This window comes from Yersinia sp. Marseille-Q5920 (assembly GCF_946902935.1).
Lineage (GTDB): Bacteria > Pseudomonadota > Gammaproteobacteria > Enterobacterales > Enterobacteriaceae > Yersinia > Yersinia rochesterensis.
The window spans coordinates 229,504-287,174 of sequence record NZ_CAMPQA010000003.1 but is presented as its reverse complement, the minus strand read 5'-3'; the positions used below and the strand labels follow the sequence as shown (position 1 = coordinate 287,174).

Genomic DNA, 57,671 nt, shown 5'->3' with positions numbered 1-57,671 from the left:
AGGGACAAAAATCTCGCAGGTAATGCCGATCGCCAGTAAAGAAATGGTGATATAGAGCGCCGCCAAGGGGGAATTTAGGCGCAATGCACCTTTTGGCAGTAAGCGCGAAGTGGCGCGGGATTCAATGCGCAATAACAGCACTAACAGTAAAACCGCCAATCCGATTCCCAGCAGATTCGTCAGGCCGCTGCTAGCAATACTGCTGGCGGAAATCGTCAGGACAATTGCGGTTAATAGCACCAGCTGGGTTACTGGTAATGTCGAGGTGACGGCGGTGCTGGATCTCCCTTTCGGCAGGATGCGCCAGGTGAAAATAGCATAAATTAGGGTCACGGGCAGCAACGTCCAGAAGGCAAATCGCCAGGCGTTCAGTTCCGCGAAGATGCCGCCAATGGCGGGGCCAATCAGGGTTGCCACCCCCCACATTCCTGAAATGAGCGCCATTGCTCTGGGCCACAATGATTGTGGAAATACTAGATTAATCATGGCGTAAGAGAGTGCGAACAGAAACCCACCGCCCAGCCCCTGCACGGTTCGGCCAACCAGCATCAGCGGCATGTTGGGTGCCATGGCACATAAGGCACTGCCCAGCATAAAGGTCAGTGAGGCAAATAAATACGCGCTACGTGCGCCGTAACCACTGAGTAAACGGGCAGAAAGTGCGGAACCGAGGATTGACGCGGTGACAAACAGGGTGGTGTTCCAGGCATATAAATTCAGACCATTAATTTCGAGCACCACCGACGGTAAAATCGTGGTGGCGATATAAATATTGATCGCGTGTAACACTACGCCGCCTGACAGGGCTATGGCAAAAGCCGCGTTCTTGCCGGAGAACAAATCACTCCAACGGCTTGCATCATTCATTATCACGTTTTCCATCCTGCCAGAAATCTGGTTGTTGAGTTGCTGTTGTTGTTACGACAAAGTGTTGTTACGATAAAGTTAAACAAGTAAATTCTTGGAATAATTTAGGCTGGGCACTGATAATAAGTCAAGCATAAGCTTGTAAAATGTTATACTGGCAATCATTCGTTAAAATAGAAAGCGCACCCATGATAGCGGGGAAGATATGAATATCGACCATTCTACCAGTCAACCACAGTCTGTTGCTGAGCGTCTGTTGATGTTGCTGAAGACTCGTGGCCCCTTGCAAGCCACAGATGCGGGCAAGATCCTCGGCACCACGGGGGAAGCAGCACGACAACAATTTGTAAAATTAGCCAAAGACGGGCTGGTTGTCGCCGTGGCGCAGGCCAAAGGCGTAGGGCGGCCTATCCAACTTTGGCAGCTTACTGAGGCCGGGAATGCCCGCTTTCCGGATGCTCACGGCGAGTTAACGGTGCAATTATTGCGGATGGTGCGCACCAAATTAGGCGAAGAAGCGCTTAATTTACTGATAGATACCCGTGAGCAGGAAACGCGCGAACTCTATTGCGAGGCGATGAAAGGGGCCAATAGTATTGATGAACGGGTGGAGCGGCTGGTGGCGATCCGCTCTCAGGAGGGGTACATGGCGGAGTGTCAAACTCAGGCCGACGGTTCGATATTACTGATTGAAAACCATTGCCCTATTTGCGCTGCGGCAACGACCTGTCAGGGATTCTGTCGAGCGGAATTAGATGTTTTTCGGGAGGTATTACAAGCACCGGTCGAGCGAACTGAGCATATACTTTCGGGCTCACGCCGCTGTGTATATCGCGTTGCAGTCGAATAAGGATGAAATAACCCTGTGCCAGCATGGATCCCGACACAGAGCAGATTTAGAGTTCATCTTTATATATAAAACCCAGTTTATTCTTAACAATTGCTGAAGGTTGTGAAATCACATTGGAACTGAGGGTTTTTTTCCCCTTTTCTTTCAGATAGCGCGCTAACTCTCTGACAGCTGCGGTGCCAGCCCCCCGAACGCTACCATTTTTATGAGGATTTAATACATACTGTGGGTGGGTGACCGAGAAATTAATATAGCTATCCTCATTATTGGCATCATTTAATGAGGCTAAAATACTCACAATCTTCCCCTTGAGTTTAACAACGACAAACTGATAGTCGGCAGAGTTATCCATTAACATGTGATACAGCATTTTACTGGTTATCCTGGCGGCATAGATTGTTCTATCGCGCGTCGTTAAAGGTGAGCCGTTATTATCTGCTTGATATTCAACCTGATTATAAAATTGACGCCAGTCATTAATAACCTCGGCTATTTCCGCGGTTAAATTTGTCTCGATATGTTGATCGCCACCGGGAATGACCGCTATTTCAAAATATAAGTCTTCGGGTCTAACCCATTCGCCATTATCCATAATCAGTGGTACAGGCGGTTGCGCGGGATGAATATAGTTTTCTAAGGGTAAAATATAATCACCCAGTGGTAGACTTTGCGCTGCTTGAGGAGAGGAAAAAGTCTCTTGGTTTTCATTGTGTATAAAATAGCGAGCATAATTTAATAATGCATAATCGAAGGCCTCCTCCAATAGAGTGGTCAATGGGCTAAGCCCCAAATCAGATATAGCTTCCTGCACTCCTTCAACCAATCTGGATTCTGTTACTTGGTCAGATCCCGCATAGCCAGTGGTACCATGCTCACTAATACTTTGTAAAACTTGGGTTAAATGCTCGGTTGTCCAATCCAATAAGTTTTCGCCAAAAAGCAATGTAAAATCAGCCAGTAGAATAGACAGCCGGGACCCACAGCGCATTCCTGTTTGACGAGGATAGCGGGCGGCGATAATTGCCTCCACCGAGGTTTTACAGGTTTTTGCCACTGCCGGTAAAGTCACTGCCTGATTATGTAGGTGAGTATCGAGATGGGCTAAGACCAACATTGATGGCGTCGGTTTATCTAATGAAATGCTGGTGGTTTGTACCGCAGCAAGGGGCTTTGCTGAACCGGCCACGACCTGTGTTTTCCCCTCCCCATCGTGGTGAGAAAACTCATTCGCTCCTACCAGTTTATCAAGTTGATTACAGCGGCCCTGAACCACCAAATTATAAATTGCCAGCAAGGGAATACCCACACAGCCGGCGATCCCTAAAGCTCCGCGTTTATCGCGATGAGAATGCTTATTTATCGCCATTATAGTTTTATTCAGTATTAATGGCTGGATATCCTCTGGTATGTTTCCCCGGTCATTATCGGGAATACCATTAATGATGTGTAAATCAGCTAAGTTTCCAGAGGAATATTGAGTGTTAATCCAAAATGGAGTATTGAGGGGGGTGGTTCCTTCAGCTTCAAGGTATTGAAATCCCAAACCCTGGTCATTTAATTTAAACAATAAAGATAAGTTATCAGCATTATCACTTATCCTCATATTGAGCGGTTCGCTTTTTCCTGCGGTATAGAAAAACAGATCTTTTCCAACCACAACAATTTGTGGATAGTCAAAAAAAACCACACCAAAATTGCTCTCATTATTAATGTCGATATTCATTAATATAAGTTTGTTTACTTCGCCAAATTCTGAATAGTATTTTCCCAATGTGCGATTTAATTCGATTTTATTTTCTTTAATCACCACGCAATCTTGTATGCAAAAACCGGGGGAGTCGAGAATTTTAATGGCGCTAATCTGGCCTGCCATGCCCATTTTTTTTAGCCACACTAAGTCAACTGATTCGGTTAGATTGTAATGAGGTGAATTAAAATGATCATTTTTATAAATAGTAACCTGTGTCTCCGCTGGAATCTTAATGGAAGATATTCTGTCATTGAGATGACTATCTTTCCTATTATAAAGGTCGATAGCTTCCGGCGCAGTCAGGCAAAAAGACTCACCCTGGAAATTATCTTCAGCATAGAAACATGTTGGCGCTGATATTATTTCCTTGAAATATAATGGTTCTCCTGTCGATTCTTCCGGGACGATATTTTTTGACTTAGCACTCTCTGAATAAAGTATGGCGAGTAAATAGAGAAATAATGATTTATTCATATTGACTCCATAACGTATATTAAATAATAAAATTTAAAGTTCATCATGCTCAAAGCCCAGCTTTTGTTTCACTCTGGCAGAGGGGTCTGAAAATACATCGGAGTGGATGAATTTAACTCCTTTATTTTTAAGGTAACGAGCTAATCCATGAACTGCGGCAGTGCCGGCTCCTCGAATACTGCCGTCAGAATCTGCATCTATGATATATTTTGGCACGGTGAGAAAGTTTGCCAGATAATAATGTCCTTCTTGTGGCTCATCGTTAATATAATATTTTACCGCCTCTAACATATGGATAATTTCTCCATTGATTTTCACAATGACAAATAAATAACCCGGTGTATTTTCTTCTAAGTGAATTTTCAATGAATTGCTGGCAATGCGTGCAGAATAAATGATTCTATCTGCGGCAGTAACAGGGGTTCTGGTCTCTTTATGGGTTTCCTTATCTTCCGTTAACATCGTGCCATAGGTTAGGGTATGATATTTTTCGTACCATTCATTGATAACCTCCAGGGAAGCTGCGCGTAGCTCCCTCTCTTCTTCTTGATGTTCTCCTGAGATAATTTCTATTTGAAAAGCCAATGAATCTGATGTTTCCCATTCACCATTTCTGCGAATACGCACCGGCACGGGCTCTGTCATGGGGACATAGGTATCCAGGGACAGCACATAGTGCCCTAAAGGGAGGTTTTGAGCTGCCGAGGGCATGGTATCTTCACCATTTGTCTGTAAGTAATAGTGGGCAAGTTCCCTTTCTGCATAATGAAATGAGCGAGTGATTTGATTGATAGCCTCTGCCCGGCCAAGCTCTCTGACTCCTCTTCTCACTCCCTGCATCAGCCGTAGTTCTGTTCCGGTATCAATCCCGGCATACCCAGTGCTATCTGCATCAATAGCGCTATCCAACACCTGACGTAAGTGCTCCATCGACCAATCACGCAAACTACTCCCAAACAGTAAGGTAAAATCGGCCAGTAGCCGTGATAGCCAGGAGCCACAGGCTGGCCCATCTAACTGGCGCGGAAAGCGGCTGCTCACTAAATTTTCCAGCGGAATATGACAAGCTTTTGCTACAGCGGGCAGAGTTAAGCTCTGTTGGTGCAATGAAGGGAGGTCGATATGGGTTAATCTCAGTGTATCAGACTGCTTTTCTGTTTTTGCTGGGAGCGGTTTTAAGGCTGTTGCTGAACCTGCGATTAGCTGCATTTTCGCTTTATCTTGACCAGAAAAAAATGACTTAATACTGGCCCAGGCCGACTCCACCTGATCACAACGCCCATGCACCACTACATTGTAAAGGGCCAAAGGGCCGGACAACAGACAGCCCATAACTCCCACCGCCCCCCGTTTGGTGCGGTGGTTATCACTCATGGTGGCCATCAGATAGCGATTCATAACTAAGGGGCCGTTGAGGAGATTGTTATAAATAGCCAAGTCGGGGAAAACAGTGGGATTATTTGTCCGTTCGGCGTTAAAAATAAGAGTGGGAGATAGATAGCCCTGTTTAGCAGAATTACTTTCCAGGTAATTTATTGCTAACCTTCCATTTGAAATCTCGAAAATAAATGCAATGGCCGTGGTGTCTGGATGAAGTTTATAATTAATTTGCTGACTGTTTATGTCAGAGGCCAGAATATACATCTCATCTTCATCAATAGTAATGTCGATGTTATCTTCCAGGTTTATATTAAATGTAGAATGACGATTTAATTCAAAATTAAATAACGCCACTTTATTTTGACGTTCTTGATCAGTAACAATGGAAAATAGATCGTTCAAAGGAATAATCATTTTACTTGATATTATGCAGTTTATTTCACAGACCCAAGAATTATTATTTTCTGTAATAATTTCTATTTTATTATCTTTGATATCTGAATTGATATTATCTTCTTGATAGAAATGGGTTTTTTCATCAATTAAATCATGATGGCACTCAGTGTTATTTTGCATTGGAGAAGTGGCATAATCAAAAGATATCTCCAACCCAGAGTAAACTAGTGGAGGTAACAATATACAGAGTGAAAATAACAAATTATGTTTTTTATGCATAATAACTCCGTGTCATTCTTGTGTTATATTATTAATGTTTTTTAAAACGACAAGTCCAATGGCTACTATAGAGAATAGAAAGTGAATAAGCTCTTTAATCATCTCTTTATTTATTTTTTGTTCTTTTATGGGGTGGAATTTTTTTTATTGGGAATGTTATATTAAATATGTGAAGCGAAGATGATGAGTATTTAATTAGACTAAACCATGCTGGAATATTCGATGGTTTATTTACTGATGGCATTGCCATTGCATAGTTAAAATAACGTTTTTAGTTTCCGCATTGTAGGCCCGTGCGGTGACAATAAAACCTTGCTTACGATAAAATTGATAAGCCCGGTAATTTTTTTGATAAACCTCCAGGGTTAGCGCTTTATAGTGTTGCTGAACGCCATCCATCAGTATTTTTCCCACCCCTTTACCGTAATAGAATTGGTCAACAAATAATGCGCCTACCAGTTGTTCTTCAAGGATACTAATAAATCCGACAATAGCGTTTCCGCCGGCAGTGGATTCCAATTGTACTTCTTGCGATAAATACACCCAAGTCCGCGCCGCCGGAAGATAGGTATCTCGCACCAACGAGGCGCTCTCGTGCCAATATTGTTCGGTAACAAAAGGATGCGCAGCAATTGTGCTGCTCAACCACAATTGCATGACGGCATCAAGATCGTCCGGTTGGTAAGTTCTTATCATTTTACTACGTTATCCGGGTGGCAAAAACAGCTCGCCAGATGATCGTTCGCCAGCCCACTGGCCTGCATAAAGGCATAGCAAATGGTGGAGCCGATAAACTTAAAACCTCGTTTTTTGAGTGCTTTTGACATCGCATCTGAGATTGGTGTTGTTGCCGGGCATTCAGCCAAACACCACCAATGGTTAATTTTTGGCTCACCGTCGACAAAACTCCAGATAAAACGCGAAAAATCTTCGCCGTTGGCTTCCATTGCCAGGTAGGCCTGAGCATTGGTGATAATGGCCTGAATCTTACCGCGGTGGCGGATAATACCGCTGTCTAGCACCAGTTTCTCGACCTCTTCTGGCCCCATTTTTGCCACACGCACGGGATCAAAGTTATGGAAGCATTTGCGATAGTGTTCGCGTTTTTTCAGCACGGTTATCCACGAAAGCCCGGCTTGTTGACCTTCGAGGCAAAGCATCTCGAATAATGCTTGGCTATCGGTACGCGGAATTCCCCATTCGGTATCGTGATAAGCAAGATAAAGGGGATCTGAGGTGACCCAACCGCAGCGCTGTAAATCCATAACCTGACTTCCTGTTTATTGTCTGACTGAGTGAGGAATAATGGCGGTTCAGATAACGATAAGCAACCAACGTAATTTTATATTGAATAATAAATTTGACGCAGGCAGTTATTGTTTAATAATTAACCATGTACAGAATAATAATCTGTTATTTTTGTTATTTTAAATTATATTGGAGTTAATAACATGCAAATTAAGCAAAAGACTCTGAAGTCATTCTTGGCAGCTTCATTCTGTCTGGGATTATTTCTTGCGGTTGTTCCTACGGCAATGTCACATCTGTCGAGTGAGGAGCTGCTTTTATGCCACCCCTGTAGTGACAAGTGTGATGACGATACCTCCGACGAGTGCCCCCTCAACGATGCTGTTTTATATCCGACAGGCAGTTATTCCTCAATGTCCTCTTTCACTGTGCCCCCGCCGGTGCAATGGAAATGTTGGTTTGGCTGCCCTTTGCCCTGAAAAATAGGGGGGAAGTGTGGTGAGAAAACCCACCTATAATTTGCGTTAGTTATCTGATTATTTGAATTTTTTCCACTGAGGAAATGCTTTTAATTAGGTAAACAATATTTTTAAAGATAATCACTAATTATATATCTATTAGTCATCTATATGTTTTTATTGAGTTATTTTCTTGAATATTATCTTTTTTGGGCAATAATTGTATTGCCACAAGCATAAAACGCTGCTTTTGGTATTTCTTTAAATACTTTATAGGATCATTAATATGATGAAGAATATAAAACACTCCAGTAAATCTCTTCTGACAGGTGCTGCTTTTGCTCTGCTATTAAGTTCCGGGCAGGTAATGGCCACTGATATTACCTCTGTGTTACCGACCACACCAACAGTGCCGGGCATAGATACAATAGTACCGCCAACTCCACCGGTTGTAAGTTGTTTGAGTGCTGGCAGTATGCTGGACCTGAAATGCGTCATTGACTCAATGATGAAAACACTGACTCAAACGATGAGTCACCTTCCATCAACACCAACCTTGCCAACAACGCCAACGGTGTAAGACTAGGTTAGGTGTAAAATTTTGAGTGTTGACGGCGCGGGTTAACCTCTCAAAATCTTACATATATACGGTTGCTGGGCAGGTTGTTGTCAGCAACCGTATATGCGATAACCAAAGAACTATTTTTCTTTATACCCCGCTATGGGTTATGTCAGCCACGGCGCGTGGTTCCCTCTCTCATTCGGATAATTAATCAACAAATTAACTTTCATTCATGCATCTTGCCGGATTCAAGCTGTATATCTTACGGTCAACGGGTATACTGACTCATTCCATTTTAATTCACTTGTATCGCGTGCGAATCCAACATGCAAAAGTTTGATACCAAGACCTTTCAGGGCCTGATCCTGACGTTACAGGACTATTGGGCGCGCCAAGGCTGCACCATTGTTCAACCACTGGACATGGAAGTCGGCGCGGGTACCTCCCACCCAATGACCTGCCTGCGTGCACTTGGCCCAGAGCCAATCGCTGCCGCTTATGTACAACCTTCACGCCGCCCGACCGATGGTCGCTACGGTGAGAACCCGAACCGCCTGCAACACTATTATCAGTTCCAGGTGATTATCAAACCTTCACCAGACAACATTCAGGAACTCTATTTAGGTTCATTGAAAGAGCTGGGCCTTGACCCGTTGATCCACGACATTCGCTTTGTCGAAGATAACTGGGAGAACCCAACTCTGGGTGCTTGGGGTCTGGGCTGGGAAGTGTGGCTGAACGGCATGGAAGTCACTCAGTTCACTTACTTCCAGCAAGTGGGCGGTTTGGAATGTAAACCGGTTACTGGCGAAATTACTTATGGTCTGGAACGTCTCGCCATGTACATTCAGGGCGTTGACAGCGTTTATGACCTGATTTGGTGTGACGGCCCGCTGGGGACTACCACTTACGGCGATATTTATCATCAGAATGAAGTGGAGCAATCCACCTATAACTTTGAATACGCCGATGTGGACTTCCTGTTCTCCTGCTTTGAACAGTATGAGAAAGAAGCTCAGTCACTGCTGGCGCTGGAAACCCCACTGCCGCTGCCTGCCTATGAACGCATTCTGAAAGCTGGCCACACCTTTAACTTGCTCGACGCCCGTAAAGCCATCTCGGTGACTGAGCGTCAGCGTTATATTCTGCGCATTCGTACGCTGACCAAAGCGGTCGCCGAAGCTTATTATGCTTCTCGCGAGGCATTGGGCTTCCCTATGTGCAAAAAGAATCAGAACTAAGAGGCTGTCATGACTCAACAGACTTTCCTGGTGGAAATCGGCACGGAAGAGCTGCCGCCGAAGGCTCTTCGTTCTCTGGCCGAATCTTTTGCTGCCAATTTTACGGCTGAACTCGATAGCGCCAACTTGCCACACGGCGAAGTTGTTTGGTATGCCGCGCCGCGCCGTTTGGCGGTAAAAGTCGCTAATTTAAGTGCTGCTCAGGCTGATCGTGAAGTTGAAAAACGCGGCCCAGCAATTGCGCAAGCATTTGATGCTGAAGGTAAACCAAGCAAAGCGGCCGAAGGATGGGCGCGTGGCTGTGGTATTACTGTGGATCAGGCGGAGCGTCTGGTCACTGATAAAGGCGAATGGCTGCTGTATCGCGCCCATGTAAAAGGGCAATCAGCACAATTATTGCTGGCGGGGATGGTGACAACCGCGCTGAGTAAATTGCCAATTCCTAAATTGATGCGCTGGGGTGATAAAGAAACCCAATTCGTTCGCCCGGTTCATACCGTGACCATGCTGTTAGGTTCTGAAGTGATTCCTGGCACCGTGTTGGGTATTGATTCAGACCGCGTTATTCGTGGTCACCGTTTTATGGGTGAATCCGAGTTTGCGCTCGATAATGCTGACCAATACCCGCAAGTCTTGCTGGAGCGCGGTAAAGTCATTGCTGATTATGAATTGCGCAAAACTATCATTAAGCGTGATGCAGAATTGGCGGCACAAAAGATTGGCGGTATTGCTGATCTGAGTGAAAGCCTGCTGGAAGAAGTGGCGTCACTGGTGGAATGGCCGGTGGTATTGACTGCCAAGTTTGAAGAGAAATTCCTGGCAGTTCCTGCGGAAGCACTGGTTTACACCATGAAGGGTGACCAGAAATATTTCCCGGTTTACGACACTGCCGGTAATTTGCTGCCAAACTTTATCTTTGTTGCCAACATTGAATCGAAAGATCCTCAGCAGATTATTTCGGGTAACGAGAAAGTGGTACGCCCACGTCTGGCAGATGCCGAGTTCTTCTTTAATACCGACCGTAAAAAACGCCTTGAAGACAATCTACCGCGTCTGGAAACCGTGCTGTTCCAACAGCAATTGGGCACCTTGCGCGATAAAACGGATCGTATTCAAGCGCTGGCCGGTTGGGTTGCAGCGCAAATTGGTGCTGATGTTAACCATGCCACGCGCGCCGGTTTGCTGTCCAAGTGCGACCTGATGACCAATATGGTGTTCGAATTCACTGACACCCAAGGTGTGATGGGGATGCATTACGCCCGTCACGATGGTGAAGCTGAAGACGTTGCGGTTGCGCTGAATGAGCAATATCAGCCACGTTTTGCGGGCGATGATTTGCCGTCAAATCCGGTTGCTTGTGCATTGGCTATTGCCGATAAAATGGACACGCTGGCGGGGATTTTCGGTATCGGTCAACATCCGAAAGGCGATAAAGACCCATTCGCTCTGCGCCGCGCGGCGTTGGGTGTATTGCGTATTATCGTTGAGAAGAATTTGCCGCTGGACCTGCAAACGCTGACCGAAGAGGCCGTGAGCCTATATGGTAGCAAGCTAACCAACACCAAAGTGGTCGACGAAGTGATTGAGTTCATGCTGGGCCGCTTCCGCGCCTGGTATCAGGATGAAGGTCATAGCGTCGATACCATTCAGGCGGTATTGGCTCGTCGACCAACCAAACCGGCTGATTTTGATGCTCGGGTGAAAGCGGTAACCTATTTCCGCACACTGGATGCCGCCGCCGCATTGGCTGCCGCGAATAAGCGTGTGTCAAATATTCTGGCAAAATCCACTGATACCCTGAATGACCATGTTCGTGCTTCGGTGTTAAAAGAACCGGCGGAGCTGAAACTGGCTACTCATTTGGTGGTATTGCGCGATAAGCTGGAGCCAGTATTTGCTGCGGGTCAATACCAGGAAGCACTGGTTGAACTGGCAGCGTTGCGGGAAACCGTCGATGAGTTCTTTGATAGTGTGATGGTGATGGCCGAAGACGATGCTGTGCGAGTTAACCGCCTGACGTTGTTGAGCAAATTACGCGAGCTGTTCTTACAGGTTGCTGATATTTCGCTGTTGCAGTAATCCTGTACTCGGCTCGTCACAGGGGAGCGTATTTACCAAGAGGGTATGCGCTCCCCTTAGCTATTCTTACTGGGTAAGAATAGGATTTGGTGAAAATAAGTACTTATTACAGGAGTAGCTTCACATGACTTTTGCACTGAATACGACCCGATATTCACGTTGGTTAGCGCCTTTTCTGGCGTTGCTGGTGGTGTTCCAATTGACCGCCTGCGGGGATAAAGAGCCAGAGCAACGTAAGGCTTTTATTGATTATCTGCAAAATACAGTGATGCGCAGTGGGATGAAACTGCCAACGCTGAGTGAAGATCAAAAACAGAAGTTTGGCCCTTATGTCAGTGATTATGCGATTTTAGTGACTTTTTCTCAGCAACTCAGTAAATCTGTGGATGCTAGCCTGAGCCCCGCGATTGCGCAAATCAATGAGATTCGTATGGCGCAGGATTATCTTAATAAGCGTGATGCATTGCAGCAGTCAGCGGGTGTGTTGAATCTGTTAGTACAGCAGATTCGTACCGCCAAAACACAGGCAGATGCCGCTGTAGCCGCATTGAAGCAGCCAGATGATTTGAAAGTCGTTTTCAATAAAGCTTTTGATAATATTGTGACTCAACCTACTAATGTGCTGATTCCGGCTGTTCCAGTTGTTTCTGCCTTTGTGCAGGATCTGGCGCAGGTTGGGGATTTCCTGCAACAGCAGGGGACTCAAGTGACCTTTAATAATGGTGGTGTTCAGTTCCAGACTGCGCAACAAGCGGCACAATACAACGCGATGATGGCTAATTTGGTCGCCAAGTACCCGGCGATGATGGCGGCACAGAAGAGTGTCATGAGTGTTATTCAGTGATGGTTTTGGTTGATTTGATTTAGTGATCGGTTCGGTTGTTAGGACTGATCGAGTTATTCTTTCGGTTGGTATTCGATAAGTGAATAAGTTCGGTTGTTAAAGCAACTGAGTTTACTTAACCTACGATGAACCAACCGGCAAAGGGGCCATAAGCGTGGCCCCTTGTGCAATCCCGCGCTTGCGCGAAATATTGCCCTGCGGGTAAACCGTCTGCGTCTTTCGGGCTGACGAGCCAGCGCGATGGGCATCCCTGCCCAAGCGCACTTTTCGCGGGCGTCCATGGCCGCTCACTCTACCCTCTCTCCTTGTCGGCAACATTCCTGATTGCGCTCAACGTCAAAACCATGGTTTTAGGTTTTGATGTTTAAAAGCACATTTGAGCTGCCGAGTGAAGAATGAAGCCAGGGAAATCCGCCATGGACGGCGGATTTAGGTGTCATGAGCAGGGATGCGAATAAAGCCGTCCCGCCAGCGTAATGATGAACGAGGGAACCTGCGCAGCAGGCAAGCGACACGTGCGAAGCGCAGGGGATCCAAGGGGGTTACGCGTTTGTAACCCCCTTGGCGGTTGAGGCATTGGAGGCAAAATGAGCACAAATATCATGTCAACCGAACCCAATCACCGAAAGAATATCAACCAAAACCCAAAAACATCTCCCCCTTCCCCCTGTTTTTTTATTACACATTTGCCACGCAACTGGGCAGTTCGATCAGAATAAGATGGGTGAATGTCTCATCCTTCCTCTACGAGCAAAAATAACTTGTGATTAACATCACATTTTCAAAACAAAGGGCCGCCACGAAAGTGTGATATGAATCACTATATTGGCCGCTTTTAGCTTAAAAATTCTCCGGCGTGGCTTTCTTACACCCCAATAGTGTGACCTTGATCAACAAATCCACCCCTGTAGTGGGGGTTTTAGTGTGACATTCGTCACATGCTGGGAGTGAGCTACGCGAGAGTAAAGGAGCATGCTAAAGTTTGTTTTGCATACAGCGGGTTTGTATTCGATAACACCGGCGGGTTTTGCAGAACTGCCTCAACAAAACAATTATATCGCGCTCTTATTGTTAGCGCGTACCAATAGGGGTGTTTTATGTTTTCACCAGATGCAAAGGTCAGAATTCAAAATTTTGGCCGATTCCTCAGTAACATGGTCATGCCCAACATCGGCGCATTTATCGCCTGGGGTATTATCACCGCACTGTTTATCCCAACGGGTTGGCTGCCGAATGAAACGCTAGCCAAATTAGTTGGCCCGATGATCACCTTCCTGTTACCTCTGCTGATCGGTTTTACCGGTGGTCGCTTGGTTGGTGGTGACCGTGGTGGTGTGGTGGGTGCTATCACCACCATGGGGGTTATCGTTGGTGCTGATATGCCAATGTTCCTCGGTGCGATGATTGCAGGCCCATTGGGTGGCTGGGCAATCAAACACTTTGACCGCTGGGTTGAAGGTAAAATCAAAAGCGGCTTTGAGATGCTGGTTAACAACTTCTCAGCCGGTATTATCGGGATGTTGCTGGCTATTCTAGCCTTTATGGCGATTGGCCCATTGGTAGAAGTGTTGTCTAAAGCACTGGCTGCTGGCGTGCACATCATGGTGCAGAATAACCTGCTGCCACTGACGTCAATCTTTGTTGAACCAGCCAAAATCCTGTTCCTGAATAACGCTATCAACCACGGTATCTTCTCACCGCTGGGTATCCAGCAGGCGACTGAAACCGGTAAGTCTATCTTCTTCCTGATTGAAGCTAACCCAGGCCCAGGTTTGGGTGTGTTGATGGCTTATATGTTCTTCGGCAAAGGTAACGCCAAGCAATCTGCTGGCGGCGCGGCTATCATCCACTTCTTCGGTGGTATCCACGAAATCTATTTCCCATACGTTTTGATGAACCCACGTTTATTGCTGGCGGTGATTCTGGGCGGTATGACTGGCGTGTTTACGCTGACTCTGTTGAATGGCGGCCTGGTATCTCCAGCGTCTCCGGGTTCTATCCTGGCAGTATTGGCAATGACACCAAAAGGGGCTTATTTTGCCAACATTGCGGCGGTTGCTGCTGCGTTTGCGGTGTCCTTCGTGGTGTCAGCTATCTTGCTGAAAACGTCTAAAGCCAAAGACGAAGAAGAAGACAGCCTGGAAGATGCAACTCGCCGTATGCAAGACATGAAAGCGCAATCTAAAGGCGCACAAGCAGCCAATGCAGCAGCGGCTGCGGGCGACTTGAGCACTGTGCGGAAAATCATTGTTGCCTGTGATGCCGGTATGGGTTCCAGTGCGATGGGTGCCGGTGTGTTGCGTAAGAAAGTGCAAGATGCGGGCCTGAAGCACATCTCGGTCACGAACTGCGCCATCAATAACTTGCCGGAAGATGTTGATTTAGTTATCACGCACCGTGATTTGACTGAGCGAGCAATGCGTCATGCACCGCAAGCACAGCATATCTCGCTGACTAACTTCCTCGACAGCCAGCTGTATACCAACCTGACGGCACGTTTAGTCGAAGTGAGTAACGCGACGGCGACCACACAAAAAGTGATTGAAACGCTGGATGATAGCTTTGAGCCATCAGAAGCCAACCTGTTCAAACTGAGTGCGGGAAATATCTTCCTCAATCAACATGCTACAGATAAAGAGCAAGCTATTCGCTTCGCCGGTGAGCAGTTGGTAAAAGGCGGTTATGTTGAGCCAGAATATGTTGAAGCGATGTTGGAACGTGAAAAACTGAGCTCCACTTATCTGGGCGAATCTATCGCCGTACCACACGGCACCATTGAAGCTAAAGACCGCGTACTGAAGACCGGTGTGGTGTTCTGCCAATACCCTGAGGGTGTACGTTTTGGCGAAGAAGAAGACGAAGTGGCGCGCTTGGTGATTGGTATTGCCGCCCGTAACAATGAGCATATTCATGTGATTACCAGCCTGACCAACGCGCTGGATGATGATTCTGTCATTGAGCGTTTAAGCAAAACCACCAGTGTGCAAGAAGTCTTGGATTTGCTCGGCGGTAAAAAATCCGCTTGATAGGTGTGAGTAACTGAACGGCGATGAGTGTTGTCCGGTTGTGACGGATAACTGCCGTAACCTGAATAGGGCCGTGGGGAGTACGCGGCCCTTTCACAGCTACACAGCAAAAGGTAAAAAATATGAAAGCATTACATTTTGGCGCGGGTAATATTGGCCGGGGCTTCATTGGTAAACTTCTTGCTGATGCCGGTGCACAACTCACTTTCGCCGATGTGAACCAGCCGTTGTTGGATGAACTGAATAAGCGTAAGAGTTATCAGGTTAATGTGGTGGGTGAGCAAGCCCGTGTTGAAGAAGTGAAAAATGTTAGCGCAGTGAACAGTGGTAGCCCGGAAGTGGTGGCACTGATTGCTGATGCTGATATTGTCACTACCGCTGTTGGCCCACAAATTTTGGCCCGCATCGCCAGCACCGTGGCGCAAGGTTTGGTGGCCCGTCATCAACAAGGTAATACCCGCCCACTGAATATTATTGCTTGTGAGAATATGGTGCGCGGCACTAGCCAGTTAAAACAGCATGTGTTTGCCGTCTTGCCAGAAAGTGAGCAAGCGTGGGTTGAGCAACATGTTGGTTTTGTTGATTCTGCGGTAGACCGGATTGTGCCGCCATCAGAAGCGGGCAGCACTGATATTCTGGCCGTGACAGTAGAAACATTCAGCGAGTGGATTGTTGATGGTACCCAATTTAAAGGGCAGCCGCCGCAAATCGCCGGTATGGAACTGACGGATAACCTGATGGCCTTTGTGGAGCGCAAACTCTTCACGCTGAACACCGGGCATGCCATTACCGCCTATTTGGGCCAGCTTGCAGGGCACCAAACCATTCGTGATGCCATTCTTGACTCAGCCGTTCGCCAGAGCGTGAAAGGCGCGATGGAGGAGAGTGGGGCAGTGCTGATCAAGCGCTATGCTTTTGATCCGCAGAGACATGCAGCTTATATCAATAAAATTCTCTCCCGTTTCGAAAACCCTTACCTGCATGACGATGTTGAGCGCGTTGGCCGTCAGCCACTGCGTAAACTGAGCGCTGGTGACCGTTTGATCAAGCCGCTGTTGGGGACGTTGGAATATCAGTTGCCACATAATAACTTGGTGACCGGTATTGCTGCTGCGATGAGTTATCGCAGTGAGCAAGATCCGCAAGCGCAGGAACTGGTTGAATTACTGGCTAAATTAGGGCCAAAAGCCACTCTTGCTCAAATTTCCGGTCTGCCAGCTGATAGCGAGGTTGTGGAACAGGTGGTGAGTGTGTATAACGCCATGCAGGACAAGCTGGCGCACTGATGCTCAGTGCTCAGATGAGCCGGTTGTTGTATTGGCCGGCTCTCCAAACCCGTTGGACGGATACTCATTAACCACCCCAGTGACCAGCGATGATTGAAAAAACACAGGCATTTGAGAATCGGGTACTTGAACATCTGAACGCGGGGAAGACCGTTCGGAGTTTCTTGATGGCTGCTGTCGACTTATTGGCAGAAGCATTGAACATTCTCGTGGTGCAGGTTTTCCGTAAAGATGACTATGCGGTGAAATATGCCGTGGAGCCATTGCTGGTCGGGGATGGGCCGTTGGGTGAGTTATCGGTACGATTGAAGTTGGTTTATGCCTTGGGCGTCATAACTCGGCATGAATATGAAGATGCCGAGCTATTGATGGCGCTGCGTGAAGAGCTAAACCATGATGGCACCGAGTATCGCTTTACTGATGACGAAATCCTCGGGCCATTTGGTGAACTACATTGTGTGGCTGAATTGCCGCCAGTCCCGACATTCTTACGCCCGGATGAAGCAGATGCTTCGCTGATTGCTATGCAACGCCAGCGTTATCAGCAAATGGTGCGCTCCACTATGGTGCTGTCGATTACTGAATTACTCTCCCGTATCAGTCAAAAACAAGTTTCTAAACTCTCGCCACTTGGCCATGTTTAATTATTGAAAACACTGAGCCATTCCTCAGCTAACAACCACAGGGCTGTTATTGCCATCAAGCCGCCCATCACGCCATTAAATAGTCGCAACTTCCAATTAATGCGCAGCGCATGACGCAATTGATCACCCATCACCGCCCAAACCGCCACGCAAGGGAGATTCAATAAAGCAAAGCCACCGACAATCAACAAAGTATGACTCAGTGTCGCGCCTTCCCTTGGGGTGAATAAGATGGCGACATTCATTGCCATCAGCCAGGCTTTTGGATTAATCGCTTGAAATAATGCCCCCTGAATGAACCCCATCGGCTGCTCCCTATCCCGAGCATTGGGGCTGCCAGAATTAAAAATCTTCCAGGATAACCACAGTAAATAACCGCCGCCCAATGTTACTAATGGCAAGCGAACAACCCCGACCCAACTGAGGATAAATGCCAATAGCGTGGTCATTAATGCGCATTGCAATGCACAACCAAAGGTAATCCCCAGCATCATCGGGAAAGTTCGGCGCAAACCAAAATTGACACCAGAGGCGGCCAATAGCAGGTTATTTGGGCCTGGGGTGATCGACATTACGGTGACGTAACTGATGAAAGCACTGTCCAACATGGGGGAGATCCTATTAATGTTATCAAGAGATTCGGCATGTACTCTAAATAATTCGAGTTGCAGGAAGGCGGCAAGTGAGTGAGTCCCGATGAGTTGACGTGAGTCAATGATTCGGGTGATTGAGCGCAGCCAACACACATGCAATTTGAAGTATGACGAGTATAAACATCAATCCGTGATGGCATCAGAAGCAGAAGTTATCTATTGTTATGGGTACAGTTTGCATAACACTGAACTGTACCCATCAATTCTCTAGAGAACTGTCACCATGTCCCTTGTTATGAATGAAATTCGCTACTTACAAGTGGCTGACAATTTGGCACAAGCCATTAAGAATGGCAGTCTCCTGGCGGGCAGCCGCTTACCCTCGGTGCGGGGCTACGCGCAGAGCCATCAGGTGAGTGTCAATACCGTGGTGGCTGCGTATCGCACATTGGAAGACCGTGGCCTGATTGAAGCCCGCCCGCAGTCAGGTTTTTATGTCTGTAGCCCGTCAACCGCCGTGGTGCCAACCGCTACAGTGGGGAAACCGGTGGATGAAGTGCTGGATTTGATTGATACCGTATTTGCTGCGCAACAAAATCCGCGTTTTACCAATATTTCGCTGGCCTGCCCGCAGACTGGCGATTTCTATCCCAGCACCAAGTTGGGGCGTATTATGGCTTCTTTATTACGCCGTCAGCCGCAGTTGATCAGTCAATATGCTTTGCCACCCGGCAGTCAGCGCCTACGCCAGCAAATTGCTCGCCGCGCTATGACCTTGGGAATGTTGGCTGATCCGGCTGATATCACCATTACCCATGGGTGTATGGAGGCGCTGCAATTAGCGCTCCGGGTGACCACCAAGCCAGGGGATTGTGTCGGGCTGGAGTCGCCGACTTATTTCTATCTGATGCCATTATTGGCAAGCCTCGGGCTGAAAGCCGTGGAGATTCCGACTGATCCGCAGCAGGGACTTTCATTGGATGTGTTGGAGTTATTGCTTAAAGAAGGGCGGTTGAATGCACTGATTGCAATGCCGACGGTGCAAAACCCCATGGGGTATACCATGCCGCTCGCCGCGAAAAAAAGATTGGCGCAGCTGATGAACGATCATCAAGTGCCATTAATTGAAGATGGTTTATATGCCGAGATTCAATTTGGCTCGGCTTTATCTCCGGCAGTCAAAGCATTCGATCGTGACGGCTGGATACTGTTTTGCTCCAGCTTTACTAAAACGCTGGCACCGGATTTCCGTATTGGTTGGATTGATGGGGGTCGCTTCGCAGAAGCATTGCACAAGCTAAAAGCGGTATCGTCAATGGCGGAGCCGATGCTGCTGTCAGAAACCTTAGCACTGTTCCTTGAGTCTGGCGGCTATGACCACCATTTGCGCAGTTTGCGCCGCCGTTATGCGCAGCAGGTTCAGCAAGCTCAACAACTGATTACCCGCTCCTTTCCGCGAGGAACCACAGTGACACAGCCGGCTGGCGGGTTTGTCTTTTGGGTCGAATTTCCTAATAGCGTCGATACCGTCGCGCTGTTCCATCAATTGCTGCAAGAGCAGATTTGCCTGACGCCGGGGACGCTTTATTCACCCAGCGGCCGGTATCGCAATGCATTTCGCCTATCTTGCTGTTACCCATTCAATAGCCGCTATACCGGGGCGTTGGAGCGGTTGGGGGCGGTTGCATGTGAAATTAGCGGCTTACCCGCCGGAATGCAGTGGCAATCGGCACAGGAGGCTGCTGTCGAAAGGCCCGCATCCTGATACACTATCCATCTTGATGCACAATCAGTGCTATCCTATCTCCAACTTTAGCGAAATATCGTGCCCATCAGCGGCATGTACGGGCCAATACTATGAAAGAACATGCAGAAATCAAACGTCTAAGCGATATGCTGGATGCGCTGAACCACAAAGATCCGACTGTTATACAGCAGGGTAATGTGGAGTTAATTGCACAGCATATGAAGGAAAAAGAGAAACTGGCTGCTGAAATTCAGCGTTTGAAAGAAGTGCGGGTTAAAAACCTGAGTGCTGAAGCTCAGAAGCTGGCGCAACTGCCATTCAGCCGAGCGATTACCAAGAAAGAGCAAGCGGATATGGGCACTTTGAAGAAAGCGGTGCGCGGCATTGTGGTGGTTCACCCAATGACAGCATTAGGTCGCGAGATGGGCCTGAAAGAAGTGACTGGTTTCGCCAAAAAAGCATTCTGATTGCTATTTTCGATAGAGCCGGGGGTGTGGCATGGCCACCCCCGGTTTTTTTATATACACATTATCAATCAAAGAGTTCTGATCGTGTTCCTGTGCGGGTAAAGATAATCTGACTTATCTTACTACGGCTATTGAGTTTGCAGATGAGTAGAAAGTCTCCTCCGACATGACACTCTCGGAAGTTTCCCCAATCTCCTTTAAGCGGATGGTCTAACCATTCCGCCCTTAGCGGCGTGTCATTTACAATAAGCGGCAACATGGCATGTTTTGTTATTGAATAACCTCTCTTGGTAGACATCTTCCTGTCACCGCTGATTAAAATCCCCAATATTTCTTGGGCGAAGCGCATTAGCACGGTTTAATAAATAATCAGAAAGTTTCCCAATTATCCTGCTGATTGTTGCGGCTAGCTTCTGGGGCCGGGCGCGGTGTGGTTACGCGCGGGGCGCTAGTATTACTTTGAACAGCTTCAGTTTCAGCTTCGGACAGGCGGAATACCGCGACCGCTTGCGCCAGTAAGATGGCTTGTTCAGCCAGTGAATCAGCGGCGGCGGCGGACTCTTCCACTAACGCGGCGTTCTGTTGAGTGGTGCTGTCCATTTCGGAAATAGCCAGGCTGACTTGTGTGATACCCCGGCTTTGTTCATCAGAGGCTGAGGCGATCTCCGCCATGATATCGCGCACATGGGTGACTGAGCGGACGATATCCTCCATAGTTTGACCCGCATTTTGTACCAGTGAGGTACCGGCATTGACTTGAGATACCGACTCGCCAATCAACCCTTCAATTTCCTTCGCCGCCTGCGCACTACGCTGCGCCAGATTACGCACTTCACTGGCGACCACAGCAAAGCCCCGGCCTTGCTCACCGGCGCGCGCGGCTTCAACTGCGGCATTCAGCGCCAAGATATTGGTCTGGAAAGCAATACTGTTAATCACCGAGGTGATTTCAGAAATGCGTTTAGAGCTGCCAGAGATATCATTCATGGTACGCACCACATCATTAACTAGCTTGCCACCCTGTTGCGCGGTTTTTGATGCCTCGGCGGCCAGTTGATTAGCGTGGTGAGCGTTATCGGCATTCTGTTTAACCGTGGCATTCAATTGCTCCATACTGGCGGCAGTTTCTTCTACAGCGGCGGCCTGTTGCTCTGTTCGGGATGATAAATCAGTATTGCCAGCCGCAATCTCGCCGGAAGCATGAGACACCTGGCTGACGCCGATACGAATTTCATCAATCATGGCGCGCAGGTTTTCATTCATCCGGGCGACGGTATTCATCAGCAAGCCCAGTTCATCAGTACGGTTTGATGTTGTCTCTGCGGTTAAATCGCCGTTAGCAATGCGTTCAGCCATCGCCAACGTCGTGCGCAATGGCACGGTAATCTGGCGGGTCATGCGCCATGAAATCAGTAAGCCAAATAGCAAAGCGGCAATGACAGTAATGGCTAACTGCAATTGCGCATTATTGATTTCGTCATAGGTGCCTTGCAGTTCTTGGGTGAAAAGATGTGTCGCCAACTTATTCAATTCATTGGCATTATCTTCCATCACCTTACCCACGTCCAACTCTTGTTGATAAGCCGGTAAATAGGCCAGCACATTGTCTTTATAGGTGTTGAGACTGGAGATAACCGGGGCTAATAACTTTTGCTGGTCGGCGGATAACACCGGCATGAAAGCATTCGCCGCACTGTTGGCAATATTGATCGAGGTTATCAACGAAGATTCTGCCTCTTGGTTGCGCTCCAGCAATAAACCCCGCGCGTTATAGCGCACGGTCATTAATTTTTGGTTCATTTCTGCCAGTAGAATCCGGGTGTTGGTATCTGCGCCCTCACTGAGCAAGCTTTGTTGTAACTCATTGAGATTCTTTTGAGTTTCAGAGATATTCCAGCTTTTACGCACATCATCTTTATGGGCGACTGCATTCACAAAGTTGCTTTGTTGTTGCAGATATTCCTCTACCACATCGGCAATACTACTGATCGTTTTACGGTTACTTTCCGACCAAACAAGACCTTCACTTTGGGTGAGAAGATTTTTTATCTTATTGATATATTCAGAATTTTCTTCGATGTATTTCAGGTCATAAGTGCGTTCATATAACGCACGATTATATTTTGCCTGGTTGGCTTCATCATTAATTTTGTAACTCAAGTCGACTTTATAAGCATGTTCTTCAATGACGGAAAAATGATATGCAGTGGTACCAGCGATGATCCCAACTAACAACAACATCAGGAAAAAGCTTAATCCCAGCTTTTTACCGACTTTCACATTGTCAAAGTTACCAAAAACTTTGCTAAATCCTGCCATGTTCTGCTCCGTTATACGGTGTTTCTGATGCAAATCAATCAGTGTAGGTGAGTGGGGGGTCGGTCTAATTATTAGAGGATTTCGGGGAACTGGTGATAAGTGGGGCAGCCTTGGCAAGAGTGCTTTTCCCAAACGTAATGACATCTACATTCATAGATTTCTTCCATGAATACCAGTGACCTTCTTGTACATTCTATCGGCAGGAATCAAGCAAACTTTAACAATATAAATGCCAACAATAAGCAATAAAAATGCCAGCAAGAAGGCCTTGCTGGCATGGTTTTGGTTTTATACGCTGCGGGCTTGAAGCCGCAGCGTTGCTAGCTGAGAATTACTTAGCTTGAGCGAAACGCGCGGCGGCTTCGTCCCAGTTAACGACGTTCCAGAATGCTTTGATGTAGTCTGGGCGGCGGTTTTGGAATTTCAGGTAGTAAGCGTGTTCCCACACATCCAGGCCAATAATCGGGAAGCCAGATGCGCCAGAAACAGCTTCGCCCATCAGCGGACTGTCTTGGTTAGCAGTAGAAACAACCGCCAGTTTGCCATCATCTTTCAGAACCAGCCAAGCCCAACCTGAACCGAAACGCGTTGCCGCAGCTTGCTCAAATTTTTCTTTGAAGCTGTCAACGCTGCCGAAGTCGCGCTCGATAGCGGCTTTCAGGTCACCGGTCAGAGTGGTGCCCAGTTTCAGGCCTTTCCAGAAAAAGCTATGGTTAGCGTGGCCGCCGGCGTTATTACGCATAAAGGTGCGTTTTTCTGCCGGGACTTTGTCCAGATCTTTGATCAGGTCTTCAACGCTGAATTTAGCCAGCTCAGGGAAGCTCTCCAACACCGTGTTTGCATTATTAACATAGGTTTGGTGGTGTTTGGTGTGATGGATTTCCATCGTCTGCTTATCGAAATGGGGTTCTAAAGCATCGTAAGCATAAGGCAGGGATGGCAGTGAGTAACTCATAATCATCGTCTCCGTAGGTGTAGAGCGGCGCAAAAAAAGTAAGCACCGCGTAAGCATTCGGATCATTATAGTTAATTAAATGATATTGAAAATGATTATCAATGCCTTACTTATTGTACGGTCTTTCTATTCCTGAATCCGCTGCGGATGTGTATACACTGTTGCCCGGTCGGGTTTACTGAAACCAACCAAGGTGAGATTACAGTGCTCGGCGACTTCAACTGCTAAGGTTGTTGCAGCTGAAACAGCAAACAAAATCTCGGCCCCGCACATGGCGGCTTTCTGTACCATCTCATAGCTGGCGCGGCTGGAAACCAGCACCGCGCCTTGCTGCCACGGCTGTTTGGCTCGAATTCCAAGCAATTTATCCAGCGCGACATGGCGGCCAACATCTTCACAGCCCCCTAGTAATTCGCCTTGAGGATTAATCCAAGCGGCGGCATGAGTACAGCCGGTCAGTTGGCCGACGGTTTGTACCTGTTTGAGCTGTGCGAGGGCGCGGTCGAGGTTGTTGAAATCAAAAGTTTGCGTGAATGGTAAGGGCGTGATTGGGCGGAAGATATCGTCCAGTTGCTCGATACCACAAACACCGCACCCAGTGCGGCCGGCCATCGCCCGGCGGCGTTCTTTTAAACCGGCAAAACGGCGGCTGGAGAGTTCAATGTTAACTTCTATGCCATTACAGCCAGGATTAACATCAATGGCGTAGATTTCCTGCGGCGCACTAATAATTCCCTCTGATAATGAAAACCCCAGCGCAAAAGCCTCTAAATCCTTGGGGGTGGCCATCATCACGACATGAGAAATGCCGTTGTACACCAGTGCTACCGGCACTTCCTCCGCTAACCAATCCAACTGTGGCTCGGCCATTTTATGGCGCTGTAGCACGTTAAGTTGTCGGGCGCCGCAAATTCCGGTGGAAAGGTCAATATCTGAAGGTTTGATCTGGCTCACTATGCAGCCCTGAAAGTTATAACCCATAATCACAATGTGGTAACATTCACATTAAGAATGGTATGGGTATGATTCAATTTCAATAGGAATGTATCCCATCCCGATAAAGGTGATATCGCGTTAGCGATTTTAGCGCTTCTGGTTTTGTTGAGGGAAGCGCGAACTGAATTTTAAATTCATACAATGTGACAATGAATGAAGGAGAGACCCATGCAGGTCAGCAGAAGGCAGTTCTTTAAGATCTGCGCTGGCGGTATGGCAGGAACCACGGTCGCGGCACTCGGCTTTACGCCGTCTGTGGCGCTGGCGGAAACGCGCAATTATAAGTTGCTGCGCGCCCGCGAAACGCGGAATACCTGCACATATTGCTCCGTCGGTTGCGGGCTTTTGATGTATAGCCTCGGCGATGGTGCTAAAAACGCCAAAGAGAGTATTTTCCACATTGAAGGGGACCCGGATCATCCGGTAAACCGTGGTGCACTGTGCCCTAAAGGTGCGGGGCTGGTGGATTTCATTCACAGCGAAAGCCGCTTGAAATACCCAGAGTATCGCGCGCCAGGTTCAGATAAATGGCAGCGAATCACTTGGAATGATGCATTTGATCGCATTGCCAAGCTGATGAAAGAAGACCGGGACGCTAATTTCATTAAGACCAACGACGCGGGTGTGACCGTCAACCGTTGGCTGAGTACCGGTATGTTGTGTGCTTCGGCATCCAGCAATGAAACGGGTTATTTGACCCAGAAATTTAGTCGCGCTCTCGGCATGCTTGCCGTAGACAACCAAGCACGTGTCTGACACGGACCAACGGTAGCAAGTCTTGCTCCAACATTTGGTCGCGGTGCGATGACCAACCACTGGGTTGATATCAAGAACGCAGACTTAATTATTGTCATGGGCGGTAATGCGGCAGAAGCGCATCCGGTGGGGTTCCGCTGGGCGATGGAAGCCAAAATCCACAACAATGCCAAGTTGCTGGTGATCGACCCGCGCTTTACACGTACTGCATCGGTGGCTGACTTCTATACGCCAATCCGCTCCGGTAGCGATATCGCGTTCCTGTCCGGCGTGTTGTTGTATCTGATGACCAACAACAAAATTAACCGCGAATACGTCGAGGCCTATACCAACGCCAGCTTGCTGGTGCGGGAAGACTATACTTTCGACGATGGTTTGTTCAGTGGTTATGACGCCGAAAATCGCAAATACGATAAAACCACCTGGAATTACCAGCTGGATGAAAACGGCTTTGCTAAACGTGATGTCACCTTGCAAGACTCGCGCTGTGTGTGGAACTTGCTAAAAGAACACGTCAGCCGTTACACGCCGGATGTGGTTTCCAACATTTGCGGCACACCAAAAGAAGATTTCTTGCAGGTTTGCGAATATCTCGCCGAAACCAGTGTGTCCAATAAAACCGCCACATTCCTGTACGCATTGGGCTGGACACAGCACTCAGTTGGCGCGCAGAACATTCGTACCATGGCGATGATCCAGTTGTTGCTCGGCAATATGGGCATGGCGGGGGGCGGGATTAACGCCTTGCGCGGTCACTCTAATATTCAGGGCTTAACTGACCTGGGTTTGCTGTCGCAAAGCTTACCGGGCTACCTGAACTTACCGTCAGAAAAACAGCCGGATATTGACACTTACCTGAAGGCCAACACGCCGAAAACTCTGTTGCCAGGCCAGGTTAACTACTGGAGCAATTACCCGAAATTCTTCGTCAGCTTGATGAAAAGTTTCTACGGTGACAATGCCCAGAAAGAAAATGGCTGGGGCTACGACTGGTTGCCGAAGTGGGATAAAGGCTACGACGTATTGCAGTATTTCGAGATGATGTCGCAGGGCAAAGTGAATGGCTATATTTGCCAGGGCTTTAACCCGGTTGCTTCATTCCCTAACAAAAACAAAGTGGTAGCGTCACTGTCGAAACTGAAGTTCCTGATAACTATTGACCCGCTCAATACGGAAACCTCGAATTTCTGGCAAAACCACGGCGAATTTAACGATGTCGACCCATCGAAAATTCAAACCGAGGTATTCCGCTTGCCATCCAGTTGTTTTGCTGAAGAAAACGGTTCCATCGTTAACTCCAGCCGCTGGCTGCAATGGCACTGGAAAGGTGCGGATTCACCGGGCGAAGCATTGAACGACGGTGCTATTTTGGCCGGTATCTTTAGCCGTCTACGCGATATGTACCGCCGGGAAGGTGGTGCGGTGCCAGAACAAGTGCTCAATATGACTTGGGATTACCTGACGCCAGATAATCCAGAGCCAGAAGAAGTGGCAATGGAAAGCAATGGGCGAGCGCTGGCGGATCTCACCGATGCAGACGGCAAAGTGTTGGTCAAAAAAGGCGAGCAGCTTAGTACCTTTGCTCACTTGCGCGATGACGGCACCACCGCCAGTGGTTGTTGGATTTTTGCCGGTAGTTGGACACCGGCGGGCAACCAGATGGCACGGCGCGATAATGCTGATCCATCCGGTTTGGGCAATACCTTGGGTTGGGCATGGGCATGGCCGCTCAACCGCCGCATTCTTTACAACCGCGCGTCTGCTGACCCACAGGGTAAACCTTGGGATCCGAAACGCCAGTTGTTGGAGTGGGATGGGGCCAAATGGGGGGGCGTGGATATTCCTGATTACAGCGCCGCCGCACCGGGCAGTGATGTCGGGCCATTTATCATGCAGCCAGAGGGCATGGGTCGCCTGTTTGCCATCGACAAAATGGCGGAAGGGCCATTCCCGGAACATTATGAGCCGTTCGAAACGCCGCTGGGCACCAACCCACTGCATCCGAATGTGATATCCAACCCAGCCGCGCGCGTCTTTAAAGACGATTTGGCTGCTATGGGTTCTCATGAGCAGTTCCCGTATGTCGGCACCACTTATCGTCTGACCGAGCATTTCCACTACTGGACTAAGCATGCGTTGCTCAATGCTATCGCGCAGCCGGAACAGTTTATCGAGATTGGCGAAAAACTGGCGGCGAAAAAAGGCATTAAGCAGGGCGATACCGTGAAAGTCAGTTCCAACCGGGGTTATATCAAAGCCAGGGCGGTAGTGACCAAACGTATTCGTACGCTGAATGTTCATGGGCAAGAAGTTGACACTATTGGTATCCCGATCCACTGGGGCTATGAAGGGGTAGCGAAAAAAGGCTTTATTGCCAACACCCTGACACCCTTTGTCGGTGATGCTAATACACAAACGCCAGAGTTCAAGGCGTTCCTGGTCAACGTGGAAAAGGTGTAACGGAGATAATCTATGTCACTGCAAACTCAAGACATTATCCGGCGCTCCGGCACCAACTCCCTTACGCCGCCGCCGCAAGCTCGTAACCACCAGGAAGAGGTTGCCAAGCTTATCGACGTCACCACCTGTATTGGCTGCAAAGCCTGTCAGGTGGCGTGTTCGGAATGGAACGATATCCGTGATGAAGTGGGCCATAACGTCGGGGTGTACGATAACCCCGCCGATTTGACCGCTAAATCCTGGACGGTGATGCGCTTCTCTGAAGTTGAAGACGAAGATAGCGGCAAGCTGGAGTGGCTCATCCGCAAGGATGGCTGCATGCATTGTGCTGATCCGGGCTGCTTGAAAGCCTGTCCATCAGAGGGTGCAATTATTCAGTATGCGAATGGCATCGTCGATTTCCAATCAGAGCACTGTATCGGCTGCGGCTACTGTATCGCCGGTTGCCCATTTGACGTGCCGCGCATGAATAAAGACGACAATCGGGTGTACAAATGTACTCTGTGCGTCGATCGTGTCGGAGTTGGTCAAGAACCTGCTTGTGTGAAAACTTGCCCGACTGGGGCTATTCACTTTGGTACCAAAGAAGCAATGAAAGAAGTGGCCGCGGGCCGAGTGAGCGAGTTGAAAACGCGTGGCTTTGATAACGCCGGGTTATATGACCCCGCGGGTGTTGGGGGCACCCACGTGATGTATGTTCTGCATCATGCAGATAAACCTCAGCTTTATCATGGCTTGCCGGAGAACCCGACTATCAGCCCGACCATCACTTTCTGGAAAGGCATCTGGAAACCGCTGGCGGCGATCGGCTTTGCTGCGACCTTTGCTGCCAGTATCTTCCATTACGTGGGCGTCGGCCCGAACCGGGTTGAGGAAGAAGAGGACGAAGACGATAAATCGGATTCCACACCTTCCGATACGGCATCCAAGGCTCCTGAGCCAACCACCGCTGAACACTCAGACGACGGGGAGACGCGGAAATGAAAAAAGAAAAGCGGATCCAGCGCTACAGTGCGCCGGAGCGAATCAACCACTGGATAGTGGCCTTTTGTTTTATGCTGGCCGCCATCAGTGGTCTGGGGTTCTTCTTCCCGTCATTTAACTGGCTGATGAATATTTTTGGTTCGCCGCAGTTGGCACGCATCCTTCACCCCTTCGCGGGGGTGATTATGTTCGCCGCCTTCCTGATCATGTTTTTCCGTTACTGGAAACATAACTTGATCAACAAGGAAGACCTCGAGTGGGCTAAAAATATCCATAAAATCGCCATGAATGAGGAAGTGGGTGACACGGGGCGCTATAATTTTGGTCAGAAATGCGTATTCTGGGCTGCTATTATCAGCCTGGTGTTATTGCTGGCCAGTGGCGTAGTGATTTGGCGGCCTTACTTTGCGCCTTCTTTCCCGATCCCGCTGATTCGTTTGGCTCTGCTGGTGCATTCGCTGGCGGCGGTAGGATTGATTATCGTTATAATGGTGCATATTTATGCCGCCCTGTGGGTGAAAGGCACGATTACCGCGATGGTGGAAGGTTGGGTACCGGCAGCATGGGCTAAAAAGCACCATCCGCGTTGGTATCGTGAAGTTAACGCCAAACGGCAGCTTCGGAACAAACAGGAAGAGAAACCCTGATGAGTATTCGCATTGTCCCTAAAGATCAATTAGGAAAACAGAGCGAAAAAGGTACGACGGCGGGGAATATCCCGCCGTTACTTTTCGCGAATTTAAAAAGCCTGTACACCCGGCGCACCGAACGTTTGCAGCAGCTAGCGCTGGATAATCCGCTGGCTGACTATCTGGATTTTGCGGCTAAAATTACGCAAGCGCAGCAAAATGCGCTGCATGACCACCCGCTGGTATTGGACATGCAGGCTGAGTTGGCGCAATCCGCAGCCAGTGGTAAACCGCCGCTGGATTTAAGCGTTTTTCCCCGCACTGACCACTGGCGCAAGCTCTTGTCAGCGCTGATTGCTGAACTGCGCCCTGATGCGCCCGACCATATTGCGGCGGTGCTGGATAATCTGGATAAGGCGTCGGTACATGAGCTGGAGCTGGACGCCGATGCGCTGTTAAACCGCGAATTTGCCAATGTTGGTAGCGAAAAAGCGCCCTTTATCTGGGCGGCGCTATCCTTGTATTGGGCGCAAATGGCCAGCCAAATCCCCGGTAAAGCCCGAGCTGAATATGGTGAACACCGCCAATTCTGCCCGGTGTGCGGCAGTATTCCTGTCTCCAGTGTGGTACACATTGGCACCCACAGCGGCTTGCGTTATTTGCACTGCAATTTGTGTGAAAGCGAGTGGCATGTGGTGCGGATTAAATGCAGTAATTGCGAGCAAACTCGTGATTTGAACTACTGGTCGCTAGACAGTGAATTGGCCGCCGTGAAAGCAGAAAGTTGTGGCGATTGTGGCACTTACCTGAAAATCTTATATCAGGAAAAAGACCCGATGGTCGAAGCGGTGGCGGACGATTTAGCCTCGCTGATCCTCGATGCAAAAATGGAAGGCGAAGGTTTTGCTCGCAGCAGTATTAATCCCTTTATTTTTCCAAGTGAGTAACTTTTTCCGAGTGAATAGGTTTTCTGGGGAATAAGTATCCCGGGGAGTCAGCTTCCCGGTGAGTCATATATAATATTGGTTACAGTATCATTTAATAACCCCGCTGAGTGACTATGAGCGCAGAATCCCATCATCTTTACAGCCAGTTACCCGCCATAGACAGCTTGTTGCGGTCGCCAGAAATGGCCCCTTTACTTGATGAATATGGCGCAGCTCTGTTAACTGAAACCCTGCGTTTGATGCAGGCCGAGGCCCGTGAATATATTGGTCAATTCCATACATTGGCTGATTGGTGCGCAGACTGGCCAGCGGCTTTACGTCAGCGATTAAACCAACGTCAACCCGCATTGAAACCCGTTTTTAACCTCTCCGGCACGGTTTTACACACTAATTTAGGACGAGCCGCTTTAGCGGAATCCGCTATTGCTGCGGTGACTGACGCCATGCGTGGCGCGGTAACTCTCGAATATTCCCTGAGTGGTGCCGGTCGCGGCCATCGTGATCGCGCGGTGGCCGATTTACTCTGCGAACTGACCGGGGCGGAAGATGCTTGCATCGTCAATAATAATGCCGCCGCAGTATTTTTGCTGCTGACGGTCATGGCGGCCGGGAAGCAGGTGGTGGTTTCTCGTGGCGAGTTGGTCGAAATTGGCGGTGCTTTTCGCATTCCGGATGTGATGCGTCAGGCCGGTTGTGACCTGGTTGAAGTCGGCACTACCAACCGCACCCATCTGAAAGATTACCGCCAGGCCATTAATGAACACACTGGCCTGCTGATGAAAGTGCACACCAGCAATTACAGTATTGAGGGTTTTACGGCCTCGGTGGCGGAGCAACAATTGGCAGCTTTGGGGCATGAATTTGCGATTCCGACCGCAACAGATCTGGGCAGCGGTTCGCTGGTGGATATGATCCGCTACGGCTTACCGGCTGAGCCGATGCCACAGCAGTTGATTGCGGCGGGTGTCGATTTAGTGACTTTCTCGGGGGATAAACTGCTTGGCGGCCCACAGGCGGGGATCATTCTCGGTAAAAAACAGTGGATTGAACAATTACAGCAGCATCCGCTCAAGCGGGTATTACGAGCCGATAAAATGACATTAGCCGCGCTAGACGCCACTTTGCGCCTCTATCAGCAGCCCGACCGCTTGAGTGAGTTGTTACCGACCCTGCGGCGACTGACTCGTCCGGCGCAGGATATTGCCGAGAGCGCCCAGCGGGTGTTGGCGGCACTCAATGGCAGCTATGGTGTCGATTTTACATTGGCTGTTGAGCCATGCTGGTCGCAAATTGGCAGTGGTTCATTACCGGTAGGCCGGTTACCCAGTTGGGCGGTAACATTTACGCCTAAAAATGGCAGCGGCAGTGCGCTGGAGGCATTGACGGCACGCTGGCGTAGCTTGGCTAAACCCATTATTGGCCGCGTGGCTGATGGGCGTTTATGGTTGGATTTGCGCTGTCTGGAGGATGAAACGGCGTTGCTCAGGGAGTTGGCACCATGATTATTGCAACTGCGGGACATGTTGACCACGGTAAAACCACGCTTTTACAGGCGATTACCGGGGTCAATGCTGACCGCTTGCCGGAAGAAAAGCAGCGCGGAATGACCATTGACTTGGGCTATGCCTATTGGCCACAACCGGATGACAGCATCATTGGGTTTATTGATATCCCCGGACATGAGAAATTTCTTGCCAATATGTTGGCTGGCGTGGGCGGCATTGATCAAGCTTTGCTGGTGGTGGCGTGTGATGATGGCGTAATGGCGCAAACTCGCGAGCATCTGGCGATTTTACGGCTGACGGGCCACCCGACATTGACGGTCGCGCTGACTAAAGCTGACCGAGCATCTGGCGAGCGGATTGAGCAAGTCCGCCAGCAAGTGATGGCTGAACTGTCAGCTCAAGGCTGGCCAGCAGAGCAAGTCACTCTGTTTGTCACGGCAGCGACAGCCGATTGCGGTATCAGCGAATTGCGCGAGCATCTGGCGCAATGTCATCAGCAAGATGAAAATAATAGCCGGCTACAGCGGCGTTTTAGGCTGGCGATTGACCGCGCATTCAGTGTGAAAGGTGCCGGTTTAGTGGTCACGGGGACGGCGCTGGCGGGCAAAGTGGCGGTGGGCGATACTCTATGGCTCACTGGCAGCGATTGTCCGGTGCGGGTGCGGGGCATCCATGCTCAAAACCAAGATACGCAACAGGCGTACGCGGGGCAGCGCATTGCGCTGAATATCACCGGCGATATTAGCAAACAACAAATCAATCGCGGCGACTGGCTATTAGGGCAACAGCCACCAGAATCCGTTGATCGGGTTTTGGTTATTGTCGATGCCGATGAACCGATACAGCATTGGCAACCGCTGCATTTGCATCATGCTGCCAGCCATATTACAGGGCGCTTTTCACTGCTGAGCAGCTCTCAGCCGGAGGGCAATAAATCCCAATCGATACTGGCCGAGATATTGCTGGATACCCCCCTATGGCTGGCTGAGAATGACCGGCTAATCCTGCGGGATATTGCCGCGAAAAAGACCTTGGGTGCCGCGCGGGTTCTCCACCTGGCGGTGCCAAAACGAGGTAAGCGGCAACCGGCATTTTTGGCGTGGTTAACCGCGTTAGCGCAAGCGAAGTCAGACAGTGAAGTGCTGGAGCTGCATTTGGCGCAAGGGCCGCTCTCTGTGGGTAAGTTCAGTTGGGCGCGCCAGCTTAGCAGCCATGATATGGCCGCATTATTGGCAGATACTGACTGCGTTATTGCCGGTGATATTGCATTGTCTAGCCCTCATGCCCAGCAAGCGCAACAAACCTTATTGCATGTTTTATGTTTGTATCATCAACAGCATAGTGATCAGTTAGGGCTAGGCCGGGCGCGTTTGCGGCGCATGGCATTGCCGACACTGGATGAAAATTTAGTGTTTCGTTTGATTGATAATTTGCTAAAACAGGGCGCGCTAAAGAATACTCGCGGTTGGCTGCACCTGCCCGAACATGGATTAGGATTTACTGCGCAAGAACAAGCACGATGGCAGCAAGTTTCCCACTATTTTGTTGATTTACCATGGTGGGTACGTGATTTAGCCGCAGAGTTGGCAATGGATGAAGGCGAAATGCGCAACTTATTACGCAAGGCCGCGCAGCTGGGCTACATCACGGCAATTGTTCCCGACCGCTATTATCTGAGCCAGCGTATTGAGCAGTTTGCTGATTTAATTCGTGAGCTGGATGCCAGCCAAGGCAGTACCAGTGCAGCAGATTTTCGCGATAGACTGGGTATCGGTCGCAAATTGGCGATTCAAATTCTTGAATTCTTTGACCGCAGTGGCTTCACCCGCCGCCGGGGCAATGACCATTTCCTGCGCGACAGCGGGCTGTTTTCTTCTGGGAATTGACTCTCTCATTTATCTAACATCTCTTAACATGAGCTATGGTTAAAATACATCACAAAGAATGTAATTGAGCTGATATGAGAACATTGACAGAGATTGCAGAGGAAATAAAAGGTATCCGTCAGCAGCAGAAACTCAAACAATCTGATATGCGGCTGGTTAATGGCATGACGCAACAACAGGTTTCTAAGTTTGAAAAAGGCGGAGATATCAATCTTTCCACTCTGCTGCGTATTCTGGATGGTTTTAATTTGGAAATGGTCTTCGTGACGCGTGAACAAGCTCGGGAATTGCGCCAAGGGCTGAACTCGATAAGCATGGCAGAGATTGAAAAGAACGGCGAGCATAGCAACCCATGGCAGCAGAAATATAAACATCTGGAGGATTAATTGATGCGCCAACAGGTTGAGAGAGTTGAAGGGCTGGCACTGTTTCTGGGAGAGGTTCGCATCGGGGTGTCGGTTCACTATACCCGATATTAAATTGGTATCCAGAGAGCAGATTGATTATTTACCTGACATCCAATTACCGCCGGGTGAGCATATTTATCTGATCCGACGTTTTGATCGCACAGTGCAGGGGCGAGTACATACTGAAGACTTTGCACAAATATTTAATGTGTACCCCGACAAAAAATACCAAGGTAATAATTATGAACAAATTGCTGGTATTTTGCATGACAACGGCGGTGGATTAGCTGATATTCAACGAATGGCCCGCCGATTGTTGGCTAACATCATGTTGGCTAATGGTGATGCTCATCTTAAAAATTGGACCGTCATCTACCCTGATGGTCGCCACGCAACACTCTCTCCAGCCTATGATATTGTTTTTACTAAAGCCTATATTCCGCATGAGTCTGAGTTGGCGTTGAATATGGCGAGAGAAAAACGCTGGTATTCAATGAGTTTGGCGACGTTCAAAATATGGAGTGAACGCATCGGAGTATCCTATCCTGCGATAAAAAACCATCTGGAAGACGCGGTACAAACAGCCCGTCGCGACTGGCCTACATTACCGATGAATGAAGAACATAAGATTATGTTACGTGCACATTGGTCGCAGTTACACACTGATTTCGACTATAAACATGTTGGGGAGTTTATTCCCCAACACAAAATAGACTACTCCGCGACCACTGTATCCGGCTGACGGCGGATAAAAATCATCACCAAGCCCAGCCATAGCAGGCCACTGATGAGATTGAACAGATTAAATATTCCACTGTTGCCCCACAAATAGGCCACTTTGGCGAACTCAATTCCCAAGGTGAAGACCATCATACTGATCATCCCCATGGCAGCCGACACCGTGCCTTTACTGATATCGCTGGAGAATAGGGTTAGGCGCACCAAACCGGCGTTTGCCAGGCCGATACCAAAAGCATAAAGACTCAATCCCGCCGTCATCCACAAATAAGCATGGGATGAATAGAGGGTAGAGCCGGCGGCAATCATTAGGCCAATAATCATCGGGCCTGCGCCATAGCGGATAAGCTGTGGAATTGAGGTTTTGCCGCTCAGTCTCGCCAGTGCCAGGTTACCGATAATCAGTGCGCCGAAAATGGGCACCTGCAAAACGCCATATTCCACAGTAGATAATTTTTCACCACTGATCAGAATCACTGGCGATTGTGCAATCCATGCCAGCAGGGGCAAACTGGCAAAGCCCAATGCCAGGGATCCGCACAGAAAACGGCGGTTGGCGAGCACTTGCTTATAATCGTGCCACATCGCCCCTACTGACAGTTTCTCCCCTTTGCGCGAGGCGGTTTCTGGCATTGCGCGCCACAATCCGGCAAATGAAATGGCACCCAGCACTGCGAATATCACAAACATGGATTGCCACGGGGCGACATGTATCAAGGCGGCACCGGCCAAGGGGCCGAGCAGCGGAGCAATTAACGCCACATTTGCCATCAGCGCGGTGATTTTAATACAGACCGCTTCTTCAAATGACTCCTGAATAGTGGCGTAGCCGACAGCGCCGATAAAGCACAAGCCGATCCCTTGCAGGAAGCGCATGGCGATAAACTGTTCAATTGACGTGACCAATAATATGGCAAGGCACGTCACCACAAAGAATGCGACGCCAACCAGCATCACCGGGCGACGTCCACGGCGATCCGATAATGGCCCCAGCAACCATTGCAGAAACATCCCGCCAGCCAGATAAGCGGTCATGGAGGTCGGAACCCACTCAATGCTGGCATTAAAATCGGCAACCACCGCCAGCATACCGGGCTGAATCATATCGTTGGCGATATAGGTGGTAAATTCGAATAATACCAAACACAGGGGAAATAAAAGCGCCCGTCGACCTAAACGCGTCGCGGGTGAAAATGAAGTTTGCATAAGTTAAGCTATTAATAATAAACATAAAAAATGGAGGCGCTCAGATAAAGTATAGCATCTGAGTGTATTAGGGCGGTTATTTTGCCGTCAATATAACGTTTTAGCAACAATAACCCTTTGTAGATTTTGGGTAATGCCTTTGTCCTTGACGCAGTTTCATTTACTTTGGGTATAAGTTGAATTTACGTTATTGTTTGCAACCTGATTATTGATGCCCTAAATAACTAGGCGCTTCTAAGTATAAAAATAGGTGATTGAGAGTATGCATGACCAATAAGATAGGGTGGATTGATAACTTGCGGGCCGTCGCCTGCATTATGGTGGTCATGATCCATGCCACGACTTATTACGTCACCAGTGGTGCGCAGGTGGGAGAAATGAATTGGGACATTGCCAATCTGCTGAATTCGGCCTCCCGAGCTTGTGTGCCTTTGTTCTTTATGATCTCCGGTTATCTATTTTTTGGTGAAAAAAGCGCACAGAAAAAGCATTTTACCCGCATTGGGCTGTGTTTATTGTTCTACAGTTTGATTGCACTGATTTATATTTCGACGCTGACTCCCATCAATGGTTGGGCGGCGCTGAACAATATCCTGCAAAAACCGGTGTTTTATCATTTATGGTTTTTCTACGCCATTATCGTGGTTTACCTGGTTTCACCGCTGATTAATGTTAAACCGGTATCAGGCCGCTATCTGGCGGTGGTCATTCTGTTGCTAGCGGTGGTGGCTAACCCGCAGACCAGCCAATACACCTTTGACCACTTCCATTTATTGCCAATCAATCTCTATATCTACGGCGATACCTTCTATTACTTGTTGTATGCGTTGCTGGGGCGGGCCATTGGCATGCTTGATACGCGGGGACGGGCCATCAGTTGGGGCGCTGCATTGTTGTTTATTATGAGCGTGATATTTATTGCTGTCTCAACGGAGAAACAGACGCGAATCAATGGCAGCTTTGCGGATACATTCTATATGTACTGCGGCCCGTTAGTTTTTGTTGCGGCGGTATCACTGCTGGTATGGTTTAAAAATTGTCTGAATCAGCCCATTGCCTGGTTGAGTTGGCTTGCCGGGCATTCGCTAGCGATTTACGGTTTCCATGCGCTTATTATTCATTTTATCCGCACCCATCATTATGATTTTACTGGCTATCCGGTGTTGGATATTTTCTATGTCTTCGCGTTAGCGCTGGCGCTGAGTACCTTACTATCCATGGGATTACAGCGCATTGACCGGCGGCGATTAGTCAGTTAGCTGTGGCCTGCCCGCGCTGTTGTGCGCGTCGAAGCTGGCGAGTGGAGGAGAAACCCGCCGCCAGTGCCGCTTTCTCCAGATTAAACCCCTCTTGCAGGCGGACTTCAGCCACGGCGACCCGTAGTTGCTCGTGAAACTCTCGCACACTGATCCCGACATGTTCGCGGAATAACCGGGTTAAATGACGGCTGCTGACATGGGCTTTCTGCGCGACCTGAAGCAGCGACCACTCCGCTTGGGGGGCTGCGGACATCACATCCTGCGCTCGATGTACCGCCGGATGGAGATGGTTGCGGTAACGTAACCACGGCGACAGTTGGGGGTCATCACCGGAACGGCGGAAATAAACCACCATCTCACGGGCCACTTCCAGCGCGGTTTGCGGGCTGCAATAGCGGCTAATCAGATGCAACGAGAGATCAATGCCGGCGGTAATCCCTGCGCTGGTGTAGACCCCGCGATCTTCCACAAAAATACGATTTTCTTTGGTTTGGGCCGCCGGAGCCTGTTGGCGCAGCCGTTCAAGCACATGGTGATGAGTCGTGCACTGGTAGCCATCCAGTAGCCCGGCTTGGGCGGCTAACAACGCCCCAGAACAGACACAAACCAGCGTCGTCTTTTGCTGTGTAATGGCGGCTTTTTGCTGTTGTAGCCAGTGGCGAGCTATTGCTGCAGTTTCGGTCGCAAAATAGTGGTGCGAATCGCTCACACCCGGCACCACCAGTAAACTGCCTTCCGGTAAGCTGTCTGGCAGTGGCTGCAACTGGCCCAACATCATCTCCGTGGAGGACATCACTTCTGGTAACGGGCTGATATAAAACAACTTAAATGCCCCCGCCAGCCGTAGTGTTTCAGCGGGGCCGGTTAAATCCAGCGATAACACGCCGGGCAGCAAGAGAAAATAGACATTTCGTTGCATTATTAATCTACAGTTACCGATTGATTTATCCCCTTTTGGCGATAGGGGATATCAGGTGCTTTGGTTGAATATCATTTATTGCATGATTCATCCAGGGCATGCAATGTTTCTGCTACGGTACGAACCGCGGCAAACCGGTCGATGAGCACGGTTTCGGTGCGTAATTTTAATTCAGCACTACTCAAGACAATGCCATTAGGCTGAGTCATAGGGAATGTCAATGTGGCATCCGTGACAAAAGTGACTTGATAACCCAAATCTGACGCCACGCGCGCTGTGGTTTCACAACATTGTTCAGTGCGCATGCCAGCAATAATCAGGTGATTTATTTGCCGCTCTTTAAGCCATTGATCCAGCCCTGAGTCGGTCAGTGCATTATGCACCCGTTTATGCACGGTGACATCCGCTTGATGGGATACCAGCGACATGGGCTTCACATAGCCAGAAGCCAATGAAAACGGGCCATCAGGAGCAACATGGAAGACATCCACTAGTGCAATGTCCCGCTGTTTACAGCCCGCAATCAGTTGGTTCAGCGCTATAGAGAAAGCGGGTAAGTCTTCTTGCTGCCAAAAAGATTTATGTTCGAAAGATTGTTGAACATCAATGATCAGTAATGCGCTGTTAGTCATTTCCGGCCCTCCACCATATGGGTATGGCTCCATTATTAGTGGGTTTTAGGCTGAACGGAATGCCAAATCCGGCCATCATAGGGGATAAAAGGGACCAGATTTCACTTCCGCTCCAGTAGATTAAAAAGTTAATAAGAAAAATATTCATTAAAATAGTTTATTGGCCGAAAACACTGATTAAGGAAAAACGTTATTCACGGCAAGACGATATACATTGGAATGGAATAAACCATGAAAGACCTTAATAACGCGATGTTGATAAAGAAAAGCTATCAGTTAAATAACGTCCTGATGGGAATAGCGCTTTTGCTTGGCACGGGAGTGAGTCAGGCGGCAATCAATCTGGATAGAACGCGGATTATTTTCAATAGTGCGGACACATCAGCCAGCATTGTTTTGCAAAATAAAAGCGAGAAATCGCCTTATTTGGCGCAAGCTTGGTTAGAAAATACAGCCGGACAAAAAGTGGAAAGCCCATTATCTGTGTTGCCCCCGATACAGCGGATTGATGCGGGTCAAAAAACCTTAGTACGCATTATCTCGCTACCGGATGTGGAACAGTTAGCCACTGACCGTGAAACTTTGTTCTATTTTAATGTACGGGAAATACCGACGAAGAGTGAAGTAACTGATGCGGTACAAATAGCAATCCAAAGCAAAATAAAATTATTTTATCGGCCAGCGGCGATTAAAGCGGATAATAAGAATGTCTGGCAGGAGAAATTGCAGTTCAGCCAGCAAAGAGAAATTCTTAAAATTCATAATCCTACGCCGTATTACGTCACGCTAGGGCATTTAAATCAGGATAATCGCGGTAATTTCCCCGGTTTTGACAGTGTCATGATTGCGCCATTTAACACTGAGTCCATCAAGACTCCCGGATATAGTGGCGACCATTATAGCATCGGCTATATAGATGATTTTGGTCAGATGATCATTCGTCATGTTAACTGCTCGATAGGTCATTGCCAGATTCAGGCTGTGGAAAAGAAATAATTCTCTCCACAACCTGTGGTGCCTTATAGCCTGCACTTTAGCTTATTCACACAATTTAGCTTATTGACATAATGGCAGTAATTGCTGATAAAGCTTTTTAAAGATGACGCGACGAGCAGCATAATTCTGATGGCGCAGTGCATCTGGAAAATGTGTTTGCTCCAGTGGCAGTGCAGGCAATAAATCAGCTAATGGAATATCCGGATTGAGAGCAATTTGGGCTAATCGGGCGGCACCTAAAGCAGGGCCGACATCACCTCCAGTTCGATACTCCAACGTTTGGCCGCTAATATCTGCTAGCATTTGACGCCAATAAGGGCTTCGTGCTCCGCCACCAATTAATGTGACCGATTTGGGCTGTAATCCACTGGCATGCAGGGCATCCATTCCGTCGGCTAAAGCAAATCCTACTCCTTCCAATACCGCACGGGCTAAATCTGCCCGGCGATGTTCATGGGTAAAGCCCCAGAAAGCCCCTTTAGCATTTGGGTTGTTATGGGGAGTTCGTTCGCCGGAAAGATAGGGCAGGAACCACACTGGCGTGGCGGCTTGCGGCGTATTTTCCACTTCATCAATCAGCGCAGGGACACTCTCGGCCCCAGTGAGTTGGCAAGCCCAATCAAGACATGATGCAGCGCTCAACATTACTGACATCAAGTGCCAAGTGTTCGGCAAAGCATGGCAAAAGCTGTGCACGGCGCTGGCAGGGTTACTCAAAAAACCCTCACTGACCGCAAAATAGACGCCAGATGTGCCCAGCGACAACATCGCCTGCCCGGTTTGATACAAGCCCACCCCGATTGCTCCGGCAGCATTATCACCTCCGCCAGCAACCACCGGAACCGGGTTAATGCCCCAGCGGCGCGCAATATCGGCACTGACATGGCCGGTAATTTGGCTACCTTCGAAGAGGGCGGGCATGTGCCGGCGATTTAGGCCGCAGGCCGCCAGCATTTCATCGCTCCAGTCGCGTTTTGCTACATCGAGCCACATTGTTCCGGCGGCATCGGACATATCACTGGCAAAATCACCACTGATCAGAAAACGTAAATAATCTTTGGGTAAGAGCACCTTATCAATGCAATTAAAAATATCTGGCTCATATTCTGCCAGCCATTTTAGCTTCGGTGCGGTAAAGCCCGGCATCATCAGATTACCGGTAATCTGGCGGGATTCTGGTACTGATTTTTCCAGTGCTTGGCACTGGGCAAAACTGCGGCCATCATTCCATAAAATAGCCGGACGCAGCACCCGATGCTGTTTATCCAGCAAGGTTGCGCCGTGCATTTGGCCGGTCAGCCCGAGGGCTTTTACCTGTTTTAAATCATGGTCTGCGGCTAAGGATTGCATAGCTTGATCAGTGGCTTGCCACCAATCGGCGGGGTTTTGCTCAGACCATAAAGGATGTGGGCGGGAAACGGATAATGCAGCACCTTGGCTGGCAATAACTTGCCCGTTTTCGGCCAGGAGAATGGCTTTAACGCCGGAGGTGCCTAGATCGATGCCAAGGTACATATGTGTTCCTCATATTAATAGGCTATTTTACTTGCCATTTTGAACCTGAGCAGTGCTCGAAATCCTCACGTACTGCGTGTACGCTCCGGTTTCTGTGCGCTGGTCAGGTCCAAACTGCTGGCACCAATAACGCCTATCAGCTATTTTTCAACAAAATCTCATCTATTCGATGCAGACATCAGATAAATAAAACTATCAGCCGAAGATATAGCGGTTAACCAGATTTTCCAGTTGCTCTTGATGCCCACTGTGGTGCTGTGGGTTCAGATTATGTTGACCGGCATAGCGCGCCAAATCTTCCAGCGACAGTTTGCCTTTCAAAATTTGCTGGCCCAACTCTGTATTCCAACCGGCATAACGTTTCGCAACTTGCTGATCTAACTGACCATCTTCAATCATTTTCGCTGCAATTTTCAAGGCTAATGCCATGGTGTCCATCGCCCCGATATGACCATAGAACAGGTCGTATTTATCGGTGCTTTGGCGGCGTACTTTGGCATCAAAATTCAACCCGCCGGTAGTGAACCCTCCAGCTTTAAGGATTTCAAACATCACCAGTGCATTTTCTTCCACACTGTTTGGGAACTGGTCTGTATCCCAACCCAATTGCGGGTCGCCACGGTTGGCATCCACAGAGCCGAAAATACCTAATGCAATCGCGCTGGCAATCTCATGATGGAAAGAGTGCCCGGCCAAAGTGGCATGGTTGGCTTCAATATTAACTTTGATCTCTTTTTCCAGCCCAAACTGCTTAAGGAAACCATAAACAGTAGCAACATCATAATCATACTGATGCTTGGTCGGTTCTTGTGGCTTTGGCTCAATTAACAAGGTGCCCTGGAAGCCGGTTTTATGTTTATGTTCGACCACCATTTGCATAAAGCGGCCAATTTGCTCACGTTCTTGCCGTAAATCGGTATTTAACAGCGTTTCATAACCTTCACGGCCGCCCCACAATACATAGTTTTCACCGCCGAGCTTTTGGGTGGCATTCATGGCGGTAAAGACTTGGGTCGCAGCCCAGCTAAAAACTTCTGGATCTGGATTGGTCGCGGCCCCAGCACCGTAGCGCGGGTGAGTGAAGCAGTTAGCTGTGCCCCATAATAATTTTACGCCGCTACTCTCTTGTTTCTCGGCCAATACATCCGTCATGACGGCAAAATTATTCAGATATTCTTTTAATGATGCGCCTTCGGGTGAAACATCCACATCGTGGAAGCAGTAATAAGGCACATTCAGTTTATGGAAGAATTCAAAAGCCACATCGGCTTTGCGTTTGGCTAGTGTGAGTGCATCGCCGGCCTGCTGCCATGGGCGTTCAAACGCATTGCTGCCAAACATATCCGCCCCGCCCCAGCAGAAAGTATGCCAGTAGCAGGCGGCGAACCGCAGGTGATCGGCCATTCGCTTACCAAGGATAATTTCATCCGGATTGTAGTGATGAAATGCCAGTGGGTTAGTGCTCTGGCTGCCTTCGTAACGCACTTGTTCTAATTCATTAAAATAAGATTGCATGCAATACTCCTTGGAAGCTGACCCGCGTTATCGGGCTAATGAGCTTTTATCTTCGGAGTTGTTGGCGATTCTCACAATTACGTTATTTCACACTTAAATTCAGAGAATTATTAATTGTGGTGTAGATCTCATAAATACCCGATTAATTATAGAAACTTTCTGATATTCATTATATGGATAACATCTCTGACTGGAATTATGCATTTTGCAGGAAAGAAAACATGATCGTTATCATAAAATTAACATTAAACCAAAAAACATAATTGGCGGACGAAAATCTGTAATTGCCGATGTGCAAATAAGCGATAACAATCCCTATTGCAGTTGATGTTTACCGTTTCTCTTACCCTGCTTGCACAATAAGAAAGGTACTGAAAGATGAAATTTAAGAACATTTTACTCTCCGCATGCGCCGCTCTGGTAATGTTTAGCCAGCCCGGATTCAGTAAAGAAATTAAAATCGGGATGGCGATAGACGATCTTCGTCTTGAACGTTGGCAGAAAGACCGCGATATTTTTGTTAACAAAGCTGAGTCCCTCGGCGCTAAAGTATTTGTTCAATCGGCAAATGGCAATGAAGAAACCCAAATGTCACAGATTGAAAATATGATTAACCGTGGTGTCGATGTGCTGGTTATTATTCCTTATAACGGGCAAGTATTAAGTAATGTGATCGCCGAGGCAAAGCGAGAAGGTATAAAAGTATTAGCTTATGACCGTATGATAAATAATGCTGATATTGATTTTTATATCTCCTTCGATAATGAAAAAGTGGGTGAGTTACAAGCTAAAAGTTTGGTTGAGCGGGTACCTCAGGGTAATTATTTCCTGATGGGTGGCTCGCCGGTCGACAACAATGCCAAACTGTTCCGCCAGGGGCAGATGACAGTGCTTAATCCATTGATAAAAGAAGGGAAAATAAAAATTGTTGGTGATCAGTGGGTTGATGCCTGGTTACCGGAAAATGCCTTAAAAATCATGGAGAATGCTCTAACAGCTAACAATAACAAAATTGATGCTGTTGTGGCGTCTAATGATGCCACCGCCGGTGGGGCTATTCAGGCGTTAGCAGCACAAGGACTGGCGGGCAAAGTGGCTATTTCTGGGCAGGATGCTGATTTAGCAGCAATAAAACGTATTGTTGCGGGCACCCAAACCATGACCGTATATAAACCCATCAGTAAATTAGCCAATGATGCCGCAGAAATTGCTGTGTCTTTGGGTAAAGGCGAAGCGCCGAAAGCAAATAGTCAATTAAATAACGGAATAAAAGATGTCCCAGCTTATTTACTGACACCGATTCAAGTGGATAAAAACAATATCGACAGCACAATTATTGCTGATGGTTTCCACAAAAAAGCTGATGTTTATTAATTGCTTTTTCGATGTTTAATATATCCGAATTTCTTGAGGTTGTAGCTAATCATGCTGCAACTTCAAGAATAAAAGATATATGGAGGAAATTATGCCCAACCTGCTGGAAATGAAAAATATTACTAAGCAATTCGGTGTCGTTAAGGCGGTAGATAATATCAGCCTGACACTGGAAGCCGGGCAAGTATTATCGTTGTGTGGTGAGAATGGCTCTGGGAAATCCACACTAATGAAAGTGTTATGTGGTATTTACCCCACAGGTTCCTATCAGGGAGAAATCATTTTTTCAGGTGAAACGCTTCAAGCTAAAAATATTCGTGAAACGGAACAAAAAGGTATTGCGATAATTCATCAGGAATTAGCTTTGGTAAAGCAAATGTCGGTGCTGGAAAATATGTTCCTTGGTTCTGAGTGGGGGCGTTTTGGCATTATGGATTACGACGCCATGTACTTGCGTTGTCAACGGATGCTGGCACAAGTAAAACTGGTGGTAGACCCGAATACTCCAGTGGGGGAATTGGGGCTTGGGCAGCAACAATTAGTCGAAATTGCAAAAGCGCTGAATAAACAAGTCCGGTTGTTGGTATTGGATGAGCCGACAGCGTCTTTGACAGAAAGTGAAACCGCTATTTTGCTGGATATTATCCGTGATCTACGGAATCACGGCATTGCCTGTATTTACATCTCACACAAATTAAATGAAGTAAAAGCGATATCCGATCATATCTGTGTGATCCGCGATGGCCGCCATATTGGGACTCGCCCTGCGGCGACCATGAGCGAAGATGACATTATCGCCATGATGGTGGGCCGCGAACTTAAAGAGCTTTATCCACACGAAGCCCACCACATTGGTGAGGAAATTCTGCGGGTGGAAAATATCTGCGCCTGGCACCTGGTAAACCGCCATATTCGCCGAGTGGATAAGGTCTCTTTCTCTCTGAGACGCGGAGAGATATTGGGCATTGCCGGGCTGGTCGGCTCTGGTCGAACAGAAACCGTGCAATGCTTGTTTGGTGTTTACCCAGGCCGCTGGCAGGGAGAAATATTCATTGATGGTAAAGCGGTGACCATCAATCATTGCCAGCAAGCCATGAAACTCGGCATTGCCATGGTGCCGGAAGATCGCAAGAAAGACGGCATCATACCGGTTATGGGTGTGGGGGCTAATATCACACTGGCTGCGTTAGATGATTTCACTGGCTCTTTTAGCATGCTGGATGATGCCAAAGAACAGTCGACAATTGTGCAATCTCTGGCCCGGTTAAAGGTGAAAACCTCCTCTTCAGAGCTGGCGATTGCCCGACTCAGTGGGGGCAATCAACAAAAAGCTATTTTAGCCAAATGCTTGCTGCTGAACCCACGGATTTTGATCCTCGATGAACCGACGCGTGGTATAGACATCGGCGCAAAATATGAAATTTATAAACTTATCAACCAATTGGTCCAGCAGGGAATTGCGGTCATTGTGATTTCCTCTGAATTACCGGAGGTCTTGGGATTAAGCGATCGGGTGTTGGTCATGCATCAAGGGCGCATCAAAGCCGATCTTATTAACCATAATCTGACGCAAGAAAAGGTCATGGAAGCCGCACTCAGGAGTGAAACCCATGTCGCAAGCTAATCAAACTGAAGTAAATACACCCGAAAATGGCGATAAAAAGCCATTATTTCGACTAAAATCGGTCAATTTGCAAGTTTTTGTCATGTTGGCGGCTATCGCCATTATTATGCTGTTTTTCACTTTCACCACTGAAGGGGCCTATCTCAGCGCCAGGAATATCTCGAACTTACTTCGCCAAACGGCAATCACCGGCATTTTGGCGGTGGGAATGGTTTTTGTCATTATTTCGGCAGAAATTGACTTGTCGGTTGGCTCGATGATGGGGTTATTGGGTGGCGCGGCGGCCATTTTTGATGTGTGGCTCGGTTGGCCACTACCTCTGACTATTGTTGTCACCCTCGGATTGGGGCTAGTACTCGGCGCATGGAATGGTTGGTGGGTTGCTTATCGCAAAGTGCCGTCATTTATTGTTACTTTGGCGGGGATGCTGGCTTTTCGCGGCATTTTAATTGGAATCACCAACGGCACCACGGTGTCGCCGACCAGTAATGCTATGTCGCAGATTGGTCAAAGTTATCTGCCCAATGGCTTCGGATTTGGTATTGGTGCCATTGGGTTAATGTTGTTCGTGGTGTGGCAATGGCGTCGGCGCAGCCATCGTATCCGGCTGGGTTTGCCGGTTGCGGCTCCACAAGGGGATGTTACTCGTCAGACTATTACCGCAGTTATCGTTCTTGGCGCTATATATTTACTGAATGATTATCGGGGTGTCCCTACGCCGGTATTGATTCTCACAGCACTGATGCTGGCAGGTATTTTTATGGCCACTCGCACCGCTTTTGGTCGCCGGATCTATGCCATTGGGGGCAACATCGACGCCGCCCGTTTGTCGGGGATTAATGTAGAGCGCACCAAACTCGCGGTATTTGCTATCAATGGATTGATGGTGGCAATAGCGGGTTTGATTCTTAGTTCACGGCTGGGGGCCGGTTCGCCGTCTGCCGGTAATATTGCTGAACTGGATGCGATTGCCGCCTGTGTCATTGGTGGCACCAGTCTAGCCGGCGGGATTGGTAGTGTAGCAGGTGCGGTCATGGGCGCATTTATCATGGCTTCTCTCGATAATGGGATGAGCATGCTGGATGTACCGACTTTCTGGCAGTACATTGTTAAAGGCGCAATTTTGCTGCTGGCGGTGTGGATGGATTCCGCTACCAAACGCCGAGTCTGATCCCATCTTTGCAAAGAGATCAATGCCATACTGCATTGATCTCTTTGTCTGTTATATCCCTTTCCCATCTATTTCAGGAGCCATTTCCATGTTCGAGAAACGCTACCGGATAACTTTGCTATTTAACGCTAATAAAGTGTACGACCGGCAAGTGGTGGAAGGTGTTGGCGAATATTTGCAGGCATCCCAATGTGATTGGGATATTTTTATCGAAGAGGATTTTCGCTGCCGTATTGATAATATTCGGGACTGGTTGGGTGACGGTGTTATTGCTGATTTTGATGATCGGCAAATAGAGCAATTGCTGGAAAATGTCGATGTACCGATTATCGGCGTCGGAGGGTCATATCATCAACCAGAAGATTATCCACCGGTAGATTATATCGCGACCGATAATACCGCCTTGGTTGAAGCCGCTTTTATGCATTTGAAAGAAAAGGGTTTAAACCGTTTTGCATTTTACGGCCTACCCGCCAGTAGTGATAAGCGTTGGGCGCAGGAGCGGGAATATGCTTTCCGGCAATTAGTGGCGGCAGAGCAATATCAAGGGGTGGTTTATCAGGGAATGGCCACTGCTCCGGCTAATTGGCAATATACCCAAAACCGGTTGGCGGACTGGGTACAAACGCTGCCACATCAGACGGGGATCATTGCGGTAACAGATGCTCGGGCGCGGCATTTATTACAAGTATGTGAGCATTTGGATATTGCTGTACCGGAGAAATTGAGTGTGATTGGCATTGATAATGAAGAGTTAACTCGATATTTATCGCGGGTGGCACTTTCATCGGTCGTGCAAGGGACGCGGCAAATGGGCTATCGGGCGGCTAAGTTACTGCACCAGCGCCTCAATCAACGCCAGAAACAACAAGAAACCCCGCCATTACAGCGCATTTTGGTGCCGCCGGTGAAAGTAATGGCGCGGCGCTCGACGGATTTCCGCTCATTGCGCGATCCCGCCGTGATTCAGGCGATGCATTATATCCGCCATCATGCTTGTAAAGGGATTAAGGTTGAACAGGTGCTAGATGCCGTTGGGATGTCGCGATCGAATCTGGAAAAGCGCTTTAAAGATGATATTGGGCAGACTATTCATGGCGTTATCCATGAAGAAAAACTCGATCGGGCGCGCAATTTGTTGTCTGCAACTTCATTACCTATTAATGAAATCTCACAAATGTGTGGTTATCCCTCGCTGCAATATTTCTATTCGGTATTCAAAAAAGGTTATTCAATTACCCCGAAAGAGCATCGTGATAAATATGGCGAAGTCAGCTATTAACTGTTTTTGAGCCGCTAATGATGATTCTATCATCCAATTTTCGAAGGAGATTTATTCACTGCGCCTATCGAATGAATAGCGTCATATAATAAACACGCTATAATCACCGACTTACTACCCATCTTCCAGATGGAAGATCATCGTCCCCGGTGGGGCGGCTGGACTTCAAATCCAGATGGGGCCGCCAGCGGTCCCTGGCAGGTTCGACTCCTGTGATCTTCCGCCAAGGCCTATCTCCCGCTTTCTCTCTCTTGAAATAAATCCTTTATAATCCAATGGTTACAATGAAAACAGTCTGTCTGAATCTACCGTGGTCTACTGGTTTCTACCCTATGCTGGGGGCATAAAAATACTGTCCTTTTAGAGATGCCCCCAAATGAAGCTCAATGCTCGGCGCTCAAGAGTTGCCTTATCTCTGCGGAATTTAGTGGGGTATACCGGCTTCAAGTATTCACCATTCCAACAGCCTGACCATGAAGCATCAGATGGACACATTCTTGGCTGAACTGATGGAAAAACGCTTTTCTTCGCATTCTCAACTCGTTAGTGTTGTTTATTATCTCTCTAACAAAGTGTCCTGTTTGATTAGGTCATTGCACTATTGTGGCGAACTCACTATTTCTGTGTATGAGGCAATTAATTCTACTAATAATTGGTTTGTCACAGTCAATAACATTAGGTAATCGATGCCATGTATAATGACAGCATATTTATCCTGCGCGCGTAGTAGGGATTCGAATTTAATACAGCTTTCCACCAGTGTCAGGGCATCAATCAGCTGTACACCGCCTTTAATTCGATGAACCAAGCTCGCCATTTCTTTATAAATATCAGCAGAAATGATGTTGTCTTTATCGACAGTAAGGCGCGTATACAGTTGTGTCAGCACCGCAGTATCTTGCACATTACTCTCCAGCAATGATTGCAATAACTTCAACTCCACCTCGCTATTGCCCCTTGAGAGTGATTTTAGCTTTTTCTGCGCCGTTATAAGGGGGGATTGTTTTTTACTATCAGCCGCCATTATCACTTCTTGATATGGATTATCTTGTGCGGTGACATCAATGACGGTGTGATGATGAATAATATCCATATTATTGATAATAATTTCCTGGCGAAGTAGGGTGGTACGCAGTGTATCAATAGACACGGGTTTCACTATGTAATCGTTCATACCGGCCTCAATGCAACGAGTGGTACTTTCTTCCCGCGCATCGGCGGTGCAACCGATGATAACCATATCTTTCATGGCGGCTCTATTTCGGATATGGGTGGCCAGTTCATAGCCATTCATCAACGGCATATTGTAATCTGTGATGACGGCATCAAAACTATACTGCTGCAATATCTGCCAAGCTTCAGCACCATTTTTGGCACTCATAACTTGCTCAATACCGATAAAAACTAACTGCTGTTGAAGTAACTGACGGTTGGCGGGTAAATCATCTACCACGAGAATACGCAAGTTTTTCAATTGATTAAGTTGCATTTCATCTGCATGCACAAGGGTTGAGTCCTGTAGCACATCAATTGCAGTCGCCACCTCCAGTGGCAATGTGACAAACAGGCTGGTTCCTTTGCCAAGCTGACTTTCTAATGTTATTTCTCCACCCATTTTGTGAATCAATTGATGACAGATCCACAACCCTAAACCAGACCCCCCGAAACGCGGTGATTTACCCTCATTGGCTTGGCTGAATGGCTGGAATAATGTGGCCTGCGCCGCAGGGGAAATACCAATACCGGTATCCGTAATATCGATATTCATTACGCCATGTTTCTCGTCAATGGCCTCCCAGGTGATATCCACTGATACTCCACCCTGTTCGGTAAACTTCAGAGCATTGCCTAATAGATTTCCCATCACCTGGCGCATGCGCAGCATATCCACCATCACCAAATCAGGGATTTGGTGATCCAGCCAGCTTGAGAGCTTTAGATGGCGTTCATCGGCAATAGGTCGATAAATCAAGAAGATTTGCTCTATTTCTTGACTGAAATTAACGACAGCGGGGTGGACACTCAGTTGCCCGGCTTCGATTTTGGCGGAGTCGATAATGTCATCGAGCAACAGCATCAAAGATTGAGCAGAATTAGACACCGTTGCCAGCGTCTTTTTATCCACCGGCTTGTTGCTGCGTAGTTCCAGCTCTAGCAATCCCATAATGACGTACATTGGTGTGCGCAGTTCATGGCTAATCGTCGCCAGGAACGTACTCTTAGTGCGGTTAGCACCTTCAGCTTCGACACGGGCAGCTTCCAGTTCGCGCTCAACAGTTTTGCGTTGGCTGATATCCAGCCAGCCACCGAGTAGGCTGCGTTCTGCATTATCTAGCGGAATAATCCACAGGAAGATATCGCGTAACTCACCGTTTATCTCAATAGACAAATCCACCATTTGGGGCTGTCTATCTTGTAAGACATAACGACAATACTTATCTATCTCACGATTAAGTGGGCTGGTCATTGGCCAGTGGGCTTGCTCAGTTTTCTGATTGAGCATGCCGTTCAGTTTATCTTGATGGGCATTGGCAAAGTGGCTGTTATAAACGGCTAACTCATCATTTGTGGTGCGAATAAAAACGGCAAATGGCAGGGCATTAATAATGGTTTCTTGTTGCCGCAAACGAGCCTGTAACAACTTGGCCTGGCGGCGTTTATTGAACACCAGATAACAAAGATACAAGCCGAAAACCAGCAGTAGGCCGGAGCTTATTTTCAGCGCCGGTATTAGCCATTCATTTTCTAAATAATTATTATCAAAGGAGGTTGGTTTAGGTCTGAATGTACTCCATTCACTGATCAAATTGTCTAACTCTTCCGGTGGGATAGATTCAATGACTTTATCAATGATGGTTTTTAATTCAGGCAGTGCCGGATTGATGGCAAATGTCATCATCAATGGCTCTTCTCCGGTAACAGCGACTATTTTAATATTAGGAGTAAAGTTCTGTGCTGACAGGTAGTTAGCGGTCATCATTATCTTGATAATCGCATCGACTTTCCCTTGTTGTAACCAATTTACCAACGTTATGGTGTCGGGTGCTTCTACAAAGGTGATTTTTTGAGCTAAAAGAGGGTTGCTAATGGTTCCACTGGAGGTACTGCCCGCAGGTATACCGACCCGCTTTCCTGCCAAATCTGCTACGTTGTTGATATCTTTGCGATCTTCTCGCGTCAATATGCCCCACAAAGATTGAGCGACGGATGAGGAGTAAAGGTTACTGCCGTATTGGCCATTGCGTACCGCGACAATCGGCAGCATATCTATTTTTCCGTCAACAAAATTCCGCATACCTTCACCGGTATCTTGGGTGTAAATCGGCTCAAATTTAATCCCGGTTTGGCGCGCAATAATATCAATCAAATCGACAGAAAAACCGGCTATCTTGCCAGTTTGGCGATCACGAAAAACCAATGGAGCCAGATCCTGTGGTGCCACATAGGTCACCACAGGATGGCTTTGAATCCAGGTAACTTCCTGTTCCGTCAACAGTAATTTGGCATCAATATTGTAATGATGCTTACTGCCAAACCAGCGCTGTTGAATCTCGCCCGTGGCCCGGCTGGACAGTAACTCTTGAATCTGATTAATGTCATTAATCAGTTTTTGATTTTTTTCCAGTGCCAGGAAGGTGTAAGGGGCCGAATGATAAGGGGCAAAGTTACGAATTTGCAGTGTCAGCAGCTGTAATTGGTCAATTAAATAGTTGGCTGATGTGGCATTAGTGACAAACACATCGGCATTACCATAGGCAACCGCCAGCAACGCTTGTAATTGGTTAGGATATACGGCAGTTTTATCCGCATGATAGTTAAACAAAAACTCCGGTGAGAGAGGCTCGTTATTCACGATGGCCACGGTTTCCGGATGGGTGCGTTTAGTGGGGTCCCAATTATTACTGCGAACTTCCACATGTCGGTTAGTAAAGAAGGCATGGGAAGCAATCATCCCTGGTTGAATGGGCATCGGGGTGCCGGCCATTAAATCTACCTGACCATTTTCCAATGCATTCAATACTAAGCCGTAATCACAATAACCAATCATCTGGAAAGAGAGTTGGCTGGCATCACTGATGATTTTTAGATAATCAGCGACAATGCCTTCAATGGCATTATCATCACGATTAACAATAAAAGGGTTATTAGCATCAATAACCACGCCCACTTTTACTGTACGGGTGCTTGCTTGACGGGTGTCCGTGGGCGGAGGAAGTAATAAGTCTTCACTGTAACTGTTCGCAATGCTGTGTATTGTCAATGGTTGACCGGCATCACACCCCTGACGGCTCGCCATCTTGGTTTCAGCATGAAGTTGCCCGCTAAGTAACATTAAACAACACAGTAAAATGCGTAAAGAAAACCAACGATGTAGCGATAATATCCTGCGCGGTAAAGCAGAGATTGCTGAACTAGAGCAAATTATAGGTATGGGCACAGGCAGTCTAATGACAGAATTTAGCCTTAATTTAGTTAGGATATGCATCCTATTGGTACTGACAGTTCTGTTACTGATAAATATCTCATCATTAATCTGTTTATTTTCCAGACCATTGGTCAGATCAGCAAAACCATTAATTTCCCATTCTGACAACACGCGAGTCCCATTGATGAGCTTATAGCTTATAGCTTGAAGGCTGCCCGGCTAATTGACTCAAAGTTTCAGATGGGAATAAAGAATATCCACGTAATACATTCTGTGCGGAAAAAAGAATTTCACTGATATTTTTACTAATCAAACCGCTTGCACCAGCCTGTAGTGCTTGCACTGCAAAAAAATGCTCATTTTTAGCGGAAAATAATAATGATTTATCGGTAAAACCACATTGCTGCAGTTTTTTTAGCAATAAAAAACCATCAAAGTTTGGAAATTCAATATCGATAATAACCAGATCAATAGTATTGTCTTTTAATGTTTCGAGAGCTTTATTGCTATCGACTGACTCATAAGTAGTTGAAAAATCTTTGCTTTGTGACGATTTTTCATGAATGGCTGGGTGGTCATCAACTATCATTGCTGAATTTGTCATGCTATCTCCGTAAATCGTTATTTCTTGGGATTCGCAGAGTTAATTCACTGCCCCTCGCTCTCATCGAACAACTTCATATGATTACCCAAGACGAGATAAACAATAACTGTTATTGCCGATATCTAAAGCGCTAGTTATATTCAGTCCTCTTTCAAAGATTTTAATCTCTAATGATTGATTATCAAGAGAATATTGTTACTTATGCCTTGCTTCAAATCATCTTATAGTTCTTCTTATTAGATAATTGATTATAAATGAGTTGAGATTTTTATTATAATTATAGTTATGCCTACGATTAGTAAAACGTGCGTTGTTCAATGATGTGACCCGTTTACCATGATACGTGATGGAATTGGGGGCATAGACTAATTCAAATATGACAAGCACCTCAGTCAGCAGTGCAGTCGCGGATATCTGCCTGATGGCTTACAGTCACCATGCCTGTCGTACTGAAATGCACTTATGACCGAATACTTCTATCGACATGCTCCTTTGATCATAGGTAGTTTTATACCGGTCTAAATCAATAAATAGCCATAAAAATTCAATAATACTGATAATAAAGACATGTGCTTAAAAACAGTATTGACATCTGATATAGAACACGTAGATTGGAATTCAACACCGGTGCAATGAGTAGATAACTTTTTATTTAACCGGTGTCCATGTAGCGAATTTGAAATAATGCGATAAAGGTCACGAAATATTTTTTTATGTGAGATTCGTTATGAGTTTTCTTATAATTGACTCATGCGATGATGCTTTAAGGCCATGTAGTAAATCTGTTTAATCGCATTTTGTGGACGATACGCGATGATGTAAGGCTTTGTTGTTAATAGTAATGTTCGCGATTTGTGTGCATCAGTATGAGATCGAGGATATCGCGACGAAAGTAAAGCCACGTAACAAAGAGTATATATCGCGAGGGTGATGTACTGATTTAGCCAGTGTTATCAAAAGCATGGCTAAATGTAATAAACTGGGAATGTTACCATTCAGTTAATATATTGGAGGGAAGAGTTAGTTTTAAACGAAAACATTCCTGAAAAACATGTACATCTTTATAAAAAGTACCAAGATATGTATTACGTTATTAAGTTGATTAATGTTTAATTTTAAATGTGTAGTACCTTAAAAGCCCTGACTAACTCGTGTAGTCGGGGCTTTTATCATTTTGGGGCCACGGGTATACCAAATAAAAACAGGAGGGTGGATGGAGGTCAGGTTAGCATCACCGAGTGAAGCCGAGCAATTATGGTGGGTTAGGAATCAGGCTATCAGACATGGGTGTCGAAATGTGTACGATGAGAAAACACTAACCGCATGGACACCGGATCAGATGCCCGAGGGGTATCCCAAGGCTGTGGCGAGTAATCCATTTTTTGTTATTAATGATCCGATCAGCCAAGTAGCTATTGCTACAGGTTTTTTAGATCTTTCATCCGGTAGTGTCGAAGCAGTTTTCACCTTACCAGAATTTGAAGGCCGTGGTTTGGCATCTCGGATTTTGGATGCTATCAAGCAGGAAGCCAGAGATCGAGGATTCACAAAATTAACCCTTTCCTCGACACCGAATGCATCGGCATTTTATGAAAAAAATGGTTTTACTCTACTCGGCGAGAGTTTCTACCCATCACAGTTGGCACAAACCAACCTTAGATGCATGGATATGTTCTGCCATTTATAATCTGTAAATGAGCTTTATTCTGACAAAAAAATGGTGATATATCCGTGAAACCACCGGACAAGAATGAATCTTGTCGGTGGCATTAACATGCTAAAAATAATAACTTTTCTTTCTATTACAATGAACTTTTAGCCATTACTTTGGTTGATGCTTTGTGCATGTAGTTTTGTCCAAAATAACTCGTCCAACCCAATAATAACAAAACACCCTAATGGCATGATAAAGCCCTGAGCCATTGAATAGGCATCAGCAATGCCGTCCATGAGCAATGGCATCACGGCTCCACCCACAATTGACATTACAATATAGGGAGAGGCTTTTTTGGTTTGTTCGCCCAAGCCGAAAATACCCAGAGCAAAGATAGTTGAGAACATTATCGACATGAAATAGAAACTAAGCACCAGTGAGATAACCGCCAATATAGGCGATCCGTGTGTGTTCTAATTCCAGCAGATGGCGGGTATTGAGAATATCAGATACCACCAAATCAATAACTTGCGATTCCCCTTGGCGAAGATTACGCGCAAAAATATTAGCCTCATAACCCAGCTCGTCGATAGCTTTCATCACGCGCTCACCGGTTGCTGCGGCGACTTTCTCGGGCCGGGTCAGAGTGCGCGATACAGTTGAAGCAGAAAGAGCGAATTTCTTTGCAAGATCAATTGTATTGGCAATTCCTATCTCAATGACAACGTTTGCATTCAGTAATGCAGAAGTAGTCATTCAGGAGACCAAATAATAATCAGGAGTTGATCACATTTATCTGACGAATATGAATATTGGGTCGGGGAAGTGTGATGGAAATGTGATTAAGCGATGGCGACATATCGCGCATTTTGCATGTCACAATGTAAAATTAGTGTGAAATATATGTGACTCCGTGCGCAAAAACAGACCGATTTTATGCTGGTTTTATCGGCAAAACCACGTCGAAAATTCTCCCACCTTGTCTTAATGGCCAATAAGAAATCTTATAACTGATTAATTTTAAACATTATTAATGTCATCTTTTTTTAGGTTTGTGGTGGGTTATTACAGTTTTTTTGGCGCTTGATTGTACTTGTCTATACGAGTATATGTTAATAAATATTAAAACTAAGTAATGTCGTTGATACCTGAAAAACTGGTTGAAGGAAATTGCCGTGACTGCCCAAAATAGATTCCGTGATACTGAAATTCGAGCTTCGCGTGGTACAAAACTAACTGCTAAAAGTTGGATGACCGAAGCCCCGCTGCGTATGTTGATGAATAATCTCGATCCCGAAGTGGCCGAAAATCCAAAAGAATTAGTAGTTTACGGTGGTATTGGTCGTGCGGCCCGTAACTGGGAATGCTATGACAAAATTGTGGAAAGTCTCACTCAGTTGAATGATGACGAAACTCTACTGATTCAGTCTGGCAAGCCCGTGGGTGTCTTTAAGACTCACAGTAATGCACCTAGGGTATTGATTGCTAACTCTAATTTAGTTCCACACTGGGCGAATTGGGAACACTTTAATGAGCTGGATGCCAAAGGTTTGGCTATGTACGGCCAAATGACTGCGGGCAGTTGGATATATATTGGTAGCCAGGGCATTGTGCAGGGTACCTATGAAACTTTCGTCGAGGCGGGTCGGCAACACTTTGGCGGGAGCTTGAAAGGGCACTGGGTATTAACCGCGGGCTTGGGCGGTATGGGCGGCGCGCAACCGCTGGCGGCAACCTTAGCTGGTGCTTGTTCGCTGAATATTGAGTGCCAGCAAAGCCGTATCGATTTCCGTCTCAAAACCCGTTATGTCGATGAACAAGCAACTGATTTGGATGATGCGCTGGCACGGATTAAAAAATATACGTTTGCCGGCTCCGCTGTTTCTATCGCCTTATGCGGCAATGCCGCCGAAATTTTACCTGAGCTGGTACGCCGTGGGGTTCGCCCTGACATGGTGACCGACCAAACCAGTGCTCATGATCCACTGAATGGTTATTTGCCGACTGGCTGGAGTTGGGAAGAGTATCGTCGACGAGCCCAAAGCGAGCCAGCGTTAGTGGTGAATGCCGCCAAAACTTCAATGGCCGAACATGTCAAAGCGATGTTGGCTTTCCACAATATGGGCATCCCGACCTTTGATTATGGCAATAATATTCGCCAGATGGCTCAAGATATGGGTGTTACCCATGCGTTTGATTTCCCAGGTTTTGTTCCTGCCTATATTCGCCCCTTATTCTGCCGTGGGATTGGCCCATTCCGCTGGGCGGCGCTTTCTGGTGATGCCGACGATATTTATAAAACGGATGCGAAGGTCAAGGAACTTATCCCGGATGATGAACATTTACACCACTGGCTAGATATGGCCCGTGAGCGCATCAGCTTCCAAGGGCTACCCGCGCGTATTTGTTGGGTTGGCTTGGGCCAGCGCGCTAAATTAGGCTTGGCTTTTAATGAGATGGTCCGAAGTGGTGAATTGTCAGCGCCGATTGTCATTGGCCGCGACCATCTGGATTCCGGCTCAGTTGCCAGCCCTAACCGTGAAACCGAAGCTATGCAGGATGGTTCTGATGCTGTCTCGGATTGGCCGCTACTCAATGCATTGCTGAATACCGCCAGTGGCGCCACTTGGGTATCACTGCACCATGGTGGTGGTGTGGGAATGGGCTTCTCGCAACATTCAGGCATGGTGGTGGTATGTGATGGCAGCGACGATGCGGCCG

General features: G+C 47.5%; 45 protein-coding genes, 1 tRNA gene and 1 pseudogene (2 of these 47 only partly in view). 28 read left to right on the top strand and 19 right to left on the bottom strand.

The window, feature by feature from the left end; all coding sequences use genetic code 11:
* Positions 1-867 carry the 5' portion of an MFS transporter gene (locus tag OVO64_RS06490; RefSeq protein WP_267248677.1) on the bottom strand. 573 nt of this gene lie to the left of the window's left edge, so only the first 867 of its 1,440 coding nucleotides appear in the window; it begins with the start codon at positions 865-867; the stop codon falls past the left edge of the window.
* A 205-nt stretch (positions 868-1,072) separates the two neighbouring features.
* Between OVO64_RS06490 and OVO64_RS06485 the strand changes: the two genes are divergently transcribed.
* Positions 1,073-1,717, top strand: a complete 645-nt coding sequence (locus OVO64_RS06485) for a helix-turn-helix transcriptional regulator (protein WP_038637621.1) — start codon at positions 1,073-1,075, stop codon at positions 1,715-1,717.
* A gap of 46 nt (positions 1,718-1,763) precedes the next feature.
* On the opposite strand, the gene OVO64_RS06480 is transcribed toward OVO64_RS06485, so the two are convergent.
* From OVO64_RS06480 to OVO64_RS06465, 4 genes are all read right to left on the bottom strand, one after another.
* Positions 1,764-3,941 carry a beta/gamma crystallin domain-containing protein gene (locus OVO64_RS06480; protein WP_145585711.1) on the bottom strand — a complete coding sequence of 726 codons (2,178 nt, stop codon included), beginning with the start codon at positions 3,939-3,941 and terminating at the stop codon, positions 1,764-1,766.
* A 33-nt stretch (positions 3,942-3,974) separates the two neighbouring features.
* Positions 3,975-5,996: a GNAT family N-acetyltransferase gene (locus OVO64_RS06475; RefSeq protein ID WP_145585708.1), complete on the bottom strand. Its 2,022-nt coding sequence runs from the start codon at positions 5,994-5,996 to the stop codon at positions 3,975-3,977.
* 231 nt (positions 5,997-6,227) lie between these two features.
* Complete coding sequence (locus tag OVO64_RS06470; protein WP_038637613.1) at positions 6,228-6,692, bottom strand: N-acetyltransferase; 465 nt, start codon at positions 6,690-6,692, stop codon at positions 6,228-6,230.
* Positions 6,689-7,261: a DNA-3-methyladenine glycosylase I gene (locus tag OVO64_RS06465; protein WP_145509645.1), complete on the bottom strand. Its 573-nt coding sequence runs from the start codon at positions 7,259-7,261 to the stop codon at positions 6,689-6,691. The genes OVO64_RS06470 and OVO64_RS06465 overlap by 4 nt, the downstream gene beginning before the upstream one ends.
* Before the next feature lie 727 nt (positions 7,262-7,988).
* On the opposite strand from OVO64_RS06465, the gene OVO64_RS06460 reads away from it, so the two are divergent.
* From OVO64_RS06460 to OVO64_RS06425, 8 genes are all read left to right on the top strand, one after another.
* Complete coding sequence (locus OVO64_RS06460; RefSeq protein ID WP_042562527.1) at positions 7,989-8,282, top strand: hypothetical protein; 294 nt, start codon at positions 7,989-7,991, stop codon at positions 8,280-8,282.
* 308 nt (positions 8,283-8,590) lie between these two features.
* Complete coding sequence (glyQ, locus tag OVO64_RS06455) at positions 8,591-9,505, top strand: glycine--tRNA ligase subunit alpha (RefSeq protein WP_038637607.1); 915 nt, start codon at positions 8,591-8,593, stop codon at positions 9,503-9,505.
* A 9-nt stretch (positions 9,506-9,514) separates the two neighbouring features.
* Positions 9,515-11,584, top strand: coding sequence for a glycine--tRNA ligase subunit beta (gene glyS / locus OVO64_RS06450; RefSeq protein ID WP_145509571.1), 2,070 nt, complete (start codon positions 9,515-9,517; stop codon positions 11,582-11,584).
* A gap of 124 nt (positions 11,585-11,708) precedes the next feature.
* Entirely contained in the window at positions 11,709-12,428 is a 720-nt protein-coding gene (locus tag OVO64_RS06445) for a DUF3053 domain-containing protein (protein WP_038637601.1), read from the top strand.
* 164 nt (positions 12,429-12,592) lie between these two features.
* Positions 12,593-12,796, top strand: a complete 204-nt coding sequence (locus tag OVO64_RS06440; RefSeq protein WP_158501195.1) for a hypothetical protein — start codon at positions 12,593-12,595, stop codon at positions 12,794-12,796.
* 729 nt (positions 12,797-13,525) lie between these two features.
* On the top strand, positions 13,526-15,454 hold the full coding sequence (locus tag OVO64_RS06435; RefSeq protein WP_145509570.1) for a PTS mannitol transporter subunit IICBA: 1,929 nt from the start codon (positions 13,526-13,528) through the stop codon (positions 15,452-15,454).
* Between the two features lie 122 nt (positions 15,455-15,576).
* Positions 15,577-16,740, top strand: coding sequence for a mannitol-1-phosphate 5-dehydrogenase (locus OVO64_RS06430; protein WP_038637595.1), 1,164 nt, complete (start codon positions 15,577-15,579; stop codon positions 16,738-16,740).
* A gap of 89 nt (positions 16,741-16,829) precedes the next feature.
* Positions 16,830-17,384: an MltR family transcriptional regulator gene (locus tag OVO64_RS06425; protein WP_038637592.1), complete on the top strand. Its 555-nt coding sequence runs from the start codon at positions 16,830-16,832 to the stop codon at positions 17,382-17,384.
* On the opposite strand, the gene OVO64_RS06420 is transcribed toward OVO64_RS06425, so the two are convergent.
* Positions 17,381-17,992, bottom strand: a complete 612-nt coding sequence (locus OVO64_RS06420) for a LysE family translocator (protein ID WP_038637591.1) — start codon at positions 17,990-17,992, stop codon at positions 17,381-17,383. The genes OVO64_RS06425 and OVO64_RS06420 overlap by 4 nt on opposite strands.
* A 268-nt stretch (positions 17,993-18,260) precedes the next feature.
* Here OVO64_RS06420 and OVO64_RS06415 point away from each other — a divergent pair, with 268 nt between their 5' ends.
* Both OVO64_RS06415 and OVO64_RS06410 read left to right on the top strand, forming a co-directional pair.
* On the top strand, positions 18,261-19,742 hold the full coding sequence (locus OVO64_RS06415; protein ID WP_267248676.1) for a PLP-dependent aminotransferase family protein: 1,482 nt from the start codon (positions 18,261-18,263) through the stop codon (positions 19,740-19,742).
* A gap of 92 nt (positions 19,743-19,834) precedes the next feature.
* The gene (locus OVO64_RS06410) at positions 19,835-20,191 is read left to right on the top strand and encodes a YibL family ribosome-associated protein (RefSeq protein ID WP_038637586.1); all 357 of its coding nucleotides are present in this window, start codon (positions 19,835-19,837) and stop codon (positions 20,189-20,191) included.
* 64 nt (positions 20,192-20,255) lie between these two features.
* Here the strand turns inward: OVO64_RS06410 and OVO64_RS06405 are convergent, their stop codons facing one another.
* The 4 genes from OVO64_RS06405 to fdhD form a co-directional block, all read right to left on the bottom strand.
* Positions 20,256-20,489 (bottom strand): type II toxin-antitoxin system YafQ family toxin, encoded by a 234-nt coding sequence (locus OVO64_RS06405; protein ID WP_071841814.1) that lies wholly within the window; start codon positions 20,487-20,489, stop codon positions 20,256-20,258.
* 71 nt (positions 20,490-20,560) lie between these two features.
* Positions 20,561-22,510 carry a methyl-accepting chemotaxis protein gene (locus tag OVO64_RS06400; protein WP_050291885.1) on the bottom strand — a complete coding sequence of 650 codons (1,950 nt, stop codon included), beginning with the start codon at positions 22,508-22,510 and terminating at the stop codon, positions 20,561-20,563.
* A 331-nt stretch (positions 22,511-22,841) separates the two neighbouring features.
* Positions 22,842-23,465 carry a superoxide dismutase [Mn] gene (gene sodA, locus OVO64_RS06395; RefSeq protein ID WP_038637579.1) on the bottom strand — a complete coding sequence of 208 codons (624 nt, stop codon included), beginning with the start codon at positions 23,463-23,465 and terminating at the stop codon, positions 22,842-22,844.
* Between the two features lie 126 nt (positions 23,466-23,591).
* Positions 23,592-24,446 (bottom strand): formate dehydrogenase accessory sulfurtransferase FdhD, encoded by an 855-nt coding sequence (fdhD, locus tag OVO64_RS06390; protein ID WP_267248675.1) that lies wholly within the window; start codon positions 24,444-24,446, stop codon positions 23,592-23,594.
* Between the two features lie 183 nt (positions 24,447-24,629).
* Between fdhD and fdnG the strand changes: the two genes are divergently transcribed.
* From fdnG to OVO64_RS06350, 8 genes are all read left to right on the top strand, one after another.
* Positions 24,630-27,677: a formate dehydrogenase-N subunit alpha gene (gene fdnG, locus OVO64_RS06385; RefSeq protein WP_145585704.1), complete on the top strand. Its 3,048-nt coding sequence runs from the start codon at positions 24,630-24,632 to the stop codon at positions 27,675-27,677.
* Between the two features lie 12 nt (positions 27,678-27,689).
* Entirely contained in the window at positions 27,690-28,661 is a 972-nt protein-coding gene (gene fdxH / locus OVO64_RS06380; RefSeq protein WP_038637573.1) for a formate dehydrogenase subunit beta, read from the top strand.
* On the top strand, positions 28,658-29,308 hold the full coding sequence (gene fdoI / locus OVO64_RS06375) for a formate dehydrogenase cytochrome b556 subunit (protein ID WP_038637569.1): 651 nt from the start codon (positions 28,658-28,660) through the stop codon (positions 29,306-29,308). Before fdxH ends, fdoI begins: the two co-directional genes overlap by 4 nt.
* The gene (gene fdhE, locus OVO64_RS06370) at positions 29,308-30,237 is read left to right on the top strand and encodes a formate dehydrogenase accessory protein FdhE (RefSeq protein WP_038637566.1); all 930 of its coding nucleotides are present in this window, start codon (positions 29,308-29,310) and stop codon (positions 30,235-30,237) included. Before fdoI ends, fdhE begins: the two co-directional genes overlap by 1 nt.
* Positions 30,238-30,350: 113 nt before the next feature.
* The gene (selA, locus tag OVO64_RS06365) at positions 30,351-31,739 is read left to right on the top strand and encodes an L-seryl-tRNA(Sec) selenium transferase (RefSeq protein WP_038637564.1); all 1,389 of its coding nucleotides are present in this window, start codon (positions 30,351-30,353) and stop codon (positions 31,737-31,739) included.
* A complete protein-coding gene (gene selB / locus OVO64_RS06360; protein ID WP_145509569.1) occupies positions 31,736-33,628 on the top strand; it encodes a selenocysteine-specific translation elongation factor in 1,893 nt (630 codons plus the stop codon). Before selA ends, selB begins: the two co-directional genes overlap by 4 nt.
* Positions 33,629-33,702: 74 nt before the next feature.
* Positions 33,703-34,014 (top strand): helix-turn-helix domain-containing protein, encoded by a 312-nt coding sequence (locus OVO64_RS06355; RefSeq protein WP_267248674.1) that lies wholly within the window; start codon positions 33,703-33,705, stop codon positions 34,012-34,014.
* Between the two features lie 94 nt (positions 34,015-34,108).
* On the top strand, positions 34,109-34,777 hold the full coding sequence (locus tag OVO64_RS06350; protein WP_235896294.1) for a type II toxin-antitoxin system HipA family toxin: 669 nt from the start codon (positions 34,109-34,111) through the stop codon (positions 34,775-34,777).
* On the opposite strand, the gene OVO64_RS06345 is transcribed toward OVO64_RS06350, so the two are convergent.
* Positions 34,750-35,979: an MFS transporter gene (locus OVO64_RS06345; RefSeq protein ID WP_038637555.1), complete on the bottom strand. Its 1,230-nt coding sequence runs from the start codon at positions 35,977-35,979 to the stop codon at positions 34,750-34,752. The genes OVO64_RS06350 and OVO64_RS06345 overlap by 28 nt on opposite strands.
* Positions 35,980-36,245: 266 nt before the next feature.
* Here OVO64_RS06345 and OVO64_RS06340 point away from each other — a divergent pair, with 266 nt between their 5' ends.
* Positions 36,246-37,238, top strand: a complete 993-nt coding sequence (locus OVO64_RS06340; RefSeq protein ID WP_038637553.1) for an acyltransferase — start codon at positions 36,246-36,248, stop codon at positions 37,236-37,238.
* Here the strand turns inward: OVO64_RS06340 and OVO64_RS06335 are convergent.
* Together OVO64_RS06335 and OVO64_RS06330 are read right to left on the bottom strand one after the other, a co-directional pair.
* On the bottom strand, positions 37,231-38,157 hold the full coding sequence (locus OVO64_RS06335) for a GlxA family transcriptional regulator (protein ID WP_050291879.1): 927 nt from the start codon (positions 38,155-38,157) through the stop codon (positions 37,231-37,233). The two genes, OVO64_RS06340 and OVO64_RS06335, sit on opposite strands and share 8 nt — an antisense overlap.
* Positions 38,158-38,228: 71 nt before the next feature.
* Positions 38,229-38,789 carry a cysteine hydrolase family protein gene (locus tag OVO64_RS06330; protein ID WP_038637547.1) on the bottom strand — a complete coding sequence of 187 codons (561 nt, stop codon included), beginning with the start codon at positions 38,787-38,789 and terminating at the stop codon, positions 38,229-38,231.
* 231 nt (positions 38,790-39,020) lie between these two features.
* Between OVO64_RS06330 and OVO64_RS06325 the strand changes: the two genes are divergently transcribed.
* Positions 39,021-39,785 (top strand): molecular chaperone, encoded by a 765-nt coding sequence (locus OVO64_RS06325; RefSeq protein ID WP_145509567.1) that lies wholly within the window; start codon positions 39,021-39,023, stop codon positions 39,783-39,785.
* Between the two features lie 60 nt (positions 39,786-39,845).
* On the opposite strand, the gene xylB is transcribed toward OVO64_RS06325, so the two are convergent.
* Both xylB and xylA read right to left on the bottom strand, forming a co-directional pair.
* The gene (xylB, locus tag OVO64_RS06320) at positions 39,846-41,300 is read right to left on the bottom strand and encodes a xylulokinase (RefSeq protein ID WP_038637540.1); all 1,455 of its coding nucleotides are present in this window, start codon (positions 41,298-41,300) and stop codon (positions 39,846-39,848) included.
* Positions 41,301-41,495: 195 nt separating this feature from the next.
* The gene (xylA, locus tag OVO64_RS06315) at positions 41,496-42,815 is read right to left on the bottom strand and encodes a xylose isomerase (RefSeq protein ID WP_038637537.1); all 1,320 of its coding nucleotides are present in this window, start codon (positions 42,813-42,815) and stop codon (positions 41,496-41,498) included.
* A gap of 378 nt (positions 42,816-43,193) precedes the next feature.
* Here xylA and xylF point away from each other — a divergent pair, with 378 nt between their 5' ends.
* From xylF to OVO64_RS06290, 5 genes are all read left to right on the top strand, one after another.
* Complete coding sequence (gene xylF / locus OVO64_RS06310; protein WP_038637534.1) at positions 43,194-44,189, top strand: D-xylose ABC transporter substrate-binding protein; 996 nt, start codon at positions 43,194-43,196, stop codon at positions 44,187-44,189.
* 91 nt (positions 44,190-44,280) lie between these two features.
* Positions 44,281-45,813 carry a xylose ABC transporter ATP-binding protein gene (locus OVO64_RS06305; protein WP_267248673.1) on the top strand — a complete coding sequence of 511 codons (1,533 nt, stop codon included), beginning with the start codon at positions 44,281-44,283 and terminating at the stop codon, positions 45,811-45,813.
* Positions 45,800-46,984, top strand: a complete 1,185-nt coding sequence (xylH, locus tag OVO64_RS06300; protein WP_038637527.1) for a xylose ABC transporter permease XylH — start codon at positions 45,800-45,802, stop codon at positions 46,982-46,984. Before OVO64_RS06305 ends, xylH begins: the two co-directional genes overlap by 14 nt.
* An 88-nt stretch (positions 46,985-47,072) precedes the next feature.
* Entirely contained in the window at positions 47,073-48,266 is a 1,194-nt protein-coding gene (xylR, locus tag OVO64_RS06295) for a D-xylose utilization transcriptional activator XylR (RefSeq protein ID WP_038637525.1), read from the top strand.
* Positions 48,267-48,397: 131 nt separating this feature from the next.
* A tRNA-Sec gene (locus OVO64_RS06290) sits at positions 48,398-48,492 on the top strand.
* 372 nt (positions 48,493-48,864) lie between these two features.
* Here OVO64_RS06290 and OVO64_RS06285 read toward each other — a convergent pair.
* Both OVO64_RS06285 and OVO64_RS06280 read right to left on the bottom strand, forming a co-directional pair.
* Complete coding sequence (locus tag OVO64_RS06285) at positions 48,865-52,599, bottom strand: ATP-binding protein (protein WP_038637522.1); 3,735 nt, start codon at positions 52,597-52,599, stop codon at positions 48,865-48,867.
* Positions 52,600-52,707: 108 nt separating this feature from the next.
* A pseudogene (locus OVO64_RS06280) lies at positions 52,708-53,296 on the bottom strand (response regulator); the annotation flags it as partial.
* Between the two features lie 1,213 nt (positions 53,297-54,509).
* Between OVO64_RS06280 and OVO64_RS06275 the strand changes: the two are divergent.
* Complete coding sequence (locus OVO64_RS06275; protein WP_050291875.1) at positions 54,510-54,983, top strand: GNAT family N-acetyltransferase; 474 nt, start codon at positions 54,510-54,512, stop codon at positions 54,981-54,983.
* Positions 54,984-55,111: 128 nt separating this feature from the next.
* Here OVO64_RS06275 and OVO64_RS06270 read toward each other — a convergent pair whose 3' ends face one another.
* Positions 55,112-55,402, bottom strand: coding sequence for a hypothetical protein (locus tag OVO64_RS06270; protein WP_235202963.1), 291 nt, complete (start codon positions 55,400-55,402; stop codon positions 55,112-55,114).
* Entirely contained in the window at positions 55,377-55,706 is a 330-nt protein-coding gene (locus OVO64_RS06265; RefSeq protein WP_038637514.1) for a LacI family DNA-binding transcriptional regulator, read from the bottom strand. Before OVO64_RS06265 ends, OVO64_RS06270 begins: the two co-directional genes overlap by 26 nt.
* Before the next feature lie 419 nt (positions 55,707-56,125).
* On the opposite strand from OVO64_RS06265, the gene hutU reads away from it, so the two are divergent.
* A protein-coding gene (gene hutU, locus OVO64_RS06260; protein ID WP_038637511.1) for a urocanate hydratase crosses the window boundary here: on the top strand, positions 56,126-57,671 show its 5' portion. The gene runs 146 nt beyond the window's last position; 1,546 of the gene's 1,692 nt are visible here — the first part of the coding sequence; the start codon lies at positions 56,126-56,128; its stop codon lies beyond the right edge, outside the window.

Bases quoted from the DNA above. Each gene is read 5' to 3' on its own strand.
- OVO64_RS06485 (WP_038637621.1), top strand. From the start codon at position 1,073: ATGAATATCGACCATTCTACCAGTCAACCACAGTCTGTTGCTGAGCGT.
- OVO64_RS06480 (WP_145585711.1), bottom strand. From the start codon at position 3,941: ATGAATAAATCATTATTTCTCTATTTACTCGCCATACTTTATTCAGAG.
- OVO64_RS06475 (WP_145585708.1), bottom strand. From the start codon at position 5,996: ATGCATAAAAAACATAATTTGTTATTTTCACTCTGTATATTGTTACCT.
- OVO64_RS06470 (WP_038637613.1), bottom strand. From the start codon at position 6,692: ATGATAAGAACTTACCAACCGGACGATCTTGATGCCGTCATGCAATTG.
- OVO64_RS06465 (WP_145509645.1), bottom strand. From the start codon at position 7,261: ATGGATTTACAGCGCTGCGGTTGGGTCACCTCAGATCCCCTTTATCTT.
- OVO64_RS06460 (WP_042562527.1), top strand. From the start codon at position 7,989: ATGATGAAGAATATAAAACACTCCAGTAAATCTCTTCTGACAGGTGCT.
- glyQ (WP_038637607.1), top strand. From the start codon at position 8,591: ATGCAAAAGTTTGATACCAAGACCTTTCAGGGCCTGATCCTGACGTTA.
- glyS (WP_145509571.1), top strand. From the start codon at position 9,515: ATGACTCAACAGACTTTCCTGGTGGAAATCGGCACGGAAGAGCTGCCG.
- OVO64_RS06445 (WP_038637601.1), top strand. From the start codon at position 11,709: ATGACTTTTGCACTGAATACGACCCGATATTCACGTTGGTTAGCGCCT.
- OVO64_RS06435 (WP_145509570.1), top strand. From the start codon at position 13,526: ATGTTTTCACCAGATGCAAAGGTCAGAATTCAAAATTTTGGCCGATTC.
- OVO64_RS06430 (WP_038637595.1), top strand. From the start codon at position 15,577: ATGAAAGCATTACATTTTGGCGCGGGTAATATTGGCCGGGGCTTCATT.
- OVO64_RS06425 (WP_038637592.1), top strand. From the start codon at position 16,830: ATGATTGAAAAAACACAGGCATTTGAGAATCGGGTACTTGAACATCTG.
- OVO64_RS06420 (WP_038637591.1), bottom strand. From the start codon at position 17,992: ATGTTGGACAGTGCTTTCATCAGTTACGTCACCGTAATGTCGATCACC.
- OVO64_RS06415 (WP_267248676.1), top strand. From the start codon at position 18,261: ATGTCCCTTGTTATGAATGAAATTCGCTACTTACAAGTGGCTGACAAT.
- OVO64_RS06410 (WP_038637586.1), top strand. From the start codon at position 19,835: ATGAAAGAACATGCAGAAATCAAACGTCTAAGCGATATGCTGGATGCG.
- OVO64_RS06405 (WP_071841814.1), bottom strand. From the start codon at position 20,489: ATGTCTACCAAGAGAGGTTATTCAATAACAAAACATGCCATGTTGCCG.
- OVO64_RS06400 (WP_050291885.1), bottom strand. From the start codon at position 22,510: ATGGCAGGATTTAGCAAAGTTTTTGGTAACTTTGACAATGTGAAAGTC.
- sodA (WP_038637579.1), bottom strand. From the start codon at position 23,465: ATGAGTTACTCACTGCCATCCCTGCCTTATGCTTACGATGCTTTAGAA.
- fdhD (WP_267248675.1), bottom strand. From the start codon at position 24,446: ATGGGTTATAACTTTCAGGGCTGCATAGTGAGCCAGATCAAACCTTCA.
- fdxH (WP_038637573.1), top strand. From the start codon at position 27,690: ATGTCACTGCAAACTCAAGACATTATCCGGCGCTCCGGCACCAACTCC.
- fdoI (WP_038637569.1), top strand. From the start codon at position 28,658: ATGAAAAAAGAAAAGCGGATCCAGCGCTACAGTGCGCCGGAGCGAATC.
- fdhE (WP_038637566.1), top strand. From the start codon at position 29,308: ATGAGTATTCGCATTGTCCCTAAAGATCAATTAGGAAAACAGAGCGAA.
- selA (WP_038637564.1), top strand. From the start codon at position 30,351: ATGAGCGCAGAATCCCATCATCTTTACAGCCAGTTACCCGCCATAGAC.
- selB (WP_145509569.1), top strand. From the start codon at position 31,736: ATGATTATTGCAACTGCGGGACATGTTGACCACGGTAAAACCACGCTT.
- OVO64_RS06355 (WP_267248674.1), top strand. From the start codon at position 33,703: ATGAGAACATTGACAGAGATTGCAGAGGAAATAAAAGGTATCCGTCAG.
- OVO64_RS06345 (WP_038637555.1), bottom strand. From the start codon at position 35,979: ATGCAAACTTCATTTTCACCCGCGACGCGTTTAGGTCGACGGGCGCTT.
- OVO64_RS06340 (WP_038637553.1), top strand. From the start codon at position 36,246: ATGACCAATAAGATAGGGTGGATTGATAACTTGCGGGCCGTCGCCTGC.
- OVO64_RS06335 (WP_050291879.1), bottom strand. From the start codon at position 38,157: ATGCAACGAAATGTCTATTTTCTCTTGCTGCCCGGCGTGTTATCGCTG.
- OVO64_RS06330 (WP_038637547.1), bottom strand. From the start codon at position 38,789: ATGACTAACAGCGCATTACTGATCATTGATGTTCAACAATCTTTCGAA.
- OVO64_RS06325 (WP_145509567.1), top strand. From the start codon at position 39,021: ATGAAAGACCTTAATAACGCGATGTTGATAAAGAAAAGCTATCAGTTA.
- xylB (WP_038637540.1), bottom strand. From the start codon at position 41,300: ATGTACCTTGGCATCGATCTAGGCACCTCCGGCGTTAAAGCCATTCTC.
- xylA (WP_038637537.1), bottom strand. From the start codon at position 42,815: ATGCAATCTTATTTTAATGAATTAGAACAAGTGCGTTACGAAGGCAGC.
- xylF (WP_038637534.1), top strand. From the start codon at position 43,194: ATGAAATTTAAGAACATTTTACTCTCCGCATGCGCCGCTCTGGTAATG.
- OVO64_RS06305 (WP_267248673.1), top strand. From the start codon at position 44,281: ATGCCCAACCTGCTGGAAATGAAAAATATTACTAAGCAATTCGGTGTC.
- xylH (WP_038637527.1), top strand. From the start codon at position 45,800: ATGTCGCAAGCTAATCAAACTGAAGTAAATACACCCGAAAATGGCGAT.
- xylR (WP_038637525.1), top strand. From the start codon at position 47,073: ATGTTCGAGAAACGCTACCGGATAACTTTGCTATTTAACGCTAATAAA.
- OVO64_RS06285 (WP_038637522.1), bottom strand. From the start codon at position 52,599: ATGTTACTTAGCGGGCAACTTCATGCTGAAACCAAGATGGCGAGCCGT.
- OVO64_RS06275 (WP_050291875.1), top strand. From the start codon at position 54,510: ATGGAGGTCAGGTTAGCATCACCGAGTGAAGCCGAGCAATTATGGTGG.
- OVO64_RS06265 (WP_038637514.1), bottom strand. From the start codon at position 55,706: ATGACTACTTCTGCATTACTGAATGCAAACGTTGTCATTGAGATAGGA.